Source organism: Enterobacteriaceae endosymbiont of Plateumaris consimilis (genome assembly GCF_012563145.1).
Taxonomy (GTDB): Bacteria; Pseudomonadota; Gammaproteobacteria; order Enterobacterales; family Enterobacteriaceae.
Map to the genome: position 1 here is coordinate 117,675 of NZ_CP046230.1, position 57,671 is coordinate 175,345.

General features: G+C 20.9%; 45 protein-coding genes, 4 tRNA genes and 1 pseudogene (2 of these 50 cut by a window edge). 25 read left to right on the top strand and 25 right to left on the bottom strand.

Going from position 1 to position 57,671, the window contains the following annotated elements; translation table 11 throughout:
- The 4 genes from pheT to tyrS all read left to right on the top strand — a co-directional run.
- Positions 1–2,457 carry the 3' portion of a phenylalanine--tRNA ligase subunit beta gene (gene pheT / locus GJT81_RS00575; RefSeq protein WP_169785414.1) on the top strand. The gene continues 24 nt to the left of window position 1, outside the view, so only the last 2,457 of its 2,481 coding nucleotides appear in the window; the start codon falls outside the window, past its left edge; it ends in the stop codon at positions 2,455–2,457.
- A 6-nt stretch (positions 2,458–2,463) separates the two neighbouring features.
- Positions 2,464–2,730, top strand: coding sequence for an HU family DNA-binding protein (locus tag GJT81_RS00580; protein ID WP_169785744.1), 267 nt, complete (start codon positions 2,464–2,466; stop codon positions 2,728–2,730).
- 194 nt (positions 2,731–2,924) lie between these two features.
- The gene (gene ribE, locus GJT81_RS00585; protein WP_345719034.1) at positions 2,925–3,467 is read left to right on the top strand and encodes a riboflavin synthase; all 543 of its coding nucleotides are present in this window, start codon (positions 2,925–2,927) and stop codon (positions 3,465–3,467) included.
- Positions 3,468–3,507: 40 nt separating this feature from the next.
- Entirely contained in the window at positions 3,508–4,800 is a 1,293-nt protein-coding gene (gene tyrS / locus GJT81_RS00590) for a tyrosine--tRNA ligase (RefSeq protein WP_169785416.1), read from the top strand.
- A gap of 17 nt (positions 4,801–4,817) precedes the next feature.
- Here the strand turns inward: tyrS and GJT81_RS00595 are convergent, their stop codons facing one another.
- The 3 genes from GJT81_RS00595 to GJT81_RS00605 form a co-directional block, all read right to left on the bottom strand.
- Positions 4,818–5,459 (bottom strand): endonuclease III domain-containing protein, encoded by a 642-nt coding sequence (locus tag GJT81_RS00595; protein ID WP_169785417.1) that lies wholly within the window; start codon positions 5,457–5,459, stop codon positions 4,818–4,820.
- A gap of 58 nt (positions 5,460–5,517) precedes the next feature.
- Positions 5,518–5,591: transfer RNA gene (locus tag GJT81_RS00600), tRNA-Val, on the bottom strand.
- Positions 5,592–5,623: 32 nt separating this feature from the next.
- On the bottom strand, positions 5,624–6,967 hold the full coding sequence (locus GJT81_RS00605) for an MATE family efflux transporter (protein ID WP_169785418.1): 1,344 nt from the start codon (positions 6,965–6,967) through the stop codon (positions 5,624–5,626).
- 212 nt (positions 6,968–7,179) lie between these two features.
- Between GJT81_RS00605 and grxD the strand changes: the two genes are divergently transcribed.
- The gene (gene grxD / locus GJT81_RS00610) at positions 7,180–7,497 is read left to right on the top strand and encodes a Grx4 family monothiol glutaredoxin (protein WP_169785419.1); all 318 of its coding nucleotides are present in this window, start codon (positions 7,180–7,182) and stop codon (positions 7,495–7,497) included.
- Positions 7,498–7,518: 21 nt separating this feature from the next.
- Here grxD and rnt read toward each other — a convergent pair whose 3' ends face one another.
- Together rnt and tsaB are read right to left on the bottom strand one after the other, a co-directional pair.
- Positions 7,519–8,157 carry a ribonuclease T gene (gene rnt, locus GJT81_RS00615; RefSeq protein WP_169785420.1) on the bottom strand — a complete coding sequence of 213 codons (639 nt, stop codon included), beginning with the start codon at positions 8,155–8,157 and terminating at the stop codon, positions 7,519–7,521.
- A gap of 131 nt (positions 8,158–8,288) precedes the next feature.
- On the bottom strand, positions 8,289–8,969 hold the full coding sequence (tsaB, locus tag GJT81_RS00620) for a tRNA (adenosine(37)-N6)-threonylcarbamoyltransferase complex dimerization subunit type 1 TsaB (protein WP_169785421.1): 681 nt from the start codon (positions 8,967–8,969) through the stop codon (positions 8,289–8,291).
- Positions 8,970–9,243: 274 nt separating this feature from the next.
- Between tsaB and hslV the strand changes: the two genes are divergently transcribed.
- Both hslV and hslU read left to right on the top strand, forming a co-directional pair.
- Positions 9,244–9,771: an ATP-dependent protease subunit HslV gene (gene hslV, locus GJT81_RS00625; RefSeq protein WP_169785422.1), complete on the top strand. Its 528-nt coding sequence runs from the start codon at positions 9,244–9,246 to the stop codon at positions 9,769–9,771.
- A 20-nt stretch (positions 9,772–9,791) separates the two neighbouring features.
- Entirely contained in the window at positions 9,792–11,120 is a 1,329-nt protein-coding gene (gene hslU, locus GJT81_RS00630; RefSeq protein ID WP_169785423.1) for an ATP-dependent protease ATPase subunit HslU, read from the top strand.
- Between the two features lie 48 nt (positions 11,121–11,168).
- Here hslU and hisIE read toward each other — a convergent pair whose 3' ends face one another.
- The 9 genes and pseudogenes from hisIE to rnhA all read right to left on the bottom strand — a co-directional run bounded on the left by hisIE (position 11,169) and on the right by rnhA (position 18,966).
- Positions 11,169–11,792 carry a bifunctional phosphoribosyl-AMP cyclohydrolase/phosphoribosyl-ATP diphosphatase HisIE gene (gene hisIE, locus GJT81_RS00635; RefSeq protein ID WP_169785424.1) on the bottom strand — a complete coding sequence of 208 codons (624 nt, stop codon included), beginning with the start codon at positions 11,790–11,792 and terminating at the stop codon, positions 11,169–11,171.
- Entirely contained in the window at positions 11,789–12,565 is a 777-nt protein-coding gene (gene hisF / locus GJT81_RS00640; protein ID WP_169785425.1) for an imidazole glycerol phosphate synthase subunit HisF, read from the bottom strand. Before hisF ends, hisIE begins: the two co-directional genes overlap by 4 nt.
- Positions 12,535–13,287, bottom strand: coding sequence for a 1-(5-phosphoribosyl)-5-[(5-phosphoribosylamino)methylideneamino]imidazole-4-carboxamide isomerase (gene hisA, locus GJT81_RS00645; protein WP_169785426.1), 753 nt, complete (start codon positions 13,285–13,287; stop codon positions 12,535–12,537). The genes hisF and hisA overlap by 31 nt, the downstream gene beginning before the upstream one ends.
- A 4-nt stretch (positions 13,288–13,291) precedes the next feature.
- Positions 13,292–13,882, bottom strand: coding sequence for an imidazole glycerol phosphate synthase subunit HisH (hisH, locus tag GJT81_RS00650; RefSeq protein ID WP_169785427.1), 591 nt, complete (start codon positions 13,880–13,882; stop codon positions 13,292–13,294).
- Entirely contained in the window at positions 13,882–14,946 is a 1,065-nt protein-coding gene (gene hisB, locus GJT81_RS00655; protein ID WP_169785428.1) for a bifunctional histidinol-phosphatase/imidazoleglycerol-phosphate dehydratase HisB, read from the bottom strand. Before hisB ends, hisH begins: the two co-directional genes overlap by 1 nt.
- Before the next feature lie 14 nt (positions 14,947–14,960).
- Positions 14,961–16,076: a histidinol-phosphate transaminase gene (gene hisC, locus GJT81_RS02460; RefSeq protein WP_247645448.1), complete on the bottom strand. Its 1,116-nt coding sequence runs from the start codon at positions 16,074–16,076 to the stop codon at positions 14,961–14,963.
- Positions 16,065–17,375, bottom strand: a pseudogene (gene hisD / locus GJT81_RS02465) (histidinol dehydrogenase); the annotation flags it as partial. The gene hisC and the pseudogene hisD, both read right to left, overlap by 12 nt.
- 3 nt (positions 17,376–17,378) lie before the next feature.
- Complete coding sequence (gene hisG, locus GJT81_RS00665; RefSeq protein ID WP_169785429.1) at positions 17,379–18,278, bottom strand: ATP phosphoribosyltransferase; 900 nt, start codon at positions 18,276–18,278, stop codon at positions 17,379–17,381.
- 211 nt (positions 18,279–18,489) lie between these two features.
- On the bottom strand, positions 18,490–18,966 hold the full coding sequence (gene rnhA, locus GJT81_RS00670; protein ID WP_169785430.1) for a ribonuclease HI: 477 nt from the start codon (positions 18,964–18,966) through the stop codon (positions 18,490–18,492).
- A gap of 46 nt (positions 18,967–19,012) precedes the next feature.
- Here rnhA and dnaQ point away from each other — a divergent pair, with 46 nt between their 5' ends.
- Positions 19,013–19,735, top strand: coding sequence for a DNA polymerase III subunit epsilon (gene dnaQ / locus GJT81_RS00675; RefSeq protein ID WP_169785431.1), 723 nt, complete (start codon positions 19,013–19,015; stop codon positions 19,733–19,735).
- A 68-nt stretch (positions 19,736–19,803) separates the two neighbouring features.
- Positions 19,804–19,877 (top strand) — tRNA-Asp (locus GJT81_RS00680).
- A gap of 34 nt (positions 19,878–19,911) precedes the next feature.
- Here the strand turns inward: GJT81_RS00680 and GJT81_RS00685 are convergent.
- The 4 genes from GJT81_RS00685 to tkt all read right to left on the bottom strand — a co-directional run bounded on the left by GJT81_RS00685 (position 19,912) and on the right by tkt (position 25,164).
- Positions 19,912–20,688, bottom strand: a complete 777-nt coding sequence (locus GJT81_RS00685; RefSeq protein WP_169785432.1) for a mechanosensitive ion channel domain-containing protein — start codon at positions 20,686–20,688, stop codon at positions 19,912–19,914.
- Positions 20,689–20,821: 133 nt separating this feature from the next.
- Positions 20,822–21,901: a class II fructose-bisphosphate aldolase gene (fbaA, locus tag GJT81_RS00690; RefSeq protein WP_169785433.1), complete on the bottom strand. Its 1,080-nt coding sequence runs from the start codon at positions 21,899–21,901 to the stop codon at positions 20,822–20,824.
- Between the two features lie 50 nt (positions 21,902–21,951).
- Positions 21,952–23,127, bottom strand: coding sequence for a phosphoglycerate kinase (locus tag GJT81_RS00695; protein WP_169785434.1), 1,176 nt, complete (start codon positions 23,125–23,127; stop codon positions 21,952–21,954).
- A gap of 21 nt (positions 23,128–23,148) precedes the next feature.
- Positions 23,149–25,164: a transketolase gene (gene tkt / locus GJT81_RS00700; protein WP_169785435.1), complete on the bottom strand. Its 2,016-nt coding sequence runs from the start codon at positions 25,162–25,164 to the stop codon at positions 23,149–23,151.
- Between the two features lie 276 nt (positions 25,165–25,440).
- On the opposite strand from tkt, the gene metK reads away from it, so the two are divergent.
- Positions 25,441–26,595 carry a methionine adenosyltransferase gene (gene metK / locus GJT81_RS00705; protein ID WP_169785436.1) on the top strand — a complete coding sequence of 385 codons (1,155 nt, stop codon included), beginning with the start codon at positions 25,441–25,443 and terminating at the stop codon, positions 26,593–26,595.
- A gap of 28 nt (positions 26,596–26,623) precedes the next feature.
- Here the strand turns inward: metK and gyrA are convergent, their stop codons facing one another.
- Both gyrA and mutS read right to left on the bottom strand, forming a co-directional pair.
- Positions 26,624–29,155, bottom strand: a complete 2,532-nt coding sequence (gene gyrA, locus GJT81_RS00710; RefSeq protein WP_169785437.1) for a DNA topoisomerase (ATP-hydrolyzing) subunit A — start codon at positions 29,153–29,155, stop codon at positions 26,624–26,626.
- 226 nt (positions 29,156–29,381) lie between these two features.
- Complete coding sequence (gene mutS, locus GJT81_RS00715; RefSeq protein ID WP_169785438.1) at positions 29,382–31,793, bottom strand: DNA mismatch repair protein MutS; 2,412 nt, start codon at positions 31,791–31,793, stop codon at positions 29,382–29,384.
- Positions 31,794–32,424: 631 nt separating this feature from the next.
- Here mutS and rsmH point away from each other — a divergent pair.
- The 8 genes from rsmH (at position 32,425) to GJT81_RS00755 (ending at position 42,339) form a co-directional block, all read left to right on the top strand.
- Entirely contained in the window at positions 32,425–33,366 is a 942-nt protein-coding gene (rsmH, locus tag GJT81_RS00720) for a 16S rRNA (cytosine(1402)-N(4))-methyltransferase RsmH (protein ID WP_169785439.1), read from the top strand.
- A gap of 81 nt (positions 33,367–33,447) precedes the next feature.
- The gene (gene murE, locus GJT81_RS00725) at positions 33,448–34,962 is read left to right on the top strand and encodes a UDP-N-acetylmuramoyl-L-alanyl-D-glutamate--2,6-diaminopimelate ligase (RefSeq protein WP_169785440.1); all 1,515 of its coding nucleotides are present in this window, start codon (positions 33,448–33,450) and stop codon (positions 34,960–34,962) included.
- Complete coding sequence (murF, locus tag GJT81_RS00730) at positions 34,955–36,322, top strand: UDP-N-acetylmuramoyl-tripeptide--D-alanyl-D-alanine ligase (RefSeq protein WP_169785441.1); 1,368 nt, start codon at positions 34,955–34,957, stop codon at positions 36,320–36,322. Before murE ends, murF begins: the two co-directional genes overlap by 8 nt.
- Positions 36,319–37,404: a phospho-N-acetylmuramoyl-pentapeptide-transferase gene (mraY, locus tag GJT81_RS00735; RefSeq protein WP_169785442.1), complete on the top strand. Its 1,086-nt coding sequence runs from the start codon at positions 36,319–36,321 to the stop codon at positions 37,402–37,404. The genes murF and mraY overlap by 4 nt, the downstream gene beginning before the upstream one ends.
- Before the next feature lie 5 nt (positions 37,405–37,409).
- Positions 37,410–38,711 (top strand): UDP-N-acetylmuramoyl-L-alanine--D-glutamate ligase, encoded by a 1,302-nt coding sequence (gene murD / locus GJT81_RS00740; RefSeq protein ID WP_169785443.1) that lies wholly within the window; start codon positions 37,410–37,412, stop codon positions 38,709–38,711.
- Between the two features lie 111 nt (positions 38,712–38,822).
- Positions 38,823–39,881 carry an undecaprenyldiphospho-muramoylpentapeptide beta-N-acetylglucosaminyltransferase gene (murG, locus tag GJT81_RS00745; protein WP_169785444.1) on the top strand — a complete coding sequence of 353 codons (1,059 nt, stop codon included), beginning with the start codon at positions 38,823–38,825 and terminating at the stop codon, positions 39,879–39,881.
- A gap of 31 nt (positions 39,882–39,912) precedes the next feature.
- Positions 39,913–41,370: a UDP-N-acetylmuramate--L-alanine ligase gene (gene murC / locus GJT81_RS00750; protein ID WP_169785445.1), complete on the top strand. Its 1,458-nt coding sequence runs from the start codon at positions 39,913–39,915 to the stop codon at positions 41,368–41,370.
- A 48-nt stretch (positions 41,371–41,418) separates the two neighbouring features.
- Complete coding sequence (locus GJT81_RS00755; RefSeq protein WP_169785446.1) at positions 41,419–42,339, top strand: D-alanine--D-alanine ligase; 921 nt, start codon at positions 41,419–41,421, stop codon at positions 42,337–42,339.
- Between the two features lie 96 nt (positions 42,340–42,435).
- On the opposite strand, the gene GJT81_RS00760 is transcribed toward GJT81_RS00755, so the two are convergent.
- Complete coding sequence (locus GJT81_RS00760) at positions 42,436–42,915, bottom strand: DUF721 domain-containing protein (RefSeq protein WP_169785447.1); 480 nt, start codon at positions 42,913–42,915, stop codon at positions 42,436–42,438.
- A 109-nt stretch (positions 42,916–43,024) separates the two neighbouring features.
- Here GJT81_RS00760 and secA point away from each other — a divergent pair, with 109 nt between their 5' ends.
- Complete coding sequence (secA, locus tag GJT81_RS00765) at positions 43,025–45,766, top strand: preprotein translocase subunit SecA (RefSeq protein WP_169785448.1); 2,742 nt, start codon at positions 43,025–43,027, stop codon at positions 45,764–45,766.
- Between the two features lie 66 nt (positions 45,767–45,832).
- Here secA and dnaJ read toward each other — a convergent pair whose 3' ends face one another.
- Together dnaJ and dnaK are read right to left on the bottom strand one after the other, a co-directional pair.
- Positions 45,833–46,942 carry a molecular chaperone DnaJ gene (gene dnaJ / locus GJT81_RS00770; RefSeq protein ID WP_169785449.1) on the bottom strand — a complete coding sequence of 370 codons (1,110 nt, stop codon included), beginning with the start codon at positions 46,940–46,942 and terminating at the stop codon, positions 45,833–45,835.
- 138 nt (positions 46,943–47,080) lie between these two features.
- Entirely contained in the window at positions 47,081–49,003 is a 1,923-nt protein-coding gene (dnaK, locus tag GJT81_RS00775) for a molecular chaperone DnaK (RefSeq protein ID WP_169785450.1), read from the bottom strand.
- Between the two features lie 312 nt (positions 49,004–49,315).
- Between dnaK and GJT81_RS00780 the strand changes: the two genes are divergently transcribed.
- From GJT81_RS00780 to GJT81_RS00800, 5 genes are all read left to right on the top strand, one after another.
- Positions 49,316–50,821 (top strand): leucyl aminopeptidase, encoded by a 1,506-nt coding sequence (locus GJT81_RS00780; RefSeq protein ID WP_169785451.1) that lies wholly within the window; start codon positions 49,316–49,318, stop codon positions 50,819–50,821.
- 41 nt (positions 50,822–50,862) lie between these two features.
- Positions 50,863–53,715 (top strand): valine--tRNA ligase, encoded by a 2,853-nt coding sequence (locus GJT81_RS00785; RefSeq protein WP_169785452.1) that lies wholly within the window; start codon positions 50,863–50,865, stop codon positions 53,713–53,715.
- 57 nt (positions 53,716–53,772) lie between these two features.
- Positions 53,773–54,783 (top strand): ornithine carbamoyltransferase, encoded by a 1,011-nt coding sequence (gene argF, locus GJT81_RS00790; RefSeq protein ID WP_169785453.1) that lies wholly within the window; start codon positions 53,773–53,775, stop codon positions 54,781–54,783.
- Positions 54,784–54,935: 152 nt separating this feature from the next.
- The gene (locus GJT81_RS00795; protein WP_169785454.1) at positions 54,936–55,337 is read left to right on the top strand and encodes a Rid family detoxifying hydrolase; all 402 of its coding nucleotides are present in this window, start codon (positions 54,936–54,938) and stop codon (positions 55,335–55,337) included.
- A gap of 10 nt (positions 55,338–55,347) precedes the next feature.
- The gene (locus GJT81_RS00800) at positions 55,348–56,397 is read left to right on the top strand and encodes an extracellular solute-binding protein (protein WP_169785455.1); all 1,050 of its coding nucleotides are present in this window, start codon (positions 55,348–55,350) and stop codon (positions 56,395–56,397) included.
- Positions 56,398–56,414: 17 nt separating this feature from the next.
- Here GJT81_RS00800 and trhO read toward each other — a convergent pair whose 3' ends face one another.
- Both trhO and GJT81_RS00810 read right to left on the bottom strand, forming a co-directional pair.
- The gene (trhO, locus tag GJT81_RS00805; protein WP_247645445.1) at positions 56,415–57,359 is read right to left on the bottom strand and encodes an oxygen-dependent tRNA uridine(34) hydroxylase TrhO; all 945 of its coding nucleotides are present in this window, start codon (positions 57,357–57,359) and stop codon (positions 56,415–56,417) included.
- A 25-nt stretch (positions 57,360–57,384) separates the two neighbouring features.
- Positions 57,385–57,471: transfer RNA gene (locus tag GJT81_RS00810), tRNA-Leu, on the bottom strand.
- A gap of 143 nt (positions 57,472–57,614) precedes the next feature.
- Here GJT81_RS00810 and GJT81_RS00815 point away from each other — a divergent pair.
- Positions 57,615–57,671 (top strand) — tRNA-Asn (locus GJT81_RS00815); it runs 16 nt beyond the window's last position.

Here is a 57,671-nt window from a genome sequence, read left to right on the forward strand (position 1 = left end):
TTACGAGAATGGATTACTTATAATAATATAGAATTATTATCTGAACAATTAACAATGTTAGGATTTGAAGTAGAAAAAATTGAACCAATTTGTAAAATAAAAATAGATAATATATTTATAGGACAAGTAATTGATTGTCAGTTTAATAATAATAAAAATATTTATAATTTAACTATAGATATAGGAAAAAATAAATTATATAAAATTAAATCAAATGCAATTAATTGTAAAAATAAAATAAAAATAATTTTTGCAACCGTCAATTCATCTTTATATAAAAAATATATATATAATCAGAAATTTAATTTTTTATTACAATCGGAAGGATTATTATGTTCTAAAAAAATGTTAGGATTAAAAGATAATATACGTAGCAATGATAAAAACCATATATTAATATTAAATAATAATGCTAAAATAGGACAAAATGCTTATAAATATCTACAATTAAATGACAATATATTATATATTAATATACCATATAATCGTTCTGATTGTTTAAGTATTATGGGTATAGCAAGAGATTTATCAACTAAAATCAAAAACGATAATTATTTATTCAAATTTCCTTATGAAGATTATTTAACTAAAAACAAACAAAATAATATAATCAACGTTCATATAAATGAAAATGTTAATAAATATAATTTAAGTTATTTTTATTGTGTTATTCAAAATGTTGATTTACAAAATAAAATACCATTTTTAATAGAACAAAGATTACAAAGATCTGGAATTTTAATATCAAATAATAATCCTTTATTAAATATCAGCAATTATATAAATTTAGAATTAGGATATCCAGTATATTTTTACGATCTTAATAAAATTAAAGGTGATATATATATAAAAGAATATAAAAATATTAATGATAATGTTTTAATTGATACAAATAATAACAAAATAACTTTATTAAAAAATACTTTAATAATTAAAGATAAAGAAAAAATATTGTCTATTCCAATTTTAGCACAAAATAAAGAAGTTATTATTGATAAAAATACAAAAAATATTTTATTAGAATGTTTCTTTTTAGATACCATGACAGCAGATAATTTATCTAATCAATATAAAATATTTAATTTATTTTCACATCTTTATCAAAGAGGATTAGATCCATTAATACAAAAAAAAATATTAATAAGAACTATAAATCTAATATTAAAAATATATGGTGGTAAAAGAAGTAAAATTAAAGTAGTTAATACTGATAATTATATTAATAATTTTTTAACATTAAAAACAATTAAGCTAAATTTTAAAAAAATTAAACAAATATTAGGATTTGTTATAAAAACAGATAAAATATTTAATATCATGAATAAATTAGGATTTAAAATAATATTAAAAACAGATATGAATTGTATTATACAAATACCTAGTTGGAGATATGATATAAAAATTGAAGCTGATATAATAGAAGAAATAATACGCATATATGGGTATAATAACATTCCTAATAAACATATTAAATTAAATTTAATTGAAAAAAACATTAATGATAATAATAGATTTTTCAAATCTAATAATATTACAAAAATTAAAAATTTTTTAATTAATAAAGGATATAACGAAGTTATTAACTATAGTTTTATAAATCCTAAAATACAATATTTAATCTTTCCTAAAGAAAAATTTATAAAATTATGTAATCCTATTTCAATAGAAATGTCTGTTATGCGTACTTCTTTATTATGTGGATTAATAAATAATATAATTTATAATCAAAATAGACAACAAAAATCTTTACGTTTTTTTGAAATTGGATTATGTTTTAAAATAAATAAAAAATTAGAATTTGGTATATCTCAAAAATTAATGTTTGGAGGAATAATAAATGGTAAATTACATGAAGAACATTGGTCTTTATCTAATAAAAATGTAGATTTTTATGATTTAAAAGGTGATATAGAATGTATATTTGATCTTTTAGGAAAAATTTCTAAAATAGAGTTTAGATCTATATCTGATATAAATTTTTTACATCCTTATAAAGGATCATCTATATATTTAAATAATTCTTTTATTGGATATATTGGAGTAATACATCCCTATATTCAAACATATTTAGGAATTAATGAAAATACTGTTTTATTTGAATTAGAATGTAATGAAATATTAAATCATACAGAAACAATAATTAAAACAATATCAAATTTACCATTAAACCGTAGAGATATTTCATTAATAGTAAAAGAAAATATTCCTTTTATAAACATTATACAAGAATGTAAAAATTTTTCAATAAAACAAATTATTGACATAAATTTATTTGATGTATATCAAGGTATAAATATACCTAAAGGATATAAAAGTTTTACAATAAGTTTTATTATACAAGATAATACTCATACATTAAAAGATAAAGAAATTAATGATATTATACAATTATGTATAAATAAATTAAAAATAAAATTTAAAATTATATTAAGAGATAAAAATTATGACTTTAACTAAAAAAAAATTTCTCAATATTTAATTAAAAAATTTAAAATACATAAAAAAGATGCGCTATACTTAGTATGTTTATTTTTTGAAGAATTAAAAAAAACTTTATTAAAAGGAAAAATAATAAAATTATCTGGTTTTGGAAAATTTGAAATACATAAAAAAAATTTTAGACTGGGTCGTAATCCAAAAACAGGAAAATCTATACTTATTAATGCTAAAAAAGTTGTAACTTTTAGAGCATGTCAAAAACTTAAAAAAAGTTTGTATAATATTTCATAAAATATAAAAAAATAATAATTTTATTAAAAATTTAATTTTCTTTTTTTATTTATTAAATAATATTAAATTAATTTACTATTAATAAATAATATTGTATTTATATATTATATAAATAATAATAGGATTATATTTATGTTTAGTGGAATTATTCAATGTATAGCAATAGTAAAATTATTAATTAAAAAAAAAATTTTATACATATGATAATAAAAACACCTAATTTGTTTACTTCTGATTTAAAGAAAGGAGATTCTATTGCAAATAATGGGTGTTGTTTAACTATAAGTAATATAAATAATGATCTATTATATTATAATATAATTAAAAATACATTAAATATTACAACATTTAAGAAATTAAAAAAAGGAGATTATTTAAATGTTGAAAAGTCTTTAAAATTAATTGATTTTATTGGTGGACATTTAATTTCTGGACATATTACAGATATTGCCACAATTATTAAAATTAAAAATTATATGAATTCTAAAACAATATGGTTTAAACCATATCATCAATCTCAAATGAAATACATTATTCAAAAAGGATCTATATGTATAGATGGTATTAGTTTAACAATAGATAAAGTATATATTAATAAATTTAGTATTAATCTTATTCCAGAAACAATTATAAAAACTTCATTAGCAAGTAAAAAAATTAATCAAATTGTGAATATTGAAGTAGATTTATATACTAAAATAGCTGTAAATACTATAGAAAAATTATTTTTTCAATAAATTATTTTTTTAAATAGAATAAAAAAGAGATATAAATTTAATGATTATAAGTAAAAACAATGAAAAAAATTTAATAAAAACATTAGAATATCGTAACATTATTAATCAAATAACGGATAAAAATAATTTAAAAAATATTTTAATGGAAAAAAAAATTAATTTATATTGTGGTTTTGATCCTACTGCTGATAGTTTACATATTGGTCATTTAATACCATTAATTATATTAAGATATTTTCAAAAGTTAGGACATAAACCTATTATTTTATTAGGAGGAGCAACAGGATTAATAGGTGATCCTAGTTTTAAATTACAAGAAAGAAAAAAACAACCAATTGATTTAATGAATAAATGGATTAGTAAAATTAGTTCACAAATAAAACTTTTTTTAGATTTTAATTGTGGTTCTAATAGTGCATTAATAGTAAATAATTATGATTGGTTTAGTAAAATGAATGTTTTATTTTTTTTAAAAGAAATAGGTAAATATTTTTGTGTTAATCAAATGATGAATAAAGAATCTATAAAAAATAGAATAAATAGAAATATACAAGGAATTTCTTTTACTGAATTTTCATATAATTTATTACAATCCTATGATTTTGCTTATTTAAATAAATATTTTAATGTGATTTTACAAATAGGTGGGTCAGATCAATGGGGACATATAGTTTCAGGAGTTGATTTAGTTAAAAAAATATATAAACAACAAGTATTTGGTTTAACTAATAAATTAATTACTAAAAATGATGGAACTAAATTTGGTAAAACAGAAAATAAAACAATATGGTTAGATGCTCTTAAAACAAGTCCATATGATTTTTTTCAATTTTGGTTAAATGTTGATGATAATTTAGTTTATAATTTTTTAAAAATGTTTACTACTATAAAAATTAATACTATAGAAAATTTACAAAAATCTAATAATAATTCAATAAAAAAAAATAGTGCTCAAAACATATTAGCTGAACATATGACTTACTTAGTTCATGGTAAAAATGCATTAGAATCTGCTAAAAAAATTACTGATCATATTTTTCATAAAAAATTAAATGATTTATCTAAAAATGATTTTAATATGTTATTAATTAATGGAATTAATAATATAGTTTTAAAAAATGAAAATTATTCTTTACAAGAAATTTTAATATTAAGTAGATTAGCTAAATCTAGAAGTCATGCAAAAAATATGATTGAATCTAATTCAATTTATATAAATAATAAAAAAAAATCAGATATTTTATATTTTTTTACTGAAGAAGACAAAATTTTTAATCATTTTACATTATTACGTAGAGGTAAAAAAAATTTTTGTTTATTATATTGGAAATAATATTTTAATTATATTATTTATATTTTATTATTATTTTTTAAAGAAAATTCACATAAATAGAATATAATACATATATTACATAATGGTTTTTGAGTTTTACATACATTTTTACTATGAAATATAAACCAATTATGACAATTTAATTTATATTTGTTAGGCACGAATTGTAATAATTTTTTTTCTATCTCATATGTATTTTTACCTATAACAAATTTAGTACGATTACAAAATTTATAAACATGTGTATCTACAGCAATTTCTAATTTTTTAAAAATAGTATTTAAAATTATATTTGAAATTTTTCTACCTACACCAGGTAAAGATTCTAAATCTTTTCTATTATTAGGAATAATACTATTATATGATTTAATTAAAATATTACTCGATTGTATTAAATATTTAGATTTATTATTATGTAGTCCTAAAGGACGAATATATTCTTTTATTTTTAAAATTCCTAAATTTATCATGCTATATGGATTATTTGCAATAATAAATAATTTTTTGGTTACTATATTAACTTTTTTATCATTAGTTTTTGACGATAATATTAAAGAAATTAATAATTCAAAAGAATTATTAAAAATTAATTCAGATTTAATTTTAAAATAATGTTGATGAAAAATATTAAGTATTTTTAATCTTTTTTTTTGGTTCATATCAATCAATTTATAATAAAAAAATTATTTATAAAAAAAATCAATAGAAAACAATTTATGCGTTCTAGAGGATTCGAACCTCTGACCATCACTATGTCATAATGATACTCTAACCTACTGAGCTAAGAACGCATAAAATTTTAGTGATGATATCATAAAAATAATTAATATAAAAATTTTTGTAAGTATATAATACGATATATTATTAATATAGCAGATGTAGTTAAACCTACAATAAAACCAATCCAAAATCCTGCAGGACCCATTGGATGGGATACAATCCAATTAGTAATTGATAAAATATAACCAATAGGAAAACCTAACATCCAATAAGAAAAAAAAGTAATAAAAAAAATGGCAACAGTATCTTTATATCCTTTTAATATACCACAACCTATAACTTGAATAGAATCTGAAATTTGATAAATTCCTGATAGTAAAATTAAATATGAAGATAAATAAATTATTTCTTGATTAGAACTATATAAAGAAGAAATATTATTTCTAAAAAATATACTAATAAAAGAAGTAATTATAGATATTATTATGCCAATAATTTGTGCACACCAACTAATTATAATTGTTTTTTTTCTATATCTTAAATAATGTCCTATTCTGATAGTTACAGCTACACTAAAAGAAAAAGGAAAAACAAATATTAATGAACTAAAGTTTAAAGCTATTTGATGACTAGCAATTTTTTCTACTCCCATAGGAGATATAAATAAAGATACTAAAGTAAATAATGTAACTTCAAAAAAAATAGATAAAGCAATAGGAAAACCAATTTTAATAAATTGATATAATATGTTTTTATTTGGTTTAATTAATCTATTAATTATTCTAATATCATTAAAATACATTGAATGAGAAATCCATAATTTTATAATAAAAAACATTATCCAATATATTATAATTATAGAAAAGCCACTTCCAATGCCTCCCAATCTTGGGAAAATCCAATAACCATTTATTAAACTATAATTTAAAGGAATAAATAATAATAAACTAATAAAACTAATAATCATACAAGGTCTTGTTAATGATAAACCTTCACATTTACAACGTAAAACTTGAAAAAACAAATATCCAGGTGTATTCCATAAAATAATTTTTAAATAAAAATCAGATTTTAATACTAAAAATTTATTAATATTGGGTATAAATATAAGAAAATAACCAATATTATATAAAAAAAACATAATTAATATTGATATAATTATTACTAATAAATATGCTTGTTTAATTTGATTTGCTATATGGATACGATTTCCAGATCCATTTAATTGAGAAATAATAGGTATTAAAGATAATAATATTCCATGACCTAATAATATTATAGGCAACCATATTGAAGTTCCAATAGATATTGATGCCATATCTGTAGTACTGAAAGCTCCTATCATTATAGTATTAACAAAACCTATAGAAATTTGAGCTATCTGTGCAAAAAGAACAGGAATAGCAAGCTTAAATAATTTTTTTGTTTCTATAAAATATTTTTGCACAAATATCCTTTAATTTTTTATAATTTATATAATCTAATAAAATATTTATTTTTTATAAATATTATTTAATAATATTTTAATAAAAATTTATTTTTATATTTTTTATATATTTACTTTTATATTTATAAATTTTATAATATAATAATTATGTTATTGAGATTTAATTTTAAATACAATATAATTTTAAAAACAAATATAGAGTATATTTTTATATGAAGATATTTGAAAAAATTGAAAAACAAATATCTGATAATCCTATTATATTATATATGAAAGGAACACCTAAATATCCAAAATGTGGATTTTCAGATAAAACTGTAAAAATTTTAACATCATATAATATAAAATTTATTTACATAGACGTTTTAAAAAATCAAGATATAAGAAAATATTTGCCTAAATATGCTAATTGGCCAACTTTTCCACAATTATGGATTAATGGAGAATTAATAGGTGGTTATGATATTATATACAATATGTATTGTAATAAAGAATTAGACAATATTTTACTTAAAAATTTTATTAAATAATAAATTATATAATTATAAATTTTATGTTTTAATAGGTGGCCAGCCTCCTATTTTTTTCCATTTATTTACTAATTTACAAAATAATTCAGCTGTCCGATCTGTATCATATAATGCTGAATGTGCTTGGTTATTATCAAAAGATATTCCTAATGCATGACAAGATTTAGCTAATACAGTTTGTCCTAATAATAAGCTACTCATAGATGTTGTATCAAAAGTAACAAAATTATGAAATGGATTATTACATTTTGTTTTAATACGTTTTGAAGCTTCCATAATAAAACTGTGATCAAAATTAACATTATGACCTACAACTACTGCTTTTTTACATTTATTTTTTTTTAATTCATTATAAATTTTATTAAATATAATATTAAAAGCTGTATTTTCGGTTACAGCTCCTCTTAAAGGAGAATTTATATTAATTTTATTAAAAGCTAAAGCATCAGGAGATATATATGAACCTTTAAATGGAATAATATGAAAATGTAAAATTTCATTTTTTTCTAACCATCCATTATTCATTTTAAGAGTTATTAAACCTATTTCTAATATAGCATTATTTTTTGGATTAAAACCTGAAGTTTCTATATCAACAACAACAGGATAAAATCCTCTGAATCTATAAGATAATAAATCTAATTTTAATGAATTATTCATAATATAATTTTTTATATAATTTTTACAAGTTAAAATTTAAATTTAATTATTAAATTAGTAAATTATATCTTTATAAATAAAATTTACAATATATAAATATTTTAAAAAATTTTAATTTTTAATTTTATAATTTAGAAATTATTATTAATATAATTAATAATAATATTATTATTTATTTTTTTATTATTTAAAGATAAAATCTTAATAATATTAATAATAGATTTAGATGATATAGATATATTTTTTATTAGTCGTAATTGTAAATTTTTATTTAATAAATGTATTTGATTATATTTTGTATAATCATTATTATGTGAAACTAATATCCATTTTCCTTTCAACTGTAATAATTTTTTAAAAAAATCATGATTATTTATTAAACATTCACTTTTTTTACCAATCCATAATCCTTTTTTATTTTTTTTATATAAAGCGAAATAAATATTGGTTTTATTATATTTAATAGTTGTTATAATATTTTTAATTCCTGTTTCTATCCATGCTTGTTCAGCTATCATCATTAAATGTGATAATCCAATTTTATTGATATTTAAAGAATATGACAATCCTTCAATAACTGTAATACCTACTCTCATACTAGAAAAATTTCCTGGACCTGCATTGTAAACTAATAAATTAATATCTGATAACATTACTTTTGAATTTTTTAAAATATCATTTATTATTAATAATATATATTTTGTATGTTTGTTAGGACAATACTTTTTTATATTAAAAATATTTTTTTCTTTAAATAGTGTTACAGAACAATATTTATTAGTAGTATCAATAGCTAAAATATTTTTATACATTATTAATTACTATTTATAATTGTGTGATAATATAAAATTATTGTTTTAAATAAAATTTATGATATAATAATTATCGTATATTTAAAATGATAATTTTAATTATTAAATCAAATAAAATATTTATATAAAATTTAATAATAAATTATTAATTTATAAAAATAAAAATATTAAACTTTATTAATATATTCTTTATATTTTAATATAAAATTAAAATTTTTTATAAAGTTAATTTTTTATTCTTATAAAATTCTTAAAAAATAATTAAAGATAATTTATGACAACTATTGTTAGTGTAAGAAGAAATGGATATGTTGTTATTGGTGGTGATGGACAAGCTACCCTTGGAAATACTATAATGAAAGGGAATGTTAAAAAAATTCGTAAATTATACAATAATAAAGTAATAGCTGGTTTTGCAGGAGGAACTGCTGATGCTTTTACTTTGTTTGAATTATTTGAACAAAAATTAGAAATGTATCAAGGTAATTTGACAAAATCAGCTGTAGAATTAGCAAAAGATTGGAGAACAGATCGTTTACTTCGTAAGTTAGAAGCATTATTAGTTATTGCAGATAAAATAACTTCTTTAATAATAACAGGAAGTGGAGATGTTGTTCAACCTGAAAACGATATAGTTACAATAGGTTCTGGAGGTCCATATGCACAAGCATCTGCAAGAGCTTTATTTGACAATACTGATTTAAGTGCATACGAGATAGTTAAAAAATCGTTAAATATAGCAGGTGACATTTGTATATATACTAATCATAATTTTACTATTAAAAAATTATTATCTAAATAATCATGAGGTAAATACTTATTATGTCCGAAATGACTCCACGTGAAATTGTTGATGAATTAAATAAATTCATTATAGGTCAAGATAGTGCAAAAAAAGCAGTTGCTATAGCATTAAGAAATCGTTGGCGACGCATGCAATTAGATGAAAATTTAAGACAAGAAGTTACTCCTAAAAATATTTTAATGATAGGACCAACTGGTGTTGGAAAAACAGAAATTGCTCGTCGTTTAGCAAAATTAGCTAATGCACCTTTTATTAAGGTTGAAGCAACAAAATTTACTGAAGTTGGTTATGTTGGGAAAGAAGTAGATTCTATTATTCGTGATTTAACAGATTTTGCTATTAAAATGATTCGTATACAAGAATTTAAAAAAAATTGTTATAGAGCTAAAAAAATGGCTGAAGAACGTATTCTTGATGTACTTATGCCTAATTATAAAATTAATTGGAATAAAGAAAATAATAGTAATTTACTATCTAATAAACAACAATTACGAAAAAAACTAAGAAATGGTGAACTAGACAATCAAGAAATTGAAATTAATTTATCTACTACACCTATGGGAATAGAAATAATGGCTCCACCAGGAATGGAGGAAATGACTAATCAATTACAATCATTATTTCAAAATTTTAGTGGTAACAAACAAAAAAAACGTAAATTAACAATTAAAAATGCTATTAGGTTATTAATAGAAGAAGAAGCAAACAAATTAGTTAATAATGAAGAAATAAAACATAGAGCAATAGATGCAGTAGAACAACATGGTATTGTTTTTTTAGATGAAATAGATAAAATTTGTAGAAGAAATAATAATATGTCCTCTGATATTTCAAGAGAAGGGGTACAACGTGACTTATTACCTTTAGTTGAAGGATGCACAGTATCAACAAAACATGGAATGGTAAAAACAGATCATATATTATTTATTGCTTCAGGATCTTTTCAATTATCTAAACCTTCAGATTTAATTCCTGAATTACAAGGTAGATTACCTATTAGGGTAGAATTAAAAGCATTAACTATAAATGATTTTGAAAGAATTTTAACAGAACCAAATGCATCTATAACAGTTCAATATAAAGCGTTATTAGCTACTGAAAAAGTAAATATTATTTTTACAAAAGACGGTATTAAACGAATAGCTGAATCAGCTTGGAAAGTAAATGAAACTACAGAAAATATAGGTGCTAGAAGATTACATACTGTTTTAGAACATTTAATGTCCGATATTTCTTATGACGCTAGTGAATATAATAATAAAATAATTACTATTGATAAGTATTATGTTAGTAAACATCTAGATACATTAATCTTAAATGAAGATATTAGTAGATATATACTATAATATATTAATTAATATAATTTTTTAAAATATTTTTAATAAAATATCTTGTTATTTATTTTTATTCCTATTTTGTAAATTTTTTAAAATATCACTAAAATTTATATTTTTATTTCTTAATAAAACTAACAAATGATATATTAAATCAGATGTTTCATTAATAATTTCTTGAGAGTTATCATAATTAGCAGCTAATATAGTTTCTATAGCTTCTTCACCAACTTTTTGAGATATTCTTTTTGTACCTTTTTTATATAAATTATAAGTATAAGAATTATTAAAATCCTTTTTTTTATGTTTTTCTAATAAATTTTCTAAAAAATATAAAAAAGTAAATCTCGGGATTTTAGTATTTTTAAAACAACTATTAGTATTTAAATGACAAGTTTTACCTATAGGTTTTACTAAAATTAATAAACTGTCTTTATCACAATCTGAAATAATATTTTTAACATTAAGAAAATTTCCTGTTGTTTCTCCTTTTGTCCATAAACTATTTTTTGTTCGAGAAAAAAAAGTAACTTTTTTAAGTTTTAGTGTTTTTTTTAAAGATTCTTTATTAAAAAAACCATGCATTAATATTTGACCAGAAATTTTATGTTGTATAATAGCTGGTATTAATCCATTTGTTTTAGTCCAATTTAATTGATTTATTTTATGTATATCGATATTCATATTCTTATCTCTATATTTTTTTTACACAAAAATTTTTTTAATTTTTGAATATTAATTATATTTTTATGAAATACAGATGCTGCTAATGCTCCATCAACATTAATATTTTTATGAAATATTTGATAAAAATGATTTTCACATCCCGCACCTCCTGAGGCAATTAAAGGTATTTTACATATTTTTCTCATTTTTTTTAATTGAATTAAATCATAACCATTTAATACACCATCTTGATTCATCATATTTAATACAATTTCTCCAGCTCCTAAATCTTGAACTTTTTTAATCCATTCAGATGTTTCCCAATTAGTTACTTGAGTATAATTTGCATCTCCTGTATATTTATAAACATAATATTTTTTTTTATTTATATTATACCAAGAATCAATTCCTATAACTACACATTGTTTACCAAAATATTTAGATAATTGAGTAATTAAATTTGGATTATCTAATGCAGGAGAATTAATAGATATTTTTTCTGCTCCTAAAAATAATATTTTTGATGCATCATCTATGGACTTAATTCCTCCTGCGACACAAAATGGTATATTAATAATTTTTGCAATTTGTGATATCCATTTTTTATTAATAGATCTATTCTGAATAGAAGCTGTAATATCATAAAATACTAATTCATCTGCACCATCTTGAGAATATTTTTTAGCTAAAGTTAAAATATCACCAATAATTTTATGATTTTTAAAATTTACTCCTTTAACTACTTTACCATTATAAACATCTAAACATGGAATAATTCTTTTTGCCAACATAAATTAGCCTCTTTAAAAGTAAATTTATTTTCTAAAAATGCTTTACCTATAATAATATCTTTTACACCATTATTTTTTAAATTTTTTATATCATTTAAAGAATGAATACCACCTGATGCTTGAAAAGATATTTCAGGATATTTTTGAGTTATATCAGAATATAATTCTATATTGGGACCTAATAGTGTTCCATCTTTAGATATATCAGTACATAATACATTTTTTAATCCAATATCAATAAATTTTTTCATTATTGTTTCTAAATTTATATCACTATTATTTTGCCATCCATTAGTAAATAATATTTTTCGTTTATTAGTATCAATTTTTATATCAAAAGCTAAAATAATTTTATTAGGATTATATATTTGAAACCATTTTTTTACTATTTCAAAATTTTGAATTGCAGAAGATCCTATAATAATTTGTGATATAGATGTTAAATTAAATAAAAAATCAATATCTTTTTGTTTTCTAATACCTCCACCTATTTGTAATGGTATTTTAATATTAGTTAATATTTCTTTAAATAAATTTATTTGTTTTTTTTTTGGATTTTTAGCACCATCTAAATCAACTATATGTATTTTTTTTGCTCCACTATTAATATATTTATTTATATAAAATAAAGGATCAAAACAATATTCATGTTTCGAATTAAACTTACCTTGTAGTAATCTTACAACTTTACCACGTATTAAATCTATTGCTGGAATTATCATATATTTACATTTCTAAAAAATTTTTAATTAATTGAATTCCATTAATTCCAGAACGTTCTGGATGGAATTGTACTCCAAAAAAATTATTTTTTTGGATAACAGAACTAAATAATTGTACATAATTACTATAAGCAATTGTATAATTATTAATATTCATTGCATAACTATGAGCAAAATAAAAATAAGAGTTTTGTTTAATATTTTTAAATAATGGTTGATTATTAATATAATTAACAGTATTCCATCCCATATGGGGAATAGGTAAAAATTTATCTTTTATTAAATTTACTTCTACATCAAATATTCCTAAAGTGTGTACTCCTTTATTTTCTTGACTATACTTACCTAATAATTGCATTCCTAAACAAATACCTAATATATCTTTTTTACAACATTTAAGAATATTTAGTAAATTATCATTTTTTAATTTAGTCATTGCTGATTTTATCGATCCTACGCCTGGCAGAAAAATTTTATCAGCATTCAAAATTTTTTCTGGATTATTAGTAATTTTTGAATAAAAACCAATTTTTTTAATAGTAGATTTTAAAGAAAAAAAATTTCCACATGATGTATTTATAATAATAATATTCATTATAATATTCCTTTAGAACTAGGAATTACATCATTAATAATATTAATTGCTTGTTTAAGTGATTTACCAAAAGATTTAAATAAACTTTCAATTTTATGATGATCATTATCTCCTTTAACTTTTAAATATATGTTACATAACATAGAATATGATAAAGAATAAAAAAAATGTTTAACCATTTCAGTATTAAAATCACCAATTTTATTATGATTAAATGTAGCATAATATTGTAAATAGGGTCTTCCAGAAAGATCAATAGCACATTCAGCTAATGAATCATCCATAGGTAATACAAAACCAAATCTATTAATTCCTTTTTTATAAGCTAAAGCTTTTAATAAAGCTGAACCTAGTGTTAATGCAGTATCTTCTATAGTATGATGATCATCAATGTGTAAATCTCCTTGTACATTAATATTTAAAATAAAATCTCCATGTATAGCTATTTGTTCTAACATATGATTAAAAAAATTAATACCAGTATTGATAGAACTTTTACCTTTTTTATCTAACCATACTTCTACTAAAACTATAGTTTCTTTTGTAATTTTTTTTACTATTGCATATCTATTATTTTTTGTTAATTTTAATAAAATATTATTCCAATTATATTTATTTTTATTATACAAAATCCCTTGTATTCCTATATTTTTAGATAATTCCATATCAGTTAAACGATCTCCTATTACATAACTATTTTTTTTATCTAAAGTATTATTTAAATATGATTTTAACATAGTTATTTTAGGTTTTCTACATATACAATTATCTTTAAGATAATGTGGACATATAAAAACATTTTTAAATTCTATACCTTGAGATTTAAAAACATTAATCATAAAATTATGGGAAATATCAAAAGATTGTTTAGGAAAATTTTTTGATCCTAATCCATCTTGATTTGTAATTATTACTAAAGAATAAGAAAATTTTATTAATTGTGATAATGTAATAATAACATTTGGTTCAAAAATTAATTTATTAATATGATCTATTTGATGATCTCCATCAGGTTCTGAAATTAAAGTTCCGTCACGATCGATAAATAATACTTTATTAAGCATTTATATATTTCCTTTTAATAAGAAGATAATTCTTGTAAAATAGAAATTAATCTTGTTGACTCATAATCAGTTCCTACAGAAATTCTTAAACAATTAGATAAACCTATCTGATGATCTTGATTTCTTACTATTATTCCTTTTTTTGATAATATTTTAAAAATATAATTAGAATTAAAAAATTTTGTTAAAATATAATTTGTATGACTATTAAATATATTTTTTACAACATGACATTTTTTTAAATTTTTAATTAACCATATTTTATTATTCATTAATTTATTAACATTATTATGCATTAAAATTAAATTTTTACGATTTAATGCTTGTACTGCTATATCTGACACAGGTTCAGGAATAGGATAAGGTGCAATAACTTTTAATAATAAATTAATAATTTCTTCATGAGCTAAAACAAATCCACAACGTAATCCAGCTAAAGAAAATGCTTTAGATAAAGTTCTTAAAATAACTAAATTAGAATATTTTTCTATTAAATGTATCATTGTATGATTTATACAAAATTCTATATATGCTTCATCAATAACAATAATCGATTTTCCTTGTGTAATTTCCAATAATTCAATAATATCATTTTGATTAATTAAATTTCCCGTAGGGTTATTAGGATTACATATATAAATAATTTTAACATTGTCTAATGTTTTTTTTATCGTATATAAATCTAACTGCCAATTTTCTAAACTTTTAACAGAATTATATTTTATACCTAAAACTTTTGCACTTATACAATACATACCATATGTAGGTGGACAAAATAATATTTTATCATTTTTATGATTACAAAATGTACGAATTAATAAATCTATTCCTTCATCTGCACCACGACTTACTAAAATATTAGTAATATCTATTCCACAATAATTACTATAATTTTTAATTAATCTCTTTGGTTGAGGTTCTGGATATCTATTAAATGTATTTTTTATAAGTTTAAAAATAGGTGTTATTGGAGATTCATTAGCATTTAATAAAATATGATCAAATCTACTATTATCTAGTAATCTTGCTGATTGATAAGGTATTAGATTAATAATACTTTTTCTAACTATTTGAGATACGTTATTTTTATATTTATTATGATTTTTTTCTGAAAATAATTTTTTTTTAATAAATGTACTTCTTAAAGTAACTGAATTTTTATGACCTATTAATTTTTCTGTTTTTGACATTATTTCAACTGTATTAGATATATTTAATAATCCTTGTGGTGTTAATTCTTGGACTGTCATTCTTTTTTGAAAATCAGAAACTCCTAAACTAGAATAAGTTAAAGCATATCCATATGTAGGTAATACATGGTTAGTTCCTGATGCATAGTCACCAACTGATTCAGGAGCCCAATTACCTAAAAATATTGATCCTGCATTTGTAATATTAGGCAATATTTTTTCATATTCATGACATTGAATCATTAAATGTTCTGGTGAATATTCATTTGATATTTGTATGCATTGATTGATATCTTTTGTGATTATAATATAACTCTTACTAAGAGATTGTTGTATTATATCTTTTCTAGGTAAATTTAAAATTTGACTGTTAATTCCATTAATTACTTCTTTAGCAATTTTTTCTTCTGGAGTAAGTAAAATAACTTGAGAATCGACTCCATGTTCTGCTTGAGAAATTAGATCAGCTACAATAAAGTGCGAATATGCAAATTTATCAGCAATTATCATTAATTCAGATGGACCAGCTGGCATATCTATAGTTACATTTTTTGTATTTTCTTCTTGATTAGTAATTTGTTTTTTAGCTTCAGTAACAAATGAATTTCCTGGACCAAAAATTTTATTTACTTTTGGTATAGAATTTGTTCCAAAAGCCATAGCTGCAATAGCTTGCGCACCACCTATTTGAAAAATTTTTTTTATTTTACATAAACTAGCAGTATATAATATTTCATTAGCTATAGGGGCAGGAGTACACATTATGACATTTTTACATAGTGCTAATTGAGCTGGTATACCTAACATTAATACTGTAGAAAATAAGGGTGCTGTACCTCCAGGAATATATAAACCTATAAAATTAATAGGTCTAAAAATTTCTTGACAATATACTCCAGAAGTAGTTTCTATTCTTTTAGTTTTATGTTTTTGATAAGAATGAAATTTATATATATTATAATAAGCATTATTAATTGCATTTTTAATATCTTGTGTAAGATTTAATTTAGCATTATTAATTTTTTCAATTGGTATTTCTAGTTTTTTTACTTTAATTTTATCAAATAATAAATTATAATATTCTAGAGCATTATCTCCTTCTTGTTTAACTTTATATATAATATTTGATACCTCTGTTTTTATTTTTTTATTTAATAATATTACTGGTCTAGTTAATATCTCTTTTTGTTGCTTTATATCACATAAATCCCAATAAACAATATTTTTAAAAAAATTCATTATTTACTCCATCATTTTTTCAATAGGTAAAACTAAAATTGAGCTAGCACCAAGTAATTTTAATTTTTCCATGGTTTCCCAAAATAATGTTTCACTACTTACCATATGCATAGCAACTTTATTATTTTCTCCAGCTAAAGGTAATATTGTTGGATGTTCTGCCCCTGGTAATAAAGCAATTATATCTTTTAATTTCTCATTAGGTGCATGTAACATAATATATTTTGATTCTCTAGCTTTGATTACTCCTTTAATACGAGTCAATAATTTATTTATTAATTTTTGTTTAATATTTATTATATTTCCATATCTCTGTATAAGACATGCTTTAGAAATATATATTATCTCTACTTCTTTAACACCATTTGCTTCTAATGTAGCACCAGTAGAAACTAAATCACATATGGCATCAGCTAAACCTACTCTAGGTGCTAATTCTACTGATCCATTTAACATATAAGATTTAAATTTTATTCCATAATTATCAAGATATCTTTTTAGTAAATTAGGATATGATGTAGCAATACAGGTATTTTGTAAATATTTAAGACCTGTATAGTGTTTGTCAATTGGTATTGCTATGGATAATCTACATATACCAAAATCTAATCTACGTAATGTTAAATAATGAGCATTTTCTCCTCTAGAATTACGAGTTAAAACTTCTTCTTCTAAAACATTTTCTCCTATAATTCCTAGATCTACAACTTTTTCCATTATTAATCCTGGTATATCATCATCACGTACCATTAAGATATCAATCGGCATATTTTCTGCAAAAGCTATTAACCTTTGTTGTTGTAAACTAATTTTAATACCACATTTTTTCAATAATTTACGAGAATCATCACTCAAACGCCCAGATTTTTGAATAGCTATGCGTAAACGATTGTTATCTAACATGACTTATCATCCTTTTATTTTTATTCAGAATGTTTTAAGTTTGTTTATTTTAAATATATCAGGTATTGATTATAAAAATAAAATTTAATTTCAAAAACTTTTAACGAATATTAATTCTAAAATTATAAATAATAATTTATTTAATATATTTAACTTTTAACCTAAACAACTTATGTAAAAATAACAACTATTTTTTTATTAAAATAAAAATTTATTTTTTTTTTATCATATTTATATATTCAACATCTTGGTATTGAGGATTTTTAGCAGAAAAACGAGCTAATTGATCACATCTTTCATTTTCAATATTTCCATTATGTCCTTTAATCCAATACCAATTAATATTATGATTAACTAATGCTAAATCTAATCTTTTCCATAAATCAATATTTTTAACTGGTTTTTTATTAGAACACATCCATCCATATTTTTTCCAATTATGTATCCAAATTGTAATACCTTCTTTTAAATATTTACTATCAGTAATAATATTTATATTTAAATATTCTTTTAAAGATTCTAAAGCTATAATAGAAGCCATTAATTCCATTCTATTATTTGTCGTAAAAAAAAAACCTTGGGTAAAAATTTTTTCATGTGTATAATATTTTATTATAGAAGCATATCCTCCAGGTCCTGGATTATAAATGCAAGAACCATCAGTAAAAATTTTTATATTGTTGTACATATATTAATTCTCTATATAAAATTTATAAATATGTTTTAATTAAATTATGAAGAAATTAAATTTACGTCAAATAGTTTTAGATACAGAAACAACAGGAATAAATTTTTATCCTCCATATTATAAAGGACATCGTATTATAGAAATAGGTGGAGTAGAAATAATAAATCGTCACATCACTGGAAATAATTTTCATGTATATATTAATCCTAAAAAAAACATAAGTTTAGAAGCATTAAATATTCATGGTATTACTAACAAATTTTTATATGACAAACCTACTTTTAATCAAATTATAGATAATTTTTTAGATTATATAAAAAATTCTGAATTAATTATTCATAATGCTCAATTTGATATTGACTTTTTAAATTATGAATTATCTTTATTGCAAAAAAATATACCTAATATTGAAAATATGTGTTCTATAATAGATACTTTAAAAATATCTCGTAAATTATTTCCTGGAAAACGTAATTCATTAAATTCATTATGTTCACGTTTTAATATTGATAAAAGTAATCGTAACATACATGGAGCTTTATTAGATGCTAAACTTTTAGCTAATGTTTTTTTATCAATGACTAGTATTCAAGATTCATTTATATTAGAATTTCAAAAAAAAAAAAATATAAATGAAATTAATAATATTCAAAAACATTTAGTAAAAAAAAAATTATTAATAATACATCCTACTGAAGAAGAACATAAATTGCATCAATTAAAATTAGATTATATTAAAAAAAAATGTGGTTTTCATTTATGGAATTAATTTTTAAAATATAAATAAAAGTATTGACGATACGAATATATAATTTATAATAGAATTATTTATATTATGGTGCGATAGTTCAGTTGGTTAGAATACCGGCCTGTCACGTCGGGGGTCACGGGTTCAAATCCCGTTCGCACCGTTAAAAATTAAAATAATATTAATAAAATATTATTTTAATTATTATTAATCCATAAAACACATGAATTTTTGTATAATTCTAAATTGTGTTTAATTATATTTGTTAAATCAGAACATATTTCTTTTTTATAAAGAAAATCTTTAATCCAAAAAAATACTGTAATATTAATTGAAATATTAGTTATTTCATCTATTATAATAATAATTTTAGAATTTTTAATTATTCTTTGATCTAAATAAATTGTATCTAATAATATTTTTTTTATCATATTTAAATCTTCACTTATTAATATTCTAGAAAGTCCTAAAGTAATCTTATTACGATATTCATGACATTGAGAAAGATTAGTAATATTATCTGCTAATATTTTACCATTAGGTATTGCTATGATGATACCATCAAATGTTCTTAAACGAGTAGAAAAAATTTCTACTTTAGTTACTTGACCACTAATATTACAAACATTTACATAATCACCTATTTTAAAGGTACGAAAAGTAATAATTAATAACCCTGATGCTAAATTTGATAATGCACTTTGCCAAGCTAAACCAATAACTAAACCTATTGTACCAAAAGCAGCAATAATTGATGATGTTTGTACACCCATATTACTTAATGTACTAACTATTACAAAAATAGTAATAAGATATTTCAAAATATTCGAAACAAATCCTATAGCAATAGGATCTATTTTTTTTACAATAAAAATATTATATAATATTTTTGTAAATAAACGAATTATTAATAATCCAGTTAATAAAATACAACCTGCCGTAAGCAGATGTAATGATTGATAAAAAATAAACATTTTTTTATATGTAATCCAATTTTTTTAAAAAATCCATATTATAAATTAATTTATTCATTATTAAATATCTATATATTAATAAAATAATATTTTTGTTATATATATGAAAACTTATAAAAAAAATTATATTATTTTATAATATATTAACAGCATTTAATTCTTGAAAAGTTCTTTCTAATCTTTTAATCATTGATATTTGAGATGCTCTAATCCATGATCTTGGATCATAATATTTTTTGTTTGGTTTATCTAAACCTTCTGGATTACCTAATTGTTTTTGTAAATATTGTTTATGTTTTTTATAAAACTTTAATACTCCTTGCCAACTTGCCCATTGAGTATCTGTATCAATATTCATTTTAACCACACCATAATTTATAGACTCTTTAATTTCTTTAATAGAAGATCCAGAACCTCCATGGAAAACAAAATTTATAGGATTATGAATAAGATTATGTTTTCTACTTATAAAATTTTGTGAATGTTTTAAAATTTTTGGTAATAATTGTACATTACCTGATTTATATACACCATGTACATTGCCAAATGAAGCTGCAATTATAAATTGAGAACTAATAGAATTTAATTTTTCATAAGCATAATTAACATCTTTAGGATCAGTATATAATGTTTTTTTTTCTAAATGACTATTATCTAAACCATCTTCTTCACCTCCTGTACAACCTAATTCTATTTCCAATGTTATATTCATTTTAGACATTCTTTTAAAATATTTACTACATATATTAATATTGTCTTTTATAGAATCTTTTGATAAATCAATCATATGAGAAGAAAATAAAGGTTTACCATTTAATAAATAATATTTTTCATTTTCATCTAGTAAAGCATCTATCCAAGATAAAGTTTTTCTAGCACAATGATCTGTATGAAGTATTACTGGTATTCCATAATACTGAGCAATTCTATGCACATGATATGCTCCTGATACTGCTCCTATAACAGATGCTAATTTAGAATTTTTAATTTGTAATGCTTTACCTGCAATAAAAGAAGCACCACCAAGAGAAAATTGAATAATGACTGCTGATTTTACTTTAGCTGCTGTTTCTAAAACTGTGTTTATAGAATCAGTTCCTATGCAATTTATTGCAGGTAAAGCAAATTTATTTTCTTTTGCTATTTTAAATATAGTTTGTACATCATGACTAACAACAACACCAGGTTTTACATAATTTAAAATTTTAGACATATAATTACTTTACCTTATTATTGATAAATAAATATCTAATATTCATTTTTTTATATAGTATTCATACTATAATATTTTTCTAACATAAATACTGAGGGTAGTTTTTTTCCTTCTATAAAATTTAAGAATGATCCACCTCCAGTTGAAATGTATGAAATTTTATTAAATAAATTAAATAATTCTATTGCAGCTAATGTATCTCCACCACCAGCAATAGAAAAAGAATTGCTATTAGCAATAGTATAAGCTATACTTTTTGTACCTTGATTAAAATTAGCAAATTCAAAAACTCCTAAAGGTCCATTCCACAATATTGTTTTTGCTTTATTTAAAATATCTATTATAATTTTTATAGTATTTTCACCTATATCCATTATTATTTCATTAGATAATATATTATTAATTTTTTTTGTTTTAACTAATGTATCATTTGAAAATGATGTTCCTACTTTACAATCTATAGGAATAATAAAATTATTATGTTTTTTTTGTAATTTTTTTGCTAAGTTTAAAGCATTTGGTTCGTATAAAGATTGACCAACATTATTATTTATTGCTAAAAATGTATTAGCTATACCACCACCAACAATAATTTTATTTGATAGTTTAGCTAATTTATTTAAAACATTAAATTTAGTTGAAATTTTTGATCCACCTACAATAGAAATAATAGGATGTTTAGGATTTTTAAAAATTTTATTTAAACTATTTAGTTCATTTATTAATAATAAACCAGCACAAGATTTTTTTGCATATTTTATTATTCCATAAGTAGAAGAATGTTTACGATGTGCTGTTGCAAATGCATCCATTACAAATATGTCACATAAAGTAGCATATTTTTTAGATAATGTTCTATCATTTTTTTTTTCACCTATATTGAATCGAACATTTTCTAACATAATTATTTCATTTTTTTTAAAACTTAATTTATTCAAAAAATCTTTCTGTAAATAAACTTTATAATTTAAAATATTTTCTAAATATTTACTAATATTTTTTAAAGAAAAAATACGATTATATGAACCTTCTAGAGGACGTCCTAAGTGAGAAGCTATAATAACTTTAGCTCCTTTATTAATAGCATATTTTATAGTTGGTAATGATAAACGAATTCTAATATCCGAAATTATATTTCCTTTATTATTTATAGGGACATTTAGATCAGATCTAATTAATAATATTTTATTTGTAATATTAATATCTAAAATACTTAATATAGACATATTTTAAATTCCTTTATTCAATTAATTATTTTCATTGTGTTTTAAAATTTCTTGAATTTTTAAAATAATATTTTCTACTGTAAAACCAAATTTTTTAAATAGTTTTTCAGCAGGCGCAGAATAACCAAACTTATTTATTCCTATAACAATTCCATTTAAACCTACATATTTATACCAAAAATCTGTTTGACCTGCCTCTATTGCAATTCTTAATTTAATGTTTTTAGGTAATACATAATTTTTGTACTCTTCATTTTGTTTATCAAAAACATCTGTGGAAGGCATAGAAACAACTCTAATTTTATATTTTAATTTTGATAATTGATTATATGTTTCTACTGCTAAATGAACTTCTGAACCTGTTGCTATTAAAATAACATCAGGATTTTGTTCTAAACAATCTTTTAAAATATAACCACCATATTTAATATATGTTATTTTACTTTGATTTTTAATTTGTACTGGTAAATTTTGACGTGATAATATGAGTCCAGTTGGACCATTAATATTTTCAATTGCATATTTCCACGCTATAGCTGTTTCTATTTGATCACATGGACGCCAAATATTTAAATTTGGAATTAATCTTAAACTAGATATTTGTTCTATTGGTTGATGAGTTGGTCCATCTTCTCCTACCCCTATAGAATCATGAGTATAAATCATTATATTTCTAATTTTCATTAATGAAGCCATACGAATAGCATTTCGACAATAATCTGAGAAAGTTAAAAAAGTTGCTGTATATGGAATAAATCCTTTATATAAAGAAATTCCGTTAGCTATAGCAACCATACCAAATTCTCTTACACCATAATGAATATAATTTCCACATGTAAATTTATTTATAGCTTTAGATTCTGTGCATAAAGTTAAATTACTAGAAGCTAAATCGGCTGAGCCTCCTAAAAATTCTGGTAATATTTTTGAAAAAAACTCTAAACATTCTTGAGATGCTTGACGAGTAGATATATCAATAGGATTGTTATATAATTTGCGAATAAATTTTTTTGATTTTATAATCCAATTATCAGGTAATAAACTATTTATTCTTCTTTGTAATTCTTTAGATAATTCTGGAAATATTGTAGAATAATCATTAAACTTATTTATCCATTTTAATTCTTTTAAATTTCCTATATCTTTTGCATTCCATTTATCATAAATTAATTTTGGTATAACAAAAGGTTTATGATGCCAATTTAATTTTTTTCTAGTTAAAGAAATTTCTATTTCTCCTAATGGAGATCCATGAGATATATTTTTACCAGATTTATTAGGTGATCCAAAAGCAATAGTAGTATTACATATTAATAAAAATGGTTTTTCTTCTATAGAAGATTTAGCTTGATCAATTGCTTGTTGTATATCTTTATAATTATGTCCATCTATATTAGGAATAACATTCCATCCATATGATTCAAATCTTTTTTGAGTATTATCAGTAAACCATCCATGAATATTACCATCAATAGATATACCATTATTATCATAAAAAACTATTAATTTTTTTAATTTTAATGTACCTGCTAAAGAACATACTTCATGAGATATTCCTTCCATTAAACAACCATCACCTATAAATACATAAGTATAATGATTAATTATATCATAATTTGGTCTATTAAATTGTGAAGCTAATGTTTTTTCAGCTATAGCCATACCTACAGCATTAGCTAATCCTTGACCTAATGGTCCTGTACTTGTTTCTATACTAGGTGTACATCCAAATTCAGGATGTCCAGGTGTTTTAGAATTTAATTGTCTAAAATTTTTTAATTCTGATATTGTTAAATCATAACCAGTTAAATGTAATAAACTATATATTAACATTGCACCATGACCATTAGATAAAATAAATCTATCACGATTTATCCATTTAGGATTTGCAGGGTTATGATTTAAATAATCACGCCATAATACTTCTGCTATATCAGCCATACCCATTGGTGCACCAGGATGACCAGAATTAGATTTTTGTATAGCATCTATACTTAATATACGAATAGCATTAGCAAGTTCTCTTCGAGAAGACATTAATTATGACTCCTAATAAAATTATTATTTTAAATATAAATTTTTATTTAAATATAAAATAAATATATACTTAAATAATATTAAAATCTATTTATTATAATTTTAAAAAATTGGATTAATTATATTAATTAATATATGATTAATAATTTAATTTTTAATTATTAAGTTATTTAAATAAATATTTAAATTTAATTTTAAATAAATAATAATAATTTTATAAAATTTAATATAATTAATCATTAAATTTTATTTTAATTATCATAAAAGGAAAAAATAATGAGTGAATATCTTTTTACTTCAGAATCTGTATCTGAAGGTCATCCTGATAAAATGGCAGATCAAATTTCTGATGCTATATTAGATGCTATTATTAAACAAGATATAAAAGCACGTGTTGCATGTGAAACTTATATTAAAACTGGTATTGTACTAGTTGGTGGTGAAGTGACTACTACTGCTAGCATAGATATAGAAAATATTATAAGAAAAACAATAAAAGAAATAGGATATATTGATTCTAGTATGGGATTTGATTTTAATTCTTGTGCTATATTAAATAATATAGGTAAACAATCTGAAGATATTTATAAAGGAATATTTAATAAAAATGGTTTAATAAATGGTGCAGGTGATCAAGGATTAGTTTTTGGATATGCTACTAATGAGACAGAAAATTTTATGCCTGCTCCTATAACTTATGCTCATCTTTTAGTACAGAAACAATCTGAAGTTAGAAAAAATGGAATTTTACCATGGTTAAGACCAGATGCTAAAAGTCAAATTACTTTTAAATATAAAGAAAATAAAATTTTAGGAATAGAAACAGTAGTTTTATCTACTCAATATGCAGAAAATATATCATATAAACAGCTACAAGAAGCAGTTATGGAAGAAATTATCAAACCAATATTACCTAGTGTATGGTTACATAAAAATACAAAATTTTTTATTAATCCTGCAGGTCGTTTTATAATTGGTGGACCTATGGGAGATTGTGGATTAACAGGACGTAAAATTATTGTAGATACATATGGTGGTATGGCTCGTCATGGTGGTGGATCCTTTTCAGGAAAAGATCCTACAAAAGTAGATAGATCTGGAGCATATGTAGCGAGATATATAGCAAAAAATATAGTTGCTTCTTCTTTAGCATCACGTTGTGAAATTCAAATAGCTTATGTAATTGGTATTTCTAAACCTATATCTCTAATGGTAGAAACATTTGGAACAGGTAAAATTTCTAATGAAAAACTAACTTTATTAATACAAAAACTATTTGATTTAAGACCTTCAAATATAATTAAAATGTTAAATCTTTTAAATCCAATATATAAAAAAACATCTTCTTATGGACATTTTGGAAGAAATATCTTTACATGGGAAAAAATAGATAAAATTAATGAATTACTAGAAATGTCCGGAATTCAATAATTTTATCTATTATTAATTTTAATAAATATTATTTTATAGAAATTTTTTCTAGTGCTGTTATTTTTTCATTTTTATTTATTTTCATTATAATTACTCCTTTAGTATTACGACTAACTGTACAAATTTCTGAAACATATGTACGTATTAAAGTTCCCATGTTTGTTATTATTAATATTTGATCATTAGAAGATACTTCTATAGCATTTATTACTAAACCATTTCTTTTATTAATTTTTATAGAAATTACACCTTTAGTAGATCGTGATTTAATTGGATATTCTTTATTATTTGTTCTTTTACCATATCCATTTTGAGTAATAGTTAAAATATCATTTTTACATTTGTTTTTTAAAATAATTAATGAAACAATCTTATCTTTTCGAGATGTAAGTTTCATACCTTTTACACCAATTGACATTCTTCCCATAGATCTAACTTTAATTTCGTTAAATTGTACAACTTTTCCTAAAGATGAAAATAACATTATTTTATCTTCTTTACTAGTAATAGCAACATCTATTAAAGAATCATTTTTTCTTAATTTTATTGCAATAATTCCTCCATTTCTAGGTTTATTAAATTTACTTAAACTAATTTTTTTCACTATGCCTTTTTTAGTAGCCATAAACAAATTTAAATCATTATTATAATTATTAACTATAAGTAAATTAGTAATTCTTTCATCATTTTTTAATGCTAAAATATTTATAATTGGTTTTCCTTTAGCATATCTATTAGATATTGGTAAATTATATACTTTAGTCCAATATACACGTCCTATATTAGAAAAACATAAAAGAGTATCATGTGTATTAGCTATAATTATACGATTAATAAAATCTTTTTCTTTTATTTTAGCTGCTAATTTTCCTTTACCACCTCTATGTTGAACTTCATAATCAGATAATTTTTGATATTTAATATAACCTTGATGTGATAATGTAATTATGACTTCTTCAGAATTAATTAAATCTTCCATTTTTATAAAAGATTTATTTTTGATAATTTCAGTTTTTCTTTCATCACCAAATTCTTCTTTAATAAAAATTAATTCTTTATATATAACTTTCATTAAACATTGATAATCATCAACTATTTTAATAAGTTCTGAAATTTTATATATAATATTTTGATATTCTTGAAATAATTTTGTATGTTCTAAACTAGTTAATTTATGTAATTTCAAATCTAAAATAGCTTGTACTTGTTCATGGCTAAAAGAATAATTATTATTAGATTGAATCAAATTTAAATTATTTAAATAAATATTTTCTTCTTTTTTTTCTTGAAATTTTAAAATAGATAATACATTATTAACATTCCATGATTTAGAATAAATTTTATTTTTGATAACTTCTATAATAGAAGAAGAACGAATAATTTCTATTATTGATTGTATATTGGATAATGCTACTATTAAACCTTCTAAAATATGAGCTTTATTACGAGATTTATTAATTTCATAATTAGTTCTACGTATTACTACTTCACGACGATGTGATATAAATGCTTCAATAATATTTTTTAAAGACATTATTTTAGGTTCTCCCTTATATAAGGAGACCATATTAATACTGAAAGAAATTTGTAATTGTGTTAAAGAATATAAATTATTTAAAATAAAATCTGTAGATATATCTTTTTTGATTTCTATAACAATTCTAATTCCGTCTTTATCTGATTCATCTCTTAAATTTTTAATACCATGAATTTTTTTGTCTTTAATTAATTCTACAATTTTTTCTATTAGTTTAGCTTTATTTACTTGATATGGTAATTCATATATAATAATTGATTTATAATTATTATTTACAGTAATTTTACTGCGTCCACGAATAAAAATTTTTCCTTTTCCTGTCATATAAGCTTTTTCAATACCATCATCATCATTTATAATTCCTGATGTAGGAAAATCCGGTCCTGTAATATATTTCATTAACTGATGAATTGAAATATTTTCATTTTTTATATATGCTAAACATGCATTTATAACTTCTGTAAGATTATGTGGGGGTATATTTGTAGTCATACCTACAGCTATTCCAGAAGATCCATTAATTAATAAATTAGGAATTTTTGTAGGCATTACTTCGGGTATTTTTTCTGTAAGATCGTAATTAGGTAAAAAATCTACTGTTTGTTTTTCAAGATCATTAATTATTTCTTGAGCTATTTTAGTCATTCTTATTTCAGTATAACGCATAGCTGCAGCAGAATCACCATCAATAGAACCAAAATTACCTTGACCATCTATTAATGTATATCTTAAAGAAAATGATTGTGCTAATCTGACTATAGTATCATAAACTGCAGAATCACCATGAGGATGATATTTACCTATAACATCTCCAACTATACGAGCTGATTTTTTATAAGGTTTATTCCAAGTATTTCCTAATATATACATAGCATATAACATTCTTCTATGTACAGGTTTTAATCCATCTCTTGCATCTGGTAATGCTCTACCTATTATAACAGACATAGCATAATCTAAATATGAATTTTTTAATTCTTCTTCAATATGAATTGAATTAATTTCTTTATAAAAAGAAACCATACAAATTATTATCCTTTTAACTATATATTAATATGTTAATTTTAACATAATTAACTATATTCTATTAATATTTTTAGAAAAAATCTTAATTAGATTACGACTAAAATTAGTTATTTAATTTATTAGTTAATATTTAATACAAATATTTTATTATAAATAATAATTTAAATTATATTGATTTTAAATCAATTTTTAAAATTAAAATAAAATTTATTTCATATAAACATTAATACTTATAATTTTTTTCTAATTGAATAATTTTTTTTTTAGCTAATTTAATAACTTCTGTAGGAATACCAGCTAAAGAAGCAACAAATAAACCATAATTTTTATTAATAATTCCATTTTTTAATGAATACATAAATACAATAGATTTATTAGATTCTATAGCATCAAAATAAACATTTTTTATTCCTTTATTTTTTAAACATAAATTAGTTAATTCAATATAATTTGTAGAAAATAAAGTCATTGACTTTATTTTTTTTACGATATTTTCAGCACAAGCCCAAGCAATAGATAATCCATCATATGTAGATGTTCCCCTACCAATTTCATCCATTAATACTAAACTATATTTATTAGCATTTCTTAAAATATTTGCTGTTTCCATCATTTCTATCATAAAAGTAGATAAACCGGAAGAAATATCGTCCATAGAACCAATTCTTGTAAATATACGATCTATTGGACCTATAATAGCTTTGTCTGCAGGTATATAACTACCTATGTAAGCCATTAAAATAATTAACGCAATTTGACGCATATAAGTACTTTTACCACCCATATTAGGACCAGTAATTATTAACATATGATTTTCAGGAGTTAATAATAGATTATTAGGAATAAATTGATCTTTAAGAATATTTTCTACAATAGGATGTCGAGATTTTTCTAAAAACAATCCTAACTTATTAGTAATAATAGGACATGTATAATTTAAAGTTATTGATCTTTCTGCTAAAGTACATAACACATCTAATTCAGATATTAATAAAACTATTTTTTGTAATTTTTTTAATTTAGGATTAATAAAATCAAATAATTGATTATATAAAAATTTTTCTAAAATGAATAATTTATTTTTAGATAAAAAAATCATTTCTTGATAATTTCTTAATTCAGGAATAATATATCTATTACAATGTTTTAATGTTTGAATATTTAAATATTTTTTGGGTAATTTTTTAATTTTTTGATTTTTAGTTATTTGAATGTAATATCCATATATAGTATTAAATCCTATTTTTAATTTTTCTATATTTAATAATTGACGTTCTTTTTTTTCTAAAGAAATTAAATATTCTTTAGAATTTTTAGATAATTTTCTTAATTTATCTAAATTTTTATTATATCCTGTAGCAATGACATTACCATCTTTTAATGTAGCAGACGGATTTTTTTTAATTGATTTTTCTAATAAATATTTTAATTCTTTAAATAACCCTATATTAAGAATTTTATTTTTAATATAACAATCTCCTGTAATATTTAAAATATTATGTATTTTAGGTAAAATATTAAAAGTATTTCTTAAAGAAACTAAATCTTTAGGTTTAGCCGTTCGTAACGATAATCTTGCAATAATTCTTTCAATATCGTTAATTTTAATTAATAATTTTTTAAAATCAGTAAAATATTTTTGTAATTTTGAAATACTATTTTGACGATTAATAATAATTTTGTTATTACGTATTGGAGAATGTAACCAACGTTTTAACAAACGACTACCCATAGCAGTACTAGTATAATCTAGAATACTTATTAAAGTATTATCTTTATTACCTGATATACTTTCTGTAATTTCAAGATTTTTTCTAGTATTCTCATCCATTATAATTTCACTAGAAGAATTTTTCAATTTTATATTATTTATATGAGGCAAAAAAACTCGTTGTGTATCTTTAACATATTGTATTAAACAACCTGCTGCTTTAATAGCCATAGATGCTTTTTCAATACCAAAACTTCTTAAACTTTTAGTATTAAATTGTATATTTAATTGTTGATGAGCAGTATCAAGGTCAAATTCCCATATAGGTCTTCGTCTAATACAATTTCTATTTTCTATTAATTTCATATAATGAAAATTTTCTGGATATAATAATTCACTAGGATTAGTTTTTTGTAATTCACCAGATATTATATCATAATTTTTACTTTCTATAATTTTAAAACTTCCAGAACTCATATTTAAAGTTGCATAACCAAAACCATAATTTACTTCTTGCCATATAGATGCTAATAAACTATCTTGATTATTTTTTAATAAAATATCATCACTGACAGTACCAGGAGTAACAATACGTACAATTTTACGTTCTAATATTTTATTAGGAGTTTTATTTGTATTATTAATTTGTTCACAAATTGCTACAGATTCACCTAAATTAATTAATTTGGACAAATAATTATTTAAACTATGATGTGGTATCCCTGCCATAGGTATGGGTTTATTGTTTAATAAACCTCTTTTTGTCAAAACAATATTCAATATTTTTGATGCTTTTTTAGCATCTTCAAAAAACATTTCGTAAAAATCACCCATACGATAAAATAATAAAATATTAGGATATTGATTTTTTATTTTAAAATATTGTTTCATTACAGGAGTACATTTAATATTGTTGATATTCATAATTAAGTAAAACTCTATAATATGTTATATATTGAATATATAATTTATAAATTTTCTTTAAAAAAATTATTTTTAATTATATTAATATAAATATTAATAAAAAAATAAAATAACAAATTTTATATTTTGTTTAAAATACAAAAATAATATTTTTCTAATTTTTTTATATTAAGAATATACTTTATAAAAAATATTTTGATTATTTTTTGTTAATATATTACATTAAAAAATTTAAAATTAAATATCTTATGTTTAAAAGATTTAAATTTAATAATATTAATAATTTCAATATCAGCATAATACAAAATATACAAATTAAAAAAATAAATATTTTATAAACTATAATGGTTATTATACAAAAATATTAGATATATAAAATAATTATTAATAATTGATGTTATTATTTAATAAATTTATAAAAAATTTAATATAACTAATATATAATAACTAAAACTACATATAAAATATGTAAAACTTTTAAATAAATTTTATAGTTATTAAAATAAAATTTATTTAAAAATAACTTTCCAATATAAATTTTTAATAATATAGTATGAGTATTATTCTTTTGAAGAAAAAATAATAATTTATTAATAATAATTATTCTATAATTAGATAATAAGTATAAATTATGATAAAACATCTACCAGTTATGTTACAAGAATCTATTAATAGTTTGAATATAAAAAAAAATGGAATTTATATAGATGCTACATATGGATGTGGAGGTCATACAAAATTAATTTTATCTAAATTAGGGAGTAAAGGTCGTATATATGCAGTAGATTGTGATATAAAAACAATATTAATTAATAAAATTATTGATAAACGTATCATATATATAAATGAAAAATTTTCTAATTTAATAAATATTTTAGATACTAAAGTATTAGGTACAATAGATGGAATCTTGTTTGATTTGGGTTTATCATCTTTTCAATTAAATGATCCTAAAAGAGGTTTTTCTTTTATAGAAGATGGACCTTTAGATATGCGTTTTAATCAAAAAAATGGAATAACTGCTGCTAAATGGATTCAAAGAGTTAGTGAAGATAAATTATCTTATGTATTAAAAAATTATGGTGAAGAAAAATTTGCTAAAAAAATAGCATATAATATTAAACAATATATTATAAAAAATAAATTAAACAGTACTGATGATTTAAGTAAATTAATATGTTCTATCATATATAAATTTAAAAAAAATAAAAAAAGATTTAAACATCCAGCAACAAGATCATTTCAAGCAATAAGAATTTTTATTAATAAGGAATTAGAAGAACTTAAAAAGGCTTTATATAATTCGTTAATAATATTAAGAAAAGGAGGTATAATATCTGTAATTAGTTTTCATTCATTAGAAGACCGTATTATAAAAAAATTTATGAAAATTCATAGTATAAATAATAATAAATATCACTTTGGTGTTCCTTTGACTGAAAAAGAAATAAATAATTTATCTAAAAATAATTATAAATTAAAAATAATTAATAGAATATTTCCTAACTCTAAAGAAATCTACGATAATCCTAGATCAAGAAGTGCAATACTACGTGTAGGCCAAAAAATATAAAATTTATTATATTATTTTTAATTCTTTATATATTTTTAATAAAATTTAAAGATAATAATATATATTCTATAAGGTATATAATTGAATAATTATGGATTAAATTTATTAGAATTATTAAATAATTGTATAAATGATTATACATTATCTAATATTTATATAAAAAAAATAGTATTAGATAGTAGGCAAATTAAAGGTAAACATTGTTTATTTTTAGCTATTAAAGGTTATAAATTAGACGGTAAAATTTTTATAAATGATGCCATTAAAAATGGAGCTGTTGCTGTCATCACTTATAGTGATAATAAAATACAACCTTATAATATAATTTTTAAAAATAATATTCCTATAATTTTTATACCAAATTTAAAAGAAAAAATTTCTTTTTTTGCAGGAAAATTATATAATAATCCTAGTTATAAAATACCTGTTATTGGAGTTACAGGTACTAATGGAAAAACAAGTGTTACTAATTTTTTAATGCAATGGATTAATTTATTAGGAAAAAAAGCAGCAGTATGTAGTACATTAGGAAATGGTTTTTATAATAATTTATTATCCACTAATAATACTACAGATTCTGCTATTGAAATTCAATATCAATTAAAAAATTTTATAGAACAAAAAGCAGATATAGCTATTATAGAAGTTTCTTCTCATGGATTAAAACAATTTAGAATTTCTAATTTAAAATTTGAAATAGGAATTTTTACAAATCTAAGTAGAGATCATTTAGATTATCATTTAAATATGGAAGATTATGAATTAACTAAATGGAAATTTTTTTCTGAACATAAAATTAACAAAAATATTATAAATATTGATGATATCATAGGATTTAATTGGTTAAAAAAACTATCTTATAAAAAGACTATTGCTGTTACTACTAAAAAAAATATTTATTTAAAAAATAATTTATATTTTAAAGTAACTAAAATAAATTTTTTTAAAAAAAATACTATTATTAAATTTAATTCAAGTTGGGGTAAAGGAACTATTAAAATATTTTTAATTGGATATTTTAATGTAATTAATATTATTTTAAGTATGACTGCATTATTAACTTTAAATTTTAACTTAAAAGATATTATAAATACTTCCACTAAACTACATTCTGTTCATGGTAGAATGGAAGCATTTCCTTTATATAAAAATTATCCAACAATTATAATTGATTATGCACATACTCCTAATGCATTAAAAAATATACTTTTAACCATTAAATTATATTGTAAAAATAAAATATGGTGTATATTTGGATGTGGAGGGGAAAGAGATGTTGGTAAACGTTCAATTATGGGTATTATTGCTAAAAATTTTTCAGATATAGTAATTATTACTACTGATAATCCTAGATCAGAAAATATAATAGATATTGTTAATGACATTATAAAAGAATATAAAAATAAAAATAATTTACATATAATTTTAAATAGATTAGAAGCAATACATTACGCAATCAGTCATGCAGATAAAAATGATACTATACTAATAGCTGGTAAAGGTCATGAACAATATCAGATTATTGGAAATAAAATTTTTAATTATTCTGATTATAATGTTGTTAATAATTTTTTTAAAAAAATATTTCATGAATAAAATAATTAATTTAAAAAAATTAACGAAAATTGTTGATGGTAAGTTAATTGGTAAAAATATTGATATATTAAATTTTTCAATAAATAGTAAAAATATTTATTTTAAATGTTTATTTATTGCTATTCGTGGAAAAAAATTTGATGGACATAATTTTGTTCAAGATGCCATAAATAATGGAGCATTAGCTATTATTGTTGATAAATATTTAGAAGTATCTATCCCTCAAATAATTGTATTAAATACAATTATTAGTTTAGGTAAAATAAGTTTATGGAAAAGATTACAATCAAAATCTCATTTTATAGGCATAACAGGTTCTTCTGGTAAAACATCTGTTAAAGAAATGACTGCATCAATATTAAAAAATGTTGGAAAAGTATTATTTACTAAAGATAATATGAATAATATTATTGGAGTATCTTTAACATTATTAAATTTAAATAATCAATATAAATATGTAATAATTGAACTAGGAGCTAATAATTTAAGTGATATTAAGTATTCAGCTAATTTAGTTAGACCTAATACTGCTTTAGTGAATAATATTTCAATATCTCACTTAGAGGGTTTCAAATCTTTCAAAAATATTTTTAGGTGTAAAAATCATATATTTAAATATTTATTAAATAATGATAGAGCTATTATTAATTTGGATGATATAAATCATAAAAAAATTTTACATAAATTAATAAATAAAAAAATATGGTCATTTTCTATAAAAAATCATAATGCTGATTTTTTTACTACTAACCTAAAAATATTACAAAATAAGATTTGTTTCAATTTACATACTCCAATAGGAGTAATATTTATTAGTTTATTTATTATAGGTGGATTTCATAATGTAAGTAATGCGTTAGCTGCGTCAGCATTATCATTATCTGCAGGTGCATCTTTAATTGATATATCTAAAGGTTTAGCTAGTTTTAAATCAATATCTGGTAGACTTTTTCCTATAAGATTAGGACATAATAAATTAATTTTAAATGATACATATAATGCTAATCCTCAGTCTGTTATTGCTGCTATTAATGTTCTTAAAAGAATGAATGGTAAAAAAATTTTGGTTATTGGAGATATGATGGAATTAGGTCTATACTCATTTTTTTATCATAATAAAATTAAAAATTTTATTATAAAATCAAATTTAGACTTTATTTTAAGCATTGGTATTTATAGTAAATATATTACAAAATATCATAATAACTCTGAACATTTTTTAAATAAAAAAAAATTAATAATAAAATTAATTAAAATATTAACTAATTTAAATAATTTTACTATATTGTTTAAAGGATCAAGAAAAGCTCAAATAGAAGTTTTAATAAATATGTTGTTAGAACAGGAACAATTTAAATGATTATAATATTAATTAAATATTTAAAATATTATTTTCAAACATCTAATTTTTTTATTAATTTCACTTTTCGTGCTATTATTAGTCTTCTAACATCTTTTATTATTTCATTATATATTACTCCATATTTTATTATATTTTTTCAAAAAAAAAAATATTCTCAAGTAATTCGTTTAGATGGTCCAAAATCTCATTTTAAAAAAAATAATATTCCTACTATGGGAGGTATAATAATATTAATATCATTTATTACTTCAGTAATATTTTGGTCAGATTTATATAATCCATATTTATGGTATGTATTAATTACAGTATTATTTTATGCATTAGTTGGTTTTATTGATGATTATTATAAAATTATATTAGATAATTCTATTGGTTTAGTAATTTATGAAAAAATTTTTTTACAAACAATTATAACAATAACAATTATTACATTATTTTATATAAATAATACAGAAAAATCTTCATTACAATTTATAATTCCATTCTTTAAAAATATAAAAATTTATTTAAATTTTATTACATACTTAATAATTTCTTATCTAATTATATTATGGATTAGTAATTCTGTAAATTTAACAGATGGTTTAGATGGTATGGCTATTATTTCAGTAATATTAGTGGTTTTTGGTTTAGCATTTTTATCATATATTACAGGAGATATACAATATTCAAAATATTTTCATTTACCATATTTAAAATATACGAAAGAATTAGTAATTATATGTACTACTATTATTGGTTCAGGATTAGGTTTTTTATGGTTTAATACATATCCAGCAACTATATTTATGGGAGATATAGGATCATTATCTTTAGGAAGTGCTATAGGAATTATTACTGTTTTAATAAGACAAGAAATATTATTACTAATAATGGGAGGAATATTTTTGTTTGAATCACTATCGGTTATAATACAAGTTTTTTTTTATAAATATAAAAAATATCGTGTATTTCTTATGGCACCTATACATCATCATTTTGAATTAAAAGGGCACTTAGAACCTCATATTGTTATTAGATTTGGAATTATATCGTTAATATTATTGTTAATTACTTTATCAATTTTAAAGGTAAGTTAATAAATATGACTAAAAAAATATTAATTATAGGTTTAGGTATTACTGGTATTTCATGTATTAAATTTTTTATTAAAAAGGGTATTATACCATATGTTATGGATAGTAGGATTAATCCTCCTTATATAGAAGAAATACCATCTTCTGTTAAATACTGTATTGGATCTTTTAATAAAGATTGGATTTTAAATGCTAATTTAATTGTTATTAGTCCAGGTATTTCTTTATTTCATCCATTATTAATTGATGCTGCAAAAAAAGGAATTAAAATAATAGGAGATATTGAATTATTTTATAATTCAACAAAAACTCCTATAATTGCTATTACTGGTACTAATGGTAAAAGTACAGTTACTAATATGATTGGTAAAATTATAAATAATTATTATAGTGCAGGAATAGGAGGAAATATTGGATATCCTGCACTAGATTTATTATCTAGTTTTCAAAATTTTTATGTAATAGAAATATCTAGTTTTCAATTAGAAACTATAAAAAAATTTAAACCATTTATCTCTGTCATACTCAATATCTCATCAGATCATATAGATCGTTATCCTCTAGGAATTAAACAATATCAAAAAACAAAATTAAAAATTTATAAAAATTCTTCTATATGCATATATAATGCTAATGATGTTTTAACATATCCTAACAATTTACAAACAAATCAACAATATATTAGTTTCGGTATAAAAAAAGGAAAATATCAATTATATAAGAATCATAATAATAATTATTTAAAAATAAATAATAATATAATTTTAAATTTTAATAATACTAAATTAATAGGAACACATAATTATGTTAATGCTTTAGCTGTATTAGCTATAGCAGATGCATTAAATATACCAAGAACAATATCTTTAAAATATATTTGTAATTATCAATTAAATAATCATACATTACAAATTATATATAAAAAAAATGGAGTAACTTGGATTAATGATTCTAAATCTACTAATGTAGATAGTACAAAAGCAGCTTTAAATTTTTTAGGTAAAAATAAAAGAATATGGTTATTATTAGGAGGATATGATAAAAATTGTGAATTTCATTTATTAAAAAAATATTTAATGAATAATAAAATTAATATTTATTGTTTTGGATTAGCTAGTAAAAAAATAATGTCTTTATATCCTAAAGCAATACCAGTAAAAACTATGGCTGATGCTATAAAAAAAATTTCAAAATTATTAAAACGTGACGATATAGTTTTATTATCTCCAGCATGTTCTAGTGTTGATCAATTTATAGATTTTAAAGATAGAGGTACAAAATTTATTGAATTAGTTAAACAAAATAATTAAAATATTTTTTTATATTAATAATATTTAAATGTTTTAATTTAATTTAATTAATTAAAATTATGTTAATATTAGATTATTATTTAATTTATTAAAAATTATATAAATAATAAAATGTCTAAAAGAATTATTATAGTATCTGGTGGAACAGGCGGACATATTTATCCTGGTCTTAATATTGCATATAAATTAATAGAAAAAGGATGGGATGTTCGTTGGATAGGATCAATTGATAGAATGGAAGCAGATATTATTCCTACAAAAGGAATTAAAATTTATTTAATTAAATTTTTAAAATTTGAAAAAAAAAGTATTTGGTCAAAAATAATTACTTTATTTAAATTAATTAAACCTATGTATAAATCTATTTTAATTTATAAATCTTATAAACCTAACATAGTTTTAACTATGGGTAGTTATATATCAGGACCTAGTGGAATAGCAGCATGGCTATGTGGTATTCCATTAATGATTCATGAACAAAATAGTGTTCCAGGTTTTACTAATAATTTTTTATCCAAAATATCTAAAAAAAATATGCAAGCTTATCCTAATACATTTAAAAATGGCATATTAGTCGGTAATCCTTTAAGTAAAGAGATAATTAAATTATCTTTATGTAAAAAAAAATTTTTAAAATATAATAATCCATTACACTTATTAATTATTGGAGGAAGTCAAGGATCTAATATAATAAATATTATAGCTATAAAGTTAGCAAAAATTTTAAAAGATAAAGTAATGATATTACATCAAATAGGTAAGGGTAATTTAAAAAATATTTCTTTATCTTTTTTAAAGAAATATGAAAAAAAATTTTATTTTATTACAGAATATATTTATAAAATGCATTATGCATATGAGTGGGCAGATATTATTATTAGCAGATCCGGTGCTATGACTGTAAGTGAAATTTCTGCTATAGGATTACCAGCTATTTTTATACCTTTTAAACATAAAGATAATCAACAATATTTTAATGCATTAAGATTAAAAAAAATTGGTGCAGCAAAAATTTTTGATCAAAATAATTTAAATATTAATGATATTATAAATACTTTATTATCTTGGAATAAACAAATATTAATACAAATTTCAAAGAAATCTCGTAGTATTTCTTTAATTAATTCTACAGAATTAATTTATAAAGAAATAAAAGAATATTTTAATTAATTGTAATTATCTATAATATAAAATTAAATATATGATAAAAAATAAACTTTTAAAAAAAACAGATTATAGAATACCTAAAATGGATAATATCCATAATATTCATTTTATTGGTATTGGTGGTTTTGGTATGGGTGGTATAGCTTATATTTTAGTTAAAAAAGGATATAAAATAAGTGGATCAGATATTGTTTCTAATGAAATTACAAATAACTTAATTTCATTAGGAGTAAAAATATATTTTCAACATAATGCTAAAAATATTGATAATGTAAATGTTGTTGTAGTTTCTTCGGCAATAAAAGATAATAATCCAGAAATAATTGCAGCTAAAAAAAAAAATATTATTATAGTCAGTAGAGCTAAAATGTTATCTGAAATAATGAGATTTTATTATAGTATAACAATTACTGGTAGTCATGGTAAAACTACTACCACTGCAATGATATATTATATATATTCATTATTGGGATTTGATCCAACATTTATTAATGGAGGAATTTTAAAAAAATCATCATTATATGCTTATTTAGGAAAAAGTAAATATTTTATAGCAGAAGCAGATGAAAGTAATGCTTCTTTTTTAAATTTAAGACCTATCATTAATATAATTACTAATATTGAAGATGAACATTTAGAATATTATCAATATAATATTGAAGTATTAAAACAAAATTTTTTAAATTATTTAAAAAATATACCTTTTTATGGTTGTATAATTGTTTGTATTGACAATTACTCCATTAGAGATTTATTAAAAAATAATTTCATACATAATAATATTATAACTTATGGTTTTAGTAAAGATGCTGATATAAGAATATATAATTATAAACAATGTAATTTAACAACTACATTTAATTTGTTTAAAGTAAAAGAAAATATATCTTTAGAAGTAATTTTAAATTTACCGGGGAAACATAATGTTTTAAATGCTACTGCAGCTTTTGCTGTATCTTCCTATACAGGAATGAAACATAAAGATATATTAAAAGCATTAGAAAATTTTTCTGGTATAAAAAGAAGATTTGATATTTTAGGTATTTTAAAATATAAAAAAAATAATTTAATAAAAAATATTACACTTATTGAAGATTATGGACATCATCCAACAGAAATAAATGTAACTATTAATACAATACGTACAATTTGGCCACAAAAAAAAATTATAATGATATTTCAACCACATCGATATTCTAGAACTATAAATTTATTTGATAAATTTATTAAAATATTATCTACTGTTGATATATTATTTATATTAAATGTATATTCTGCTGGAGAAGATTATATTTCAGGTGGAGATAGTATTTCTTTATGTAAAGGTATTAAAAATTATGGAAAAATTAATCCTATTTTTAGTACATGGAAAAATTATCAAGAAATGATTATAAATTTATATTCAAAATTTACTGGAAATGATATATTATTAATTCAAGGAGCTGGAGATGTTAACAAAATATCATCATTATTAATGAAAAAGAAATTTTAATTTTAATTTATATTATACTATTTTAGTATTTTTTATAAAAATTTACATATGTTTAATAAAATAGCTGTTTTATATGGTGGTAATTCACCAGAAAGAAAAATATCTTTAATTTCAGGTCATACAATATTAAACACATTACAAAAAATGGGTATTGAAGCTTATGGATTAGATACTAGAGATTTTCCATTATTTTTATTAAAAAAAAATAAATTTAAAAAAATTTTTATTGCTTTACATGGTGAAGGTGGAGAAGATGGTAGTTTACAAACTATATTAGAATATTTAAAAATTCCTTACACTGGTAGTAGATCATTAGCTTCTACTATAACAATGAATAAATTTATAACAAAAACTTTATGGAAAGAATATGGATTACCTGTTTATCCTCATTTTTTTTTAAAAAAAATAGATTTTATAAAAAAAAATTATTTAAAAATTAAAAAAACTATCTCAAAATTAAATTTTCCTGTATGTGTAAAACCTAATTCAACTGGATCAAGTTTAGGCATTTCAAAAGTAAATAATATTCATGATTTATTAGATGCTATAAAAAAAGCTTTAATATATAGTAATGATATATTAATTGAAAAATATATTGATGGAGTAGAATATACAGTTAGTATATTAGGTAATAAAACGTTACCATCAATTAAAATTAAATCACTTTATCCATTTTATAATTATAAAGCAAAATATATTGATAAAAACACTAAATATTTTTGTCCTAGTGGTTTGAATAAATATAAAGAAAAAGAATTATCTGAATTAGCTATGAAAGCATGGAATGTATTAGAATGTAGCGGATGGGGAAGGGTAGATATAATTTTAGATAAAAATAATAATTTTCAATTACTAGAAATAAATACTTGTCCTGGAATGACTCCTAATAGTTTATTTCCAATGGCTGCAAAAAAATCTGGTTTATCATTTTATGATGTTATTAATAAAATATTATTTTTAGCTAAATAATATTTTTATTATATTATATATATAAATTTTTCATATATAATTTATTAAAAAATAAATATTAATATAAATTACAAATAAAAAATTTTATACAAATTATTAATTTAAATTAGCTAAAGAAGCTAACTGTTCTATGATATAACGTAATTTGATGGGACTTTTTTTAGCTAAATTAAGTAATCTAATGGCACTATTTTTACTTAAAATATTTTGTTTAAATAAATATTTATTTGAAGAAATATTATTATTTATTAATAATGTTGGATTAATTTTAATATTTATATTTTTTAAAGAAGGTAAAATATTTTTTTTTAAAAGTGATATAATATTTGACTTTTCATATAAAAATCTCATCATAGAACTAGAATTATTTGTTTCTATAATTAAAATGTTATTTGTAAAATTTTTTGCATTATACCAATTATGTAATTTTATTGGAAAATAATTTTTAATTATTTGATTAATTTTGTTTAGAATATTTATATGTAATTTTAATTTTGTAAATATTTTTGAATAAGCAGGATAATTATATCTATTATAAAATATTTTTTTAATTGATAATAATTTATTATTACGCATATAAGTATTTATCCTTTTAATTTAATGAATTTAAATAATGATTTAATAGTTTAAAAAATAAATTTACACTTTTTAAATATCGTCATAAATTTTATTTAAGAGTATATATATGTTAAAAAATTTTTTGTCAAAAATTTTTGGTAATCATAATGACTATGTTTTACGCCGTATAAAAAAAATAGTCAATATTATAAATAGTTTAGAAAAAAGTTTTGAAAACTTAACTGATTTAGAATTAAAAAATAAAACTTTATTATTTAAAAAAAAAATAAAAGAAAATATCACATTAGAAAATATTTTACCAGAAGCTTTTGCAGTAGTTAGAGAAGCAAGTAAAAGATTATTTGGTATGAGACATTTTGATGTTCAATTAATAGGAGGAATAGTACTAAATAATAATTGTGTTGCTGAAATGCGTACAGGAGAAGGAAAAACTTTAACAGCAACATTACCAGCTTATCTTAATGCTTTAACTGGTAATAATGTTCATATTGTTACTGTTAATGATTATTTAGCTAAACGTGATGCAGAAAATAATAAAATATTATTTGAATTTTTAGGTTTAACTGTTGGTGTTAATTTATCTGGAATGTCATCTAGTGAAAAAAAAATATCTTATTTAGCTGATATTACTTATGGTACAAATAATGAGTTTGGATTTGATTTTTTAAGAGATAATATGGTTTTTAATTATTCAGATAAAGTACAAAGAAGTTTATACTATGCTATAGTAGATGAAGTTGATTCTATTCTCATAGATGAAGCAAGAACTCCATTAATCATATCTGGACCTACTGAAGATAATTCAGAACTATATATTCAAATAAATAAAATTATTCCAAAATTAATATGTCAAGAAAAAGAAGATTCTGATACTTTTAAAGGTAAAGGACATTACTTTATAGATGAAAAATCACGTCAAGCATATTTAACAGAAAAGGGATTAATTTATATAGAAAAAATTTTAGTAGAAAAAAAAATTATAAAAAAAGAAGAATCACTATATTCTAATTCCAATATTATTATTATGCATCATATTATTGCTGGTTTAAGATCTCATAAATTATTTAAAAAAAATATTGATTATATTGTAAAAAATAATCAAATTATTATAGTAGATGAACATACAGGACGTATTATGCAAGGAAGAAGATGGTCAGATGGATTACATCAAGCAATAGAAGCAAAAGAAAATGTAAAAATTAATAATGAAAATCAAACTTTAGCTTCTATTACATTTCAAAATTATTTTAGGTTATATCAAAAACTATCAGGAATGACAGGTACTGCAAATACAGAAGCATTTGAGTTTAAAGAAATTTATAAATTAGATACTATTGTTATTCCTACTAATAAACCAATGATAAGAAAAGATTTACCTGATTTAGTATATATTACTGAAAAAGAAAAAATTAAAGCTATTATAAATGATATAAAAAATAAATATTATAAAGGACAACCAGTATTAGTTGGTACTATTTCAATAGAAAAATCAGAATTAATTTCAAAAAAATTAACTGCAATAGGTATCAAACATAATATTTTAAATGCTAAATTACATTCTAAAGAAGCTGAGATAATATCTCAAGCAGGTAAAAAAAATGCTGTTACTATTGCTACTAATATGGCAGGAAGAGGTACAGATATTGTTTTAGGTGGTAACATTAAATTTAAATTAAATGATAAATTAAATAAAGATCAAATAAAAAATATAAATTTATCTTGGTTAAATGAACATAATAAAGTTTTATTATTAGGAGGACTACATGTTATTGGTACAGAACGTCATGAATCTAGAAGAATTGATAATCAATTAAGAGGTCGTTCTGGACGTCAAGGAGATTATGGTTCTTCAAGATTTTATTTATCTCTAGAAGATTCACTAATGCGTATTTTTGCTTCAAATAAAATATCAAAAATTATGTATAAATTTGGTATGAAAGAAAATGAATCTATTGAACATCCATGGATAACTAAATCTATAGCTAGAGCACAAGAAAAAGTGGAAAATTATAATTTTGATATACGTAAACAATTATTAGAATATGATAATATAGCTAATGATCAGCGTTTAGCTATATATAAACAAAGAAATAAATTATTACAAACCGTTAATATTAGTAAAATTATAAAACAATTTAGAATTGATGTATTTAAAAAAATTATAGATAAATATATAAAATCTGATTTATTTTTAGAAGATGAATGGAATTTAGTACAACTAGATAATTTTTTTAAAAAAACATTTCATATATATTTACCTATTGATAAGTTATTACAAACTTCTAAAAATAATAATACAAAAGTTATTAATAAACAAAATTTTTTAAAAAAAATAATTGAATTTTCCGAACAAGAATATAATAAAAAAGAAATAATATTAGGTAATGATATTATACGTAATTTTGAAAAAAATATAATGCTTAAGTTATTAGATAGTTTATGGAAAGAACATCTTTCTGCTATGGATTATTTAAGAGAAGGAATTCATTTAAGAGGATATGCACAAAAAGATCCTAAACAAGAATATAAAATTGAATCTTTTCATATGTTTAGTTCAATGTTAAATTTATTAAAAAAAGAAATTATTACTATAATAAGTCAAATATCAATTAATTTACCAGAGAAAGATATAACTAAATCTTCAATACAGTTAAAAAATTTTAGAATTAAAAATAATGAAAAAATTATAAATAGTTTAAATCTTTCTCGAGAAGATTATCGTTATTTTATAAATAAAAAAAAAAAATATATTAATATATATTCATTAAATAAAATAGGTAGAAACGATCTGTGTCCATGTTCTTCAAAAAAAAAATATAAATTTTGTCATGGAAAATTAAATAATTAACATTATTATCTATTATAATAGAGGGTATAAAAAATAAAATTATATTTTCTATACCCTCTATCATAATCAATTTTTTAAATTATCAAAAAAAAGTTTTATATTTTTTATAAATTTTTTATATTTAGGAGTATTTTTATAATTATTTAATTTAATAAAAGTTTTTCCTAAATTATATAATATCATTTTTTGTTTATCATTTAAATTTACTGGTGTTTCTACAATAATTTTACATAACAAATCTCCAGTAATATTATCTCTTATAGATTTGATTCCTTTATGACGTAATCTAAATATTTTACCTGTTTGAGTTTCTGGAGGAATTTTAACTTTTACAAATCCATTTAATGTTGGAATATCTAAATTTCCACCTAAAGCTGCTATAGAAAAATTAATAGGTAATTCACAAAATAAATTATTTTCTTCTCTTATAAAAAGAGGATGTTTTTTAATTCTTATTTCTATATATAAATCTCCAGAAGGAGCACCATTATTACCTAAATCTCCTTCTCCATTTAATCTAATACGATCTCCAGTATTAATCCCTGCGGGAATTTTTATAGATAAAATTTTATATTTTTCTACTTTTCCTTTTCCTTTACAAGTTATACATAAATTTTTTATTAAAGTACCTTTACCATTACAATTAGGACAAGTTTGTTGTACAGTAAAAAAACCTTGTCTCATTTGTATTTGTCCATGACCATTACAAGTATAACAATTTTGAAGAGATCCTTGAGCACCAGTACCATTGCAATTAGTACATTTTTTTAAAAATGGGATTTTGATTTCTTTTGTTATACCTTTCACTGCTTCTTCTAAGGAAATATTAATAGCATATTTTAAATCATTTCCTTTATTAGACTTATAATTTCTTGAATTTCCAAAAATGTCTCCAAAAACATCTCCAAAAATATCACCGAAATCAGTGGTACTATTATTAATATTATCTTGTTCAAAAGCAGAATGTCCATATTGATCATAAGCAGATCTTTTTTGTTTATCACTTAAAACTTCATAAGCTTGTTTAATTTCTTTAAACTTATTTTCAGCTTCTTTTTTACCTTGGTTACGATCTGGATGATATTTTATAGCTAAACGTTTATATGCTTGTTTAATTTCACGATCTTTTGCATTTTTAGTAACACCTAAAATTTCATAATAATCTTTTTCTGACATAATATATTACTACCTTTCCTAATCTTATAATTTTAATACCGATTATTATATTAACAAATTTTATTTTTAATATATAAACGGTATTAATATAATTTCTATAATTAATTAGTGAAAATAATTTAATTATTGAGAAGGCAATTATTTTTTATTATCTTTTACTTCTTCAAATTCAGCATCTACAACATTATTATTTCTATTTTTAGATTTACTATTATTTCTATCATTATTATTTGTTTTTTGTTGATTATTATTTTCCATTATATTTGAAATTTTACTAGATGCTTGAATTAATAATTGCATTTTTGTTTGGATGTCATTTTTATCTTCTTTTTTTAATGATATGTTAAGCTCATTTATTGCATTTGTAATAAGAGATTTATCTTCTTTAGTAATTTTATCTCCAACTTCTGCTATTTTTTTCTTTGTACTATGAATAAGTTGATCAGATTCATTACGTATTTTAATTAATTCTTCAAATCTAAGATCTGATTCAGCATTAAATTCTGCATCTTTTATCATTTTTTCTACTTCTTTATCATTTAAACCAGATGAAGCTTTTATTATAATTTTTTGTTCTTTACCACTTTTTTTATCTTTTGCAGATACATGCAATATTCCATCAGCATCTATATCAAAAGTAACCTCTATTTGTGGAATACCACGAGGAGCTGGACTAATACCATCTAAATTAAATTGTCCTAAAGATTTATTATCATTTGCTCTTTTACGTTCTCCTTGAACAACATGAATAGTAACAGCAGATTGATTATCTTCAGCAGTTGAAAAAATTTGACTATGTTTTGTAGGAATAGTAGTATTTTTATTAATTAAAGGAGTCATAATACCTCCTATTGTTTCTATTCCTAATGATAAAGGAGTAACATCTAATAATAATACATCTTTTACATCTCCAGCTAATACTCCTCCTTGAACAGCAGCACCAATAGCAACTGCTTCATCTGGATTGACATCTTTTCTAGGATCTTTACCAAAAAAATCAGCAACTTTTTTTTGAACCATAGGCATTCTCGTTTGTCCACCTACTAAAATTACATCATTAATATCAGAAATTGATAAATGAGCATCTTTTAAAGCCATTTTTAATGGATCTATTGATTTATTTATTAAATCTTCAACTAAAGATTCTAATTTTGCTCTTGTTACTTTAAAATTTAAATGTTTAGGACCTGAAGAATCTGCAGTAATATATGGTAAGTTAACATCTGTTTGTTGAGTAGATGATAATTCAATTTTTGCTTTTTCAGCAGTTTCTTTTAAACGTTGCATTGCTAATGGATCATTAGTTAAATCAATTCCTTGATCTTTTTTGAATTCTGTCACTAAATAATTAATTAAACGGCTATCAAAATCTTCTCCACCTAAATGAGTATCACCATTTGTTGCTAATACTTCAAAAGTTTTTTCTCCATCAACTTCATCTATTTCAATAATTGAAATGTCAAATGTACCTCCGCCTAAATCATATACAGCTATAGTATGGTTACCTTTACCTTTATCTAATCCATAAGCTAAGGCCGCAGCTGTTGGTTCATTGATGATACGTTTTACTTCTAATCCTGCTATACGACCTGCATCTTTCGTAGCTTGTCTTTGAGCATCATTGAAATAAGCAGGAACTGTAATTACAGCTTCACTAACTTTAGTTCCTAAAAAATCTTCTGCAGTTTTCTTCATTTTTTTTAATACTTCAGCAGATATTTGTGGTGGTGCTATTTTTTTTCCTTTAACATATAACCATGCATCACCATTGTTGGATTCAACAATCTTATAAGGCATAATTTTTATGTCACGTTGTACTTCTTCATCTTGGAAACGACGACCAATAAGTCTCTTAATAGCAAAAAGAGTGTTTTGTGGATTAGTAATAGCTTGACGTTTAGCTGGTTGACCTACTAAAATTTCACCATCTTTAGTATAAGCAATAACAGAAGGAGTAGTTCTATCACCTTCTGCATTTTCTAATACACGAGCTTTTGTTCCATCTATTATAGCTACACAAGAATTAGTTGTACCTAAATCAATACCAATTATTTTACCCATTAAAACAGTACTCCTCTATAAAATATTATTTAATTATATAAATAATTTAATAATTTTAATAAATTTAATATTATATAATTTGAAAAATCATAATCCTTGATGAAAAGAAAATGGGGACTCATCTCAAAGCATCAAGTCTAAATGTAAATTTTTTTTTAAATTTGATTTAATATAAATATTAAAATAAATTTATATATAAAATATATTTTTATATAATTTAAAATTATATAGAAACAAATATTTTCACTATTTTATATTATATGTAATAATATAATAATTTAATTTATTTTGTAATATATTTGGAGAATTATTATGAAATATTTAGTAGAAAAAACAAATTTTTCAAAAAAATATAAATCAGATTGTATGGTTATTGGAATATTTGAAAAATATCAATTGTCTTATATTGCCGATATTTTAAATACAATATCTAATAATTATATATTAAATATTTTAAAAAATAATGATTTTAAAGGAAAAATTAATCAAATAATAATGTTATATGAAGTACCTAATATTTTAATAAAAAAAATATTAATTATTGGTTGTGGTATTAAAGAAAAATTTAATAGAGAAAAAAATAAAATTATTATTAAAAAAGTAATACATCAATTAAAAACAATTAAAATAAAAGATATTTTTTGGTGTTTAACAGATTTAATAATTAAAAATATTGATTTATATTGGAATATAAGAGATACAATAAGTATTATTGAAGAAAATATTTATATTTTTAATAAATTTAAAAAAATAAAAAAATATACATTATCTCTTATTAAATTTAATATAAATAATAATAATATTCAAATTTATAAAAAAGCAATTACACATTCTATAGCAATAAATATTGGAATAACACAGACTAAAAATATTGCAAATTTACCTCCTAATATATGTAATCCTGAATATTTATCTTTAAAAACATATAAATTAGCTAATAAATATACAAAAAATATTTCAGTAGAAATTATTGATGAAGAAAAAATGAAACATTTAGGCATGAATGCTTACTTAGCTGTAGGTAATGGTTCAAAGAATAAATCAGTAATGTCTATTATTAAATATGATAATTTATTTGATCATAGTAAACCTATAGTTTTAATTGGAAAGGGTTTAACTTTTGATTCTGGAGGAATATCATTAAAACCAAGTTTTCATATGGATGAAATGAAATATGATATGTGTGGTGCAGCATGTATATATGGAGTAATGAATATTATATCTGAATTAAAATTACCTCTTAAAGTTATCGGTATTATTGCAGGATGTGAAAATATGCCTGATAGTAATGCTTTTCGTCCTAGTGATATTATTCAAACAATGTCAGGAAAAACAGTAGAAATAATAAATACTGATGCAGAAGGAAGATTAGTTTTATGTGATGTGTTAACATACATAAATAGATTTAATCCTTCGATAGTTATTGATATTGCAACATTAACAGGAGCTTGTGTAATAGCATTAGGAAACAATATTAGTGGTTTTATGTCTAATGATTTAGAATTATCAAAAAATATAATAAAAGCATCATTGGATGTAGATGATCGTGTTTGGGAATTACCTATGGACGATAAAAGTTATTATAATCAATTAAAATCAGACATTGCTGATATAAGAAATACTAGTAATTCTAATTCTGGTGGAGCTATTACAGCAGCATGTTTTTTATCAAAATTTACTAAAAAATATAAATGGGCTCATATAGATATTGCAGGTACAGCATGGAATTATAATGAAAATAATAAAGCTTTTGCTTCTGGCAGACCTGTTAATATGTTATGTCAATTTTTATTAAATTATTCTAATCATAATAATTAATTATTATAAATAATTTTATATAAATAGGATATTACTTTATAATGGATACAATATATAATCCTAAAGAATTTGAAAAAAAAATATATTTTTTTTGGGAAAATAATGGATATTTCAAATGTACAACAGATAAATTTAAAAAAAATTTTTCTATTATGGTGCCACCACCTAATATAACTGGTTCTTTACATATGGGACATGCATTACAATATATTATTATTGATATCATAACACGTTATCAACGTATGCTAGGAAAAAATATTTTGTGTCAAATAGGTACTGATCATGCAGGAATTGCTACTCAAAGTATGATAGAAAAAAATTTTTTTGTAAAAAATAATAAAGCTCAATATAAATATGATAAAAAAATTTTTTTAAATGAAGTTTGGAAATGGAAAAAAAAATGTTGTGATGTAATATTTAATCAAATGCGCAGATTAGGTTTGTCTGCAGATTGGAATCGTAAAAGATTTACTATGGATGATAAATTTTCTAAAACTGTAAAAAATATTTTTATATCTCTTTATAAAGAAGGATTAATATATAAAAAAAAAAGATTAACACATTGGGATTTAAAACTTCGTACTGCAATATCTGATTTAGAAGTAGAACATAAAAAACTTAACACTTACGTTTGGTATATTCGTTATTCATTAGAAAAAAATATAACTACATTAACTGGTAAAAATTATTTAGTTATATCTACTACAAGACCAGAAACATTGTTAGCTGATACTGCTATAGCTATTAATCCACTAGATAAACGTTATTCTAATTTAATAGGAAAATTTGTAATAGTACCATTAATTAATAGAAAAATACCTATTATTATAGATAATCATGCAGATATAAATAAAGGTACTGGATGTGTAAAAATAAGTCCAGCACATAATTTTGATGATTATCAAGTAGCAATTAGACATAATTTACCTTTAATAAATATATTTAATAATCATGGTAATATTTTAAATAAATACCAAATTTATGATATTTATGGCAAAAAAATAAAAATTTATTCTGAAAATATACCTGATATATTCCAAAATTTGCATTATACAAAAGTAAGAAAAATTATTATTAATATGATTAAAAATGATGGATTACTTGAACTATATGAACAAAAACTAATATTAGTACCATATAGTTCTCGTAGTAATACTATAATTCAACCTATGTTAACCAGTCAATGGTATTTAAATATTAAAAAACTAGCTAAAACAGCAATAAATGCAGTTAAGAAAAAACAAATTAAATTTTTTCCTCAAATTTATGAAAATATGTTTTATTCTTGGATGGAAAATATTCAAGATTGGTGTATATCTCGTCAATTATGGTGGGGTCATCAAATACCAATATGGTATGATATTAATAAAAAAATTTATGTTGGAAAAAATGAAAAAGAAATACGTAATACATATAATTTAAAAAAAGATGTTTTTATTAAACAAGATAAAAATGTATTAGATACATGGTTTTCATCTAGTTTATGGACTTTTGTTACTTTAGATTGGCCAAATTATACAAAAGAATTTTCTATGTTCCATCCAACAAATGTTATTGTTAGTGGTTTTGATATTATATTTTTTTGGATATCTAGAATGATTATGATGACAATGCATTTTGTTAAAAATAAAGATAATACATCACAAATTCCATTTAAAAATATTTTAATGACTGGTTTAATTAGAGATGAAAAAGGAGAAAAAATGTCAAAATCCAAAGGTAATGTTATTGATCCAATTGACATTATTGATGGTATCTCATTTACTGATTTATTAAAAAAAAGACTTATTAACATAACAGAAGAAAAATATATCCAATTGATTAAGAATCATACAAAAAAACATTTTTTAAATGGTAGTAAAAGTTATGGAACCGATGCTTTAAGATTTACATTAGCTGCTTTATCTTCTACAGGAAGAGATATATATTGGGATATGTCTCGTTTAGATGGTTATCGTAATTTTTGTAATAAACTTTGGAATGCAAGTATTTTAATTTTAAAAAATATAAAATATAAATATATTAATAATAAAGAAAAATTATCCATTACTGATAAATGGATTATTAGTGAATATAATATAGTAATAAAATTATATACAAATGCATTAAATAAATATCGTTTTGATCAAGCTACTAATATCTTATATAATTTTATATGGAATAAATTTTGTGATTGGTATTTAGAATATGCAAAAATAATTTTTAAAAATAAAATTCAAATTCAATATATGAGTATACATTATACCTTATACAATATTTTTGAATCATTATTAAAACTTGCTCATCCTATTATTCCTTTTTTAACTGAAGTTATATGGCAAAAAATTAAAAAAAATAAAAAAAAATATAGTGATAGTATCATGATACAATCTTTTCCAAAATTTAATAAAACAGAAATAGACAATAAAGCTGCAAGCTTTTTTAAAATTTTAATGAAAATAATTACTGTTGTTCGTAAAATAAAAATTGATATATATATAAAAACAAATAAAAAAATTAATCTTTATTTAAAAAATAAAAATCAAGAAATATTTTTATATTTAAAAAATAATGTATATTTATTACAAAACTTTTTAAATATTAATCAAATTTTTTTTATTTTACAAAAAGAATTATTTCCTAAAATGTCATTTATAGAAAAAATAGATGATATTGAATTATCAATTCCTATAGATAATGCTTTAATTGATAAAGATTATGTATTAGTTAAAATTAATAAAAGATTAAAACATAACAAACAATCAATAGATTATTTAAATAATTTAATTAGTAATAAAAATTTTTTAAAAAATGCACCTAAAAATGTTATTGAAAATAATATTCAAAAATTAAAAAAATATAAAAAAATAGAAATAGAGTTAATTAAAAAAAGAGAATTAATTAAAATAATATAATATTAAATATATTGATTATTTTATAATAGATATAAATTTTATTTATAGGTAATTATTATGAATCAATTTTATAATCGTCATTTTTTAAAATTATCAGATTTTTCTAAAAAAGATATTTATGAATTACTTAATATTTCATTAAAACTTAAAAACGATAAAAAGAAAAATAAAGAAATTAAAAAATTATATAATAAAAATATAATTTTAATTTTTGAAAAAGAATCAACTAGAACAAGATGTTCTTTTGAAATAGCATGTTATGATCAAGATGCTAAAATAACATATTTAGATAAACATAATAGTCATATAGGATATAAAGAATCAATTAAAGATACTGCACGTATATTAAGTCAAATATATGATGGAATAGTTTTTCGTGGTAAAAATCAAAAAGATATAGAAATTTTATCAAAATATTCAAATATTCCTGTTTGGAATGGTTTAACAAAAGAATTTCATCCTATTCAAATATTAGCAGATTTATTAACAATACAAGAATGTTTAATTAATAAATCTTTAGATAAAATCTCATTATCATATATAGGAGATATAAATAATAATATTGCTAATAGTCTTATAGAAGCATCGTTAATTATTGGATTTCAATTAAATTTAATATCACCAAAAAAATTATGGCCTAATAATACATTATTTAATAATTTATTATTAAATAAAAACAAAATTTTTATAACAGATAATATCAATGATGGTGTTAAAAATACAGATTTTATTTATACTGATGTTTGGTTGTCTATGGGAGAATCTTCTCAATTGTGGGAATCAAGAATTCATGATTTATATATTTATCAAGTTAATAAAAAGTTACTATTACAAACTAAAAATAAAAATGTAAAAGTTATGCATTGTTTACCATCATTACATATATATAATCATTATAAAAAATATTTTAATAATAAAATTATATTTAAATATAATTTATTTGATGGATTAGAAATTACAGATGAAGTTTTTGAATCTCAAAATAGTATTATTTTTAAACAATCAGAAAATAAACTTCATGTTATTAAAGCAATAATATTATTAACTTTATTAAAAAATAAATATTAAATTATCTTATAATATATATAAAATTTGAAAAAATTAATATTATTAAAATATAATTTATTTTTCAAATCATTAAAATAATACTATAATATTAATATTGATTATAATAAATATTAATTTAATATTATAAAAATTTATTTAGGAATTTATTTTTTATGAAAGAAATAATTCATACTCAAAATGCTCCTATACCTATAGGTCCATATGTACAAGGGATTGTATTTAAAAATATAATTTTTATTTCAGGTCAGATATCTATTAATCCTTTAAATAATAAAATTGAAAATAATAATATAGAAAAACAAACTGTTCAAGTATTAAAAAATATTAAATATATTATTAATAAAGTAAATTGTTCTATTAAAAATATAGTAAAAACTACAATATTTTTAATAAATTTAGATGATTTGAATATTATAAATAATATTTATAAAGATTTTTTTATTAAAAATAATGCACATTATCCTGCTAGAACTTGTGTAGAAGTATCTCGTTTACCTAAAAATGCAAAAGTTGAAATAGAAGCTATAGCAATAAAAAATAATTATTCTTCATAAGGAAGATTATATGATTTTTTTAATAAAATTAATATTTATTTTTTTTATATTTAATTTACCAATTAAATGTTTATATGCAATTACTAATAATAATACAGTTGTTTTTTATAATTGGACAGAATATGTACCTGAAGGTTTATTAGAAGAATTTACTAAAGAAACTGGAATTAAAGTTATTTATTCAACATATGAATCAAACGAAAGTATGTATGCAAAGTTAAAAACTTATAAAAAAGAATCTTATGATCTTATTGTACCTTCTACATATTTTATTGCTAAAATGAAAAATGAAGGTATGTTACAAAAAATTGATAAAAAAAAATTAACAAATTTTATTAATTTAGATTCTAAATTTTTAAATAAATCTTTTGATCCTAATAATGATTATTCAATTCCATATATATGGGGTGTTACAACTATTGCTATAAATAGCAATGAAATAAATTTAAATAACATAAATAGTTGGTCAGATTTATGGAATCCTAAATATAAAAATTTAATTTCATTAGTTAATGATGCTAGAGAAGTTTTTCAAATAGCATTAATGAAATTAGGTTATTCAGGTAATGACACTAATTTAAATCATATTAAAAATGCATTTAAAGAATTAAAAAAATTAATGCCTAATATCGTTACATTTAATTCAGATAATCCTGGTATTCCTTTTATAGAAGGAGAAGCTGTATTAGGAATGATATGGAACGGATCTGCATATGCAGTTAAAAAATTAGGTATTCCTTTAAAAATTATTTGGCCTAAAGAAGGTGGAATTTTTTGGATGGATAGTTTTGCTATTCCTTCTAATGCAAAAAATGTAGAAGGTGCTTTAAAATTAATTAATTTTTTATTAAGAGCAAAAATAGCAGCTCAAGTAGCACAAATAACAGGATATTCGACACCTAATTTAGCAGCAAAAAAATTATTACCTAAAAATATGATTAATGATAATACATTATATCCAAATGATAAAATCATTAAAAAAGGTGAATGGCAAAATGATATAGGTGATGATATTAATAAAGAATATGAAATTTATTTTCAACAATTAAAAAATTTATAGAAAATATTTAATAAAATTTATTTTAAATAAATATTTTTACATTTTTTACTACAACAATTATAATATTTTTCTTTACATAAAGGACATTGAATAAATAATAAATGACAATAATTATTTTTACAATTAGTATGTATATCATAAAAATTATTACATTGATAACAACGTGAAATAATATCTGTAGTTACTGATTCTGCCATTCTATTGTCAAAAACAAAATTTTTTCCTTTAAATTCAATAGGCAAATTATTTTTTTTAGCATCATTAATATAACCAATAATACCACCTTTAATATGAAAGATATTTTTAAAATTATTAAATATTAACCAAGAAGTAGCTTTTTCACAACGAATACCACCAGTGCAATATAAAATAATATTTTTATCTTGATATTTTTTTAAATTACATAACAACATTGACATTTGTTCTCTAAAATTACGTGATGATTTAAATATAATAGCATTATTAAAATGACCTATTTCATATTCATAATAATTTCTGATATCTATAAGAATAGTATTTTTACTATCTATCATTTTATTTACTTGCGAAGCATTTAAGTATTTTCCAATAATATTAAATTTTAAAAAATTAAAGTTTTGTATATTATCATTTAAAATATTTTTTTTATGTATAACTTTTAAAACCCAAAATGCATTTTTTTTATGTTCTATTGCTAGATTTATATATAAATCTTTTAATTTAGGATTTAGTTTATATAAAAAAAATTTTATTATATTATAAAAATAACAAGGAACACTAATTTGTGCATTTATTCCTTCATGAGAAATATATATTCTACCTAAAATATCTAAAGCATTAAATAAAATGTAAATATTATCACGTAATGATAATGGATCATTTATAAAAAAATATTTATAAAAAGATAATATTTTTCTTTCTTCGTTTTTTTTAAATATGATTTTTTTTAATTTAAAATTAGATATTCTATTGTAAAGTAACATAATAAATAATCCTTATAGATTAGATTACCGAAGATCGGACTTGAACCGATATATCATAAAAAATGATGGTTGATTTTGAATCAACTGCGTTTACCTATTTCGCCACTTCGGCATAATATTTTACAATAAATATTGTATATTATAACATAATAATTATATATTCAATTTATTTAATCATATAAAATTAACCTTATTTGATATAATTATCTTGACAGTAATATATTATTAATAATAATATAAATAGATATCTAATAATCCTCTGTAGTTCAGTTGGTAGAACGGCGGACTGTTAATCCGTATGTCACTGGTTCG

Coding starts and splice junctions, on each gene's coding strand:
- gyrA (WP_169785437.1), bottom strand. CDS start 29,155: ATGGTTTCTTTTTATAAAGAAATTAATTCAATTCATATTGAAGAAGAA.
- dnaJ (WP_169785449.1), bottom strand. CDS start 46,942: ATGTCAGAAAAAGATTATTATGAAATTTTAGGTGTTACTAAAAATGCA.
- GJT81_RS00780 (WP_169785451.1), top strand. CDS start 49,316: ATGAAATATTTAGTAGAAAAAACAAATTTTTCAAAAAAATATAAATCA.
- dnaK (WP_169785450.1), bottom strand. CDS start 49,003: ATGGGTAAAATAATTGGTATTGATTTAGGTACAACTAATTCTTGTGTA.
- hisA (WP_169785426.1), bottom strand. CDS start 13,287: ATGATAATTCCAGCAATAGATTTAATACGTGGTAAAGTTGTAAGATTA.
- hisIE (WP_169785424.1), bottom strand. CDS start 11,792: ATGAATATCGATATACATAAAATAAATCAATTAAATTGGACTAAAACA.
- murF (WP_169785441.1), top strand. CDS start 34,955: ATGAATAAAATAATTAATTTAAAAAAATTAACGAAAATTGTTGATGGT.
- trhO (WP_247645445.1), bottom strand. CDS start 57,359: ATGTTACTTTACAATAGAATATCTAATTTTAAATTAAAAAAAATCATA.
- rnhA (WP_169785430.1), bottom strand. CDS start 18,966: ATGTACAACAATATAAAAATTTTTACTGATGGTTCTTGCATTTATAAT.
- mraY (WP_169785442.1), top strand. CDS start 36,319: ATGATTATAATATTAATTAAATATTTAAAATATTATTTTCAAACATCT.
- hisG (WP_169785429.1), bottom strand. CDS start 18,278: ATGTTAGATAACAATCGTTTACGCATAGCTATTCAAAAATCTGGGCGT.
- tkt (WP_169785435.1), bottom strand. CDS start 25,164: ATGTCTTCTCGAAGAGAACTTGCTAATGCTATTCGTATATTAAGTATA.
- GJT81_RS00695 (WP_169785434.1), bottom strand. CDS start 23,127: ATGTCTATATTAAGTATTTTAGATATTAATATTACAAATAAAATATTA.
- GJT81_RS00800 (WP_169785455.1), top strand. CDS start 55,348: ATGATTTTTTTAATAAAATTAATATTTATTTTTTTTATATTTAATTTA.
- GJT81_RS00760 (WP_169785447.1), bottom strand. CDS start 42,915: ATGCGTAATAATAAATTATTATCAATTAAAAAAATATTTTATAATAGA.
- hslU (WP_169785423.1), top strand. CDS start 9,792: ATGTCCGAAATGACTCCACGTGAAATTGTTGATGAATTAAATAAATTC.
- rnt (WP_169785420.1), bottom strand. CDS start 8,157: ATGAATAATTCATTAAAATTAGATTTATTATCTTATAGATTCAGAGGA.
- GJT81_RS00795 (WP_169785454.1), top strand. CDS start 54,936: ATGAAAGAAATAATTCATACTCAAAATGCTCCTATACCTATAGGTCCA.
- murD (WP_169785443.1), top strand. CDS start 37,410: ATGACTAAAAAAATATTAATTATAGGTTTAGGTATTACTGGTATTTCA.
- tsaB (WP_169785421.1), bottom strand. CDS start 8,969: ATGTATAAAAATATTTTAGCTATTGATACTACTAATAAATATTGTTCT.
- hisF (WP_169785425.1), bottom strand. CDS start 12,565: ATGTTGGCAAAAAGAATTATTCCATGTTTAGATGTTTATAATGGTAAA.
- mutS (WP_169785438.1), bottom strand. CDS start 31,793: ATGAATATCAACAATATTAAATGTACTCCTGTAATGAAACAATATTTT.
- fbaA (WP_169785433.1), bottom strand. CDS start 21,901: ATGTCTAAAATTTTAAATTATGTAAAACCTGGTGTTGTTGTTAGTCAT.
- GJT81_RS00595 (WP_169785417.1), bottom strand. CDS start 5,459: ATGAACCAAAAAAAAAGATTAAAAATACTTAATATTTTTCATCAACAT.
- dnaQ (WP_169785431.1), top strand. CDS start 19,013: ATGAAGAAATTAAATTTACGTCAAATAGTTTTAGATACAGAAACAACA.
- argF (WP_169785453.1), top strand. CDS start 53,773: ATGAATCAATTTTATAATCGTCATTTTTTAAAATTATCAGATTTTTCT.
- GJT81_RS00785 (WP_169785452.1), top strand. CDS start 50,863: ATGGATACAATATATAATCCTAAAGAATTTGAAAAAAAAATATATTTT.
- murG (WP_169785444.1), top strand. CDS start 38,823: ATGTCTAAAAGAATTATTATAGTATCTGGTGGAACAGGCGGACATATT.
- hslV (WP_169785422.1), top strand. CDS start 9,244: ATGACAACTATTGTTAGTGTAAGAAGAAATGGATATGTTGTTATTGGT.
- grxD (WP_169785419.1), top strand. CDS start 7,180: ATGAAGATATTTGAAAAAATTGAAAAACAAATATCTGATAATCCTATT.
- murC (WP_169785445.1), top strand. CDS start 39,913: ATGATAAAAAATAAACTTTTAAAAAAAACAGATTATAGAATACCTAAA.
- metK (WP_169785436.1), top strand. CDS start 25,441: ATGAGTGAATATCTTTTTACTTCAGAATCTGTATCTGAAGGTCATCCT.
- hisH (WP_169785427.1), bottom strand. CDS start 13,882: ATGAATATTATTATTATAAATACATCATGTGGAAATTTTTTTTCTTTA.
- hisB (WP_169785428.1), bottom strand. CDS start 14,946: ATGCTTAATAAAGTATTATTTATCGATCGTGACGGAACTTTAATTTCA.
- tyrS (WP_169785416.1), top strand. CDS start 3,508: ATGATTATAAGTAAAAACAATGAAAAAAATTTAATAAAAACATTAGAA.
- rsmH (WP_169785439.1), top strand. CDS start 32,425: ATGATAAAACATCTACCAGTTATGTTACAAGAATCTATTAATAGTTTG.
- GJT81_RS00755 (WP_169785446.1), top strand. CDS start 41,419: ATGTTTAATAAAATAGCTGTTTTATATGGTGGTAATTCACCAGAAAGA.
- GJT81_RS00685 (WP_169785432.1), bottom strand. CDS start 20,688: ATGTTTATTTTTTATCAATCATTACATCTGCTTACGGCAGGTTGTATT.
- secA (WP_169785448.1), top strand. CDS start 43,025: ATGTTAAAAAATTTTTTGTCAAAAATTTTTGGTAATCATAATGACTAT.